The 48,567-nt window shown below is 56.4% G+C and carries 48 protein-coding genes; 26 read left to right on the top strand and 22 right to left on the bottom strand.

Features of this window, described 5'->3' with window-relative positions; genetic code table 11:
• Positions 1-528: 528 nt before the first annotated feature.
• Together ACR0M9_RS18945 and ACR0M9_RS18940 are read right to left on the bottom strand one after the other, a co-directional pair.
• A complete protein-coding gene (locus ACR0M9_RS18945) occupies positions 529-1,461 on the bottom strand; it encodes a phosphotransferase (protein WP_480484624.1) in 933 nt (310 codons plus the stop codon).
• Between the two features lie 15 nt (positions 1,462-1,476).
• Positions 1,477-3,900 (bottom strand): GcvT family protein, encoded by a 2,424-nt coding sequence (locus tag ACR0M9_RS18940; RefSeq protein ID WP_480774351.1) that lies wholly within the window; start codon positions 3,898-3,900, stop codon positions 1,477-1,479.
• A gap of 146 nt (positions 3,901-4,046) precedes the next feature.
• On the opposite strand from ACR0M9_RS18940, the gene ACR0M9_RS18935 reads away from it, so the two are divergent.
• Entirely contained in the window at positions 4,047-4,829 is a 783-nt protein-coding gene (locus tag ACR0M9_RS18935) for a DeoR/GlpR family DNA-binding transcription regulator (protein WP_480488793.1), read from the top strand.
• Positions 4,830-5,282: 453 nt separating this feature from the next.
• Here ACR0M9_RS18935 and ACR0M9_RS18930 read toward each other — a convergent pair whose 3' ends face one another.
• From ACR0M9_RS18930 to pobA, 7 genes are all read right to left on the bottom strand, one after another.
• Entirely contained in the window at positions 5,283-6,344 is a 1,062-nt protein-coding gene (locus ACR0M9_RS18930) for a 3-carboxy-cis,cis-muconate cycloisomerase (RefSeq protein ID WP_480774350.1), read from the bottom strand.
• Between the two features lie 66 nt (positions 6,345-6,410).
• Positions 6,411-7,232, bottom strand: a complete 822-nt coding sequence (locus ACR0M9_RS18925) for a 3-oxoadipate:acetyl-CoA acetyltransferase (RefSeq protein ID WP_480774349.1) — start codon at positions 7,230-7,232, stop codon at positions 6,411-6,413.
• 48 nt (positions 7,233-7,280) lie between these two features.
• The gene (pcaG, locus tag ACR0M9_RS18920; RefSeq protein WP_480488799.1) at positions 7,281-7,898 is read right to left on the bottom strand and encodes a protocatechuate 3,4-dioxygenase subunit alpha; all 618 of its coding nucleotides are present in this window, start codon (positions 7,896-7,898) and stop codon (positions 7,281-7,283) included.
• 2 nt (positions 7,899-7,900) lie between these two features.
• Positions 7,901-8,629, bottom strand: a complete 729-nt coding sequence (pcaH, locus tag ACR0M9_RS18915) for a protocatechuate 3,4-dioxygenase subunit beta (protein ID WP_480560454.1) — start codon at positions 8,627-8,629, stop codon at positions 7,901-7,903.
• A 52-nt stretch (positions 8,630-8,681) separates the two neighbouring features.
• A complete protein-coding gene (gene pcaC / locus ACR0M9_RS18910) occupies positions 8,682-9,059 on the bottom strand; it encodes a 4-carboxymuconolactone decarboxylase (protein WP_480488803.1) in 378 nt (125 codons plus the stop codon).
• Positions 9,052-9,840, bottom strand: a complete 789-nt coding sequence (gene pcaD, locus ACR0M9_RS18905; RefSeq protein ID WP_480774348.1) for a 3-oxoadipate enol-lactonase — start codon at positions 9,838-9,840, stop codon at positions 9,052-9,054. The genes pcaC and pcaD overlap by 8 nt, the downstream gene beginning before the upstream one ends.
• A complete protein-coding gene (gene pobA, locus ACR0M9_RS18900) occupies positions 9,840-11,009 on the bottom strand; it encodes a 4-hydroxybenzoate 3-monooxygenase (protein WP_480547488.1) in 1,170 nt (389 codons plus the stop codon). The genes pcaD and pobA overlap by 1 nt, the downstream gene beginning before the upstream one ends.
• 97 nt (positions 11,010-11,106) lie before the next feature.
• Here pobA and pcaQ point away from each other — a divergent pair, with 97 nt between their 5' ends.
• From pcaQ to ACR0M9_RS18850, 10 genes are all read left to right on the top strand, one after another.
• Complete coding sequence (pcaQ, locus tag ACR0M9_RS18895; protein WP_480774347.1) at positions 11,107-12,048, top strand: pca operon transcription factor PcaQ; 942 nt, start codon at positions 11,107-11,109, stop codon at positions 12,046-12,048.
• A 43-nt stretch (positions 12,049-12,091) separates the two neighbouring features.
• On the top strand, positions 12,092-12,799 hold the full coding sequence (locus ACR0M9_RS18890) for a class II aldolase/adducin family protein (RefSeq protein WP_480774346.1): 708 nt from the start codon (positions 12,092-12,094) through the stop codon (positions 12,797-12,799).
• A complete protein-coding gene (locus tag ACR0M9_RS18885; protein WP_480774345.1) occupies positions 12,796-12,933 on the top strand; it encodes a hypothetical protein in 138 nt (45 codons plus the stop codon). The genes ACR0M9_RS18890 and ACR0M9_RS18885 overlap by 4 nt, the downstream gene beginning before the upstream one ends.
• Before the next feature lie 62 nt (positions 12,934-12,995).
• Positions 12,996-14,021 (top strand): LacI family DNA-binding transcriptional regulator, encoded by a 1,026-nt coding sequence (locus ACR0M9_RS18880; RefSeq protein WP_480774344.1) that lies wholly within the window; start codon positions 12,996-12,998, stop codon positions 14,019-14,021.
• Between the two features lie 93 nt (positions 14,022-14,114).
• Positions 14,115-15,416 (top strand): ABC transporter substrate-binding protein, encoded by a 1,302-nt coding sequence (locus ACR0M9_RS18875; RefSeq protein WP_480484636.1) that lies wholly within the window; start codon positions 14,115-14,117, stop codon positions 15,414-15,416.
• Positions 15,417-15,522: 106 nt separating this feature from the next.
• Positions 15,523-16,389: a carbohydrate ABC transporter permease gene (locus ACR0M9_RS18870; RefSeq protein ID WP_480488815.1), complete on the top strand. Its 867-nt coding sequence runs from the start codon at positions 15,523-15,525 to the stop codon at positions 16,387-16,389.
• 12 nt (positions 16,390-16,401) lie between these two features.
• Positions 16,402-17,232: a carbohydrate ABC transporter permease gene (locus tag ACR0M9_RS18865; RefSeq protein ID WP_209506825.1), complete on the top strand. Its 831-nt coding sequence runs from the start codon at positions 16,402-16,404 to the stop codon at positions 17,230-17,232.
• A 12-nt stretch (positions 17,233-17,244) separates the two neighbouring features.
• Positions 17,245-18,249 carry an ABC transporter ATP-binding protein gene (locus ACR0M9_RS18860; protein WP_480508256.1) on the top strand — a complete coding sequence of 335 codons (1,005 nt, stop codon included), beginning with the start codon at positions 17,245-17,247 and terminating at the stop codon, positions 18,247-18,249.
• Positions 18,246-19,019, top strand: a complete 774-nt coding sequence (locus ACR0M9_RS18855) for an L-iditol 2-dehydrogenase (RefSeq protein WP_480774343.1) — start codon at positions 18,246-18,248, stop codon at positions 19,017-19,019. The genes ACR0M9_RS18860 and ACR0M9_RS18855 overlap by 4 nt, the downstream gene beginning before the upstream one ends.
• Positions 19,019-20,518: a mannitol dehydrogenase family protein gene (locus ACR0M9_RS18850; RefSeq protein WP_480774342.1), complete on the top strand. Its 1,500-nt coding sequence runs from the start codon at positions 19,019-19,021 to the stop codon at positions 20,516-20,518. The genes ACR0M9_RS18855 and ACR0M9_RS18850 overlap by 1 nt, the downstream gene beginning before the upstream one ends.
• Positions 20,519-20,607: 89 nt before the next feature.
• On the opposite strand, the gene ACR0M9_RS18845 is transcribed toward ACR0M9_RS18850, so the two are convergent.
• From ACR0M9_RS18845 to ACR0M9_RS18835, 3 genes are read right to left on the bottom strand one after another with little or no spacing between them, the layout of a single operon-like run.
• Positions 20,608-21,486: a DMT family transporter gene (locus ACR0M9_RS18845; protein ID WP_480492858.1), complete on the bottom strand. Its 879-nt coding sequence runs from the start codon at positions 21,484-21,486 to the stop codon at positions 20,608-20,610.
• Positions 21,487-21,489: 3 nt separating this feature from the next.
• On the bottom strand, positions 21,490-22,647 hold the full coding sequence (argE, locus tag ACR0M9_RS18840; protein ID WP_480774341.1) for an acetylornithine deacetylase: 1,158 nt from the start codon (positions 22,645-22,647) through the stop codon (positions 21,490-21,492).
• A gap of 3 nt (positions 22,648-22,650) precedes the next feature.
• On the bottom strand, positions 22,651-23,862 hold the full coding sequence (locus ACR0M9_RS18835) for a M24 family metallopeptidase (protein ID WP_480774340.1): 1,212 nt from the start codon (positions 23,860-23,862) through the stop codon (positions 22,651-22,653).
• A gap of 466 nt (positions 23,863-24,328) precedes the next feature.
• Here ACR0M9_RS18835 and ACR0M9_RS18830 point away from each other — a divergent pair, with 466 nt between their 5' ends.
• The 7 genes from ACR0M9_RS18830 to ACR0M9_RS18800 all read left to right on the top strand — a co-directional run bounded on the left by ACR0M9_RS18830 (position 24,329) and on the right by ACR0M9_RS18800 (position 31,598).
• On the top strand, positions 24,329-24,703 hold the full coding sequence (locus ACR0M9_RS18830; protein WP_480774339.1) for a hypothetical protein: 375 nt from the start codon (positions 24,329-24,331) through the stop codon (positions 24,701-24,703).
• Positions 24,704-25,007: 304 nt separating this feature from the next.
• Positions 25,008-26,591, top strand: a complete 1,584-nt coding sequence (locus ACR0M9_RS18825; protein ID WP_480774338.1) for an ABC transporter substrate-binding protein — start codon at positions 25,008-25,010, stop codon at positions 26,589-26,591.
• Between the two features lie 68 nt (positions 26,592-26,659).
• On the top strand, positions 26,660-27,754 hold the full coding sequence (locus tag ACR0M9_RS18820) for a M24 family metallopeptidase (protein WP_480774337.1): 1,095 nt from the start codon (positions 26,660-26,662) through the stop codon (positions 27,752-27,754).
• Entirely contained in the window at positions 27,754-28,761 is a 1,008-nt protein-coding gene (locus ACR0M9_RS18815; RefSeq protein ID WP_480774336.1) for an ABC transporter permease subunit, read from the top strand. The genes ACR0M9_RS18820 and ACR0M9_RS18815 overlap by 1 nt, the downstream gene beginning before the upstream one ends.
• The gene (locus tag ACR0M9_RS18810; RefSeq protein ID WP_480774335.1) at positions 28,761-29,663 is read left to right on the top strand and encodes an ABC transporter permease subunit; all 903 of its coding nucleotides are present in this window, start codon (positions 28,761-28,763) and stop codon (positions 29,661-29,663) included. The genes ACR0M9_RS18815 and ACR0M9_RS18810 overlap by 1 nt, the downstream gene beginning before the upstream one ends.
• Positions 29,664-29,667: 4 nt before the next feature.
• Entirely contained in the window at positions 29,668-30,645 is a 978-nt protein-coding gene (locus tag ACR0M9_RS18805) for an ABC transporter ATP-binding protein (RefSeq protein ID WP_209506836.1), read from the top strand.
• Positions 30,642-31,598: a dipeptide ABC transporter ATP-binding protein gene (locus tag ACR0M9_RS18800; protein ID WP_480774334.1), complete on the top strand. Its 957-nt coding sequence runs from the start codon at positions 30,642-30,644 to the stop codon at positions 31,596-31,598. Before ACR0M9_RS18805 ends, ACR0M9_RS18800 begins: the two co-directional genes overlap by 4 nt.
• A 73-nt stretch (positions 31,599-31,671) precedes the next feature.
• Here the strand turns inward: ACR0M9_RS18800 and ACR0M9_RS18795 are convergent, their stop codons facing one another.
• On the bottom strand, positions 31,672-32,442 hold the full coding sequence (locus ACR0M9_RS18795; RefSeq protein WP_480560424.1) for a transporter substrate-binding domain-containing protein: 771 nt from the start codon (positions 32,440-32,442) through the stop codon (positions 31,672-31,674).
• Positions 32,443-32,563: 121 nt separating this feature from the next.
• Here ACR0M9_RS18795 and ACR0M9_RS18790 point away from each other — a divergent pair, with 121 nt between their 5' ends.
• Genes ACR0M9_RS18790 through ACR0M9_RS18780 form a run of 3 tightly spaced genes read left to right on the top strand, consistent with a single transcriptional unit; the run spans position 32,564 to position 34,416 of the window.
• On the top strand, positions 32,564-33,304 hold the full coding sequence (locus ACR0M9_RS18790; RefSeq protein WP_480774333.1) for an amino acid ABC transporter ATP-binding protein: 741 nt from the start codon (positions 32,564-32,566) through the stop codon (positions 33,302-33,304).
• 9 nt (positions 33,305-33,313) lie between these two features.
• On the top strand, positions 33,314-34,069 hold the full coding sequence (locus ACR0M9_RS18785) for an amino acid ABC transporter permease (RefSeq protein WP_267365874.1): 756 nt from the start codon (positions 33,314-33,316) through the stop codon (positions 34,067-34,069).
• A gap of 11 nt (positions 34,070-34,080) precedes the next feature.
• Complete coding sequence (locus ACR0M9_RS18780; RefSeq protein ID WP_209599036.1) at positions 34,081-34,416, top strand: carboxymuconolactone decarboxylase family protein; 336 nt, start codon at positions 34,081-34,083, stop codon at positions 34,414-34,416.
• A gap of 31 nt (positions 34,417-34,447) precedes the next feature.
• On the opposite strand, the gene ACR0M9_RS18775 is transcribed toward ACR0M9_RS18780, so the two are convergent.
• Positions 34,448-35,380, bottom strand: a complete 933-nt coding sequence (locus ACR0M9_RS18775) for a hydrogen peroxide-inducible genes activator (RefSeq protein WP_480484653.1) — start codon at positions 35,378-35,380, stop codon at positions 34,448-34,450.
• A gap of 107 nt (positions 35,381-35,487) precedes the next feature.
• On the opposite strand from ACR0M9_RS18775, the gene katG reads away from it, so the two are divergent.
• On the top strand, positions 35,488-37,668 hold the full coding sequence (gene katG / locus ACR0M9_RS18770; RefSeq protein ID WP_480774332.1) for a catalase/peroxidase HPI: 2,181 nt from the start codon (positions 35,488-35,490) through the stop codon (positions 37,666-37,668).
• Between the two features lie 69 nt (positions 37,669-37,737).
• On the opposite strand, the gene ACR0M9_RS18765 is transcribed toward katG, so the two are convergent.
• The 6 genes from ACR0M9_RS18765 to ACR0M9_RS18740 all read right to left on the bottom strand — a co-directional run bounded on the left by ACR0M9_RS18765 (position 37,738) and on the right by ACR0M9_RS18740 (position 42,520).
• Positions 37,738-38,580 (bottom strand): fumarylacetoacetate hydrolase family protein, encoded by an 843-nt coding sequence (locus tag ACR0M9_RS18765; RefSeq protein WP_480774331.1) that lies wholly within the window; start codon positions 38,578-38,580, stop codon positions 37,738-37,740.
• A gap of 18 nt (positions 38,581-38,598) precedes the next feature.
• Complete coding sequence (locus ACR0M9_RS18760) at positions 38,599-39,354, bottom strand: SDR family oxidoreductase (RefSeq protein WP_480484656.1); 756 nt, start codon at positions 39,352-39,354, stop codon at positions 38,599-38,601.
• Positions 39,355-39,488: 134 nt separating this feature from the next.
• Entirely contained in the window at positions 39,489-40,319 is an 831-nt protein-coding gene (locus ACR0M9_RS18755; RefSeq protein ID WP_480484657.1) for an amidohydrolase family protein, read from the bottom strand.
• A complete protein-coding gene (locus ACR0M9_RS18750; protein WP_480774330.1) occupies positions 40,316-40,744 on the bottom strand; it encodes an RbsD/FucU family protein in 429 nt (142 codons plus the stop codon). Before ACR0M9_RS18750 ends, ACR0M9_RS18755 begins: the two co-directional genes overlap by 4 nt.
• Complete coding sequence (locus tag ACR0M9_RS18745) at positions 40,734-41,786, bottom strand: aldo/keto reductase (protein ID WP_480774329.1); 1,053 nt, start codon at positions 41,784-41,786, stop codon at positions 40,734-40,736. The genes ACR0M9_RS18750 and ACR0M9_RS18745 overlap by 11 nt, the downstream gene beginning before the upstream one ends.
• Positions 41,783-42,520, bottom strand: a complete 738-nt coding sequence (locus tag ACR0M9_RS18740; RefSeq protein WP_480484660.1) for a GntR family transcriptional regulator — start codon at positions 42,518-42,520, stop codon at positions 41,783-41,785. Before ACR0M9_RS18740 ends, ACR0M9_RS18745 begins: the two co-directional genes overlap by 4 nt.
• An 81-nt stretch (positions 42,521-42,601) precedes the next feature.
• On the opposite strand from ACR0M9_RS18740, the gene ACR0M9_RS18735 reads away from it, so the two are divergent.
• Genes ACR0M9_RS18735 through ACR0M9_RS18720 form a run of 4 tightly spaced genes read left to right on the top strand, consistent with a single transcriptional unit; the run spans position 42,602 to position 47,717 of the window.
• Positions 42,602-44,155: a UxaA family hydrolase gene (locus tag ACR0M9_RS18735; protein WP_480774328.1), complete on the top strand. Its 1,554-nt coding sequence runs from the start codon at positions 42,602-42,604 to the stop codon at positions 44,153-44,155.
• 41 nt (positions 44,156-44,196) lie between these two features.
• Complete coding sequence (locus ACR0M9_RS18730; protein WP_480774327.1) at positions 44,197-45,720, top strand: sugar ABC transporter ATP-binding protein; 1,524 nt, start codon at positions 44,197-44,199, stop codon at positions 45,718-45,720.
• Entirely contained in the window at positions 45,720-46,727 is a 1,008-nt protein-coding gene (locus tag ACR0M9_RS18725) for an ABC transporter permease (protein ID WP_480774326.1), read from the top strand. The genes ACR0M9_RS18730 and ACR0M9_RS18725 overlap by 1 nt, the downstream gene beginning before the upstream one ends.
• A 45-nt stretch (positions 46,728-46,772) precedes the next feature.
• The gene (locus tag ACR0M9_RS18720; RefSeq protein ID WP_480774325.1) at positions 46,773-47,717 is read left to right on the top strand and encodes a substrate-binding domain-containing protein; all 945 of its coding nucleotides are present in this window, start codon (positions 46,773-46,775) and stop codon (positions 47,715-47,717) included.
• 54 nt (positions 47,718-47,771) lie between these two features.
• On the opposite strand, the gene ACR0M9_RS18715 is transcribed toward ACR0M9_RS18720, so the two are convergent.
• Positions 47,772-48,071 carry a CcdB family protein gene (locus ACR0M9_RS18715; RefSeq protein ID WP_480484665.1) on the bottom strand — a complete coding sequence of 100 codons (300 nt, stop codon included), beginning with the start codon at positions 48,069-48,071 and terminating at the stop codon, positions 47,772-47,774.
• Positions 48,071-48,301, bottom strand: coding sequence for a type II toxin-antitoxin system CcdA family antitoxin (locus tag ACR0M9_RS18710; RefSeq protein ID WP_209599023.1), 231 nt, complete (start codon positions 48,299-48,301; stop codon positions 48,071-48,073). The genes ACR0M9_RS18715 and ACR0M9_RS18710 overlap by 1 nt, the downstream gene beginning before the upstream one ends.
• Between the last annotated feature and the right edge of the window lie 266 nt (positions 48,302-48,567).

The raw sequence follows: 48,567 nt of genomic DNA, 5'->3' as shown, positions 1-48,567 counted from the left end.
ACAATCTCTTCGGGCTTCGGTCGCTTGTTTGCCATTCGTGGTCCTCCGTTTCCTAAACATAGCGGTGGACCAGTTCAGTTGGGGAGGCTCAAGGGACCTTGTTGCAGTCGACTTACTTCACTGCGCGCACAGAAGGAAATCAGTGATTTTGACGCCTTCATTCAAGAATGGGCGTAGAAACGCCCGAGTACCTGTTGTGTTGATATACGTTTCGCCCAAGCGCCAGGAATTCTGCACTTAGCGTTCCTTCAAATGTGCCCCGTGCGAAGACCAACGGTGAATAATCGCAACCCGTGTGTTGAGGTCGCCAAATCAACTCTCGGACCGCATTCAGCTATGATATCTGTTCGATCACGACAGGAAACTGTGCCTCAGGTAGAACAGCACAGCATTTTAACCGCCGTTTTGGGGACGTTGCGGCCCCTCAAAGAGCCTACCGTGAAACCAGTTCGAATCCCATTTGTCCGAACCATTTTTCATTTCCACATGCCAGTCATTCATCAAGAGATTGCAACTTATCCATCTGCACTATTCGTTCGCAACTGCCTGAACATGGGCTGCGAAAGCAGGATTGAACATCAGTGCCTTGCACCTGTCGAAGCGACCCGTAGCATAGGCCCAGAAATCTTCGGCCGGGTTATCATCGGCATGTTGGATCAAGCCCCAGAGTGTCCACAGAAGATCGCACATCGCCTTGTAGATCACCATTCGCCCGAATTGAGCCGCTGTTGGTGCCGCGCCAAAATAGGACGTCAGCATCTCGATTTCCTGCTTCTCGGTCAGCCCGGCTTCGACTGATAAATCGCCGAGGTCCCAAAGAGCATCATTCATCCCGGAATATTCGAAATCCACGATCCACATACGGTCACCGTTGTCGAGAAAGTTCTCGCAAAGCGGATCGCAATGGCTGGGAACCAGCGCGCCCGGCTTGTCTTGCAGCAGCTGTTTGATCGGCGCCGCTTCGGCGACGATTTCAGTATAGCCTTCGGGCAGGGAAATATCCTTTGTTGCCAGGACTTTAAGATATTCATCGATCATCGAAAAAAGTTCGAACCGGAATTCGAAAGGGCGGGGTGACTCGTGTAGTTGCCGCAGGGCATGCCCGGCACGCGCAGCCGCTCCGGTGCGCGTTGCGAAAAGCTCGGGTGTCATGGTGACGATATCGTCGATGCAGTCACTGATCATCACACCGGTATCTGCATCCGCCCAAAGCACAGCGGGACCGATACCAGCTTCGGCTGCGACCTTGGCATTGTGAATCTCAACGCCACGATCGATATAATCCGCGGTGCCGTCTCCGGGGATGCGAACGATCATGGTGTGTCCGCAGGTTTCCACTCTGTAGACCAGGTTGGTCAACCCACCCAGCCGCTTGATTTCGCTGTTTTGTGCTGAGGTGTCTTCAAAGCCTTTCAGGTTGCGAAGTTCACTCAGGACACGGTCAGTGTTTCCGTCAGTCATTTTCTGCCTTCCCCCTCAGGCTTTTAGCCGTTCATTGGCCGGGTCGAACAGAGGCCTGTCCACCCGGCAGATTTGTTTGCGGTCACCGAACAGTTCGAGTTCGAATTCCGTCTGGTCCGTCATCGCCACCGGAAGATAGCCGTAGATGATCGTTTTCCCGACATGGTACCCATAACCACCGCTGCTGGCGCGCGAAACGGTTACGCCATTGTGCAGGATGGTTTCCCCCCCGGTCATCGGCAGTTTTTCTTCGGTCACGAAGGTACAGAGTATCTGTGCCGTGCCATTGGATTTCTGGTCCTCCAGCACATCGCGCCCTATGAAACTTTCCTTCGATTTCAGGTGGACGCGAGAGCCCAGGCCCGCTTCTACAGGTGTATAGTCCGGAGTGATGTCGGTGCTCCAATAAAGATACCCCTTTTCCAGGCGCAGCGAGTCAATGGCCCGGTAGCCGATATCGCGGATGCCATGGGCCTGCCCGACCTTCCAAAGCTGATCATAGACATGAAGTGCAAATTCGGTTGGGATGTGCAGTTCCCAGCCCAACTCGCCGGTATAGCCTATGCGCACCGCACGCACTCTTGCTGCTCCGACTGTAATGTCGCGCGCTGTTGCAAAGGGAAACGCAGCGTTTGAGATATCCTCTTCGGTTACCGCCTGCAGGACGTCGCGCGCTTTTGGTCCGCAGATGTTGATCACGGCCCGGGAAGAGGTAACCTCGATTAAATGTGCTGATCCGTCTTCCGGCAGATGACGTCGGATCCAGTCGGAATCGTGAACCCCGAATCCAGCGCCGGTCACGATATAGAAATGGTCGCGCCCCAGGCGGGTGATGGTGACATCCGCCTCGACGCCGCCTTTGTCGTTACAAAGTTGGGTATAGATTACGCTGCCATCCGGCTTGTCCATGTTTGAGACCGCCAGGTGTTGCAACACATCCAACGCGCCAGAGCCGATCAGCTCGAACTTGGAAAAGCTCGACTGGTCGATCAGAACGACACTTTCGCGGGCAGCGCGGTGTTCTTCGGCCGCGAAGACATGCCAACCGGGATTGAGGAAATCGAGTTGATCCACTGGGGCGACCCCAGCTGGGGCAAACCACAAAGGCCGTTCCCACCCGTTCTTCGATCCATAAACCGCCCCGTGTTCTTTCAATCGGTTATATAGTGGAGACAAGCGCAAATTACGTGCGGTCTCGGCCTCCTGGCCCGGATAGCGCATCTTGTAGTGATGTGCGTAATGTTCGACGGCTCGGGGATACATAAAGGCCTTGGTCGCATGATGTGGGCTGAACCGCCGCACGTCCAATGGCCAAAGATCTAGGCTTGGGCGCCCGTTCAGAATCCATTCGGCGATCATTTCCCCCGCGCCCCCGCCAGCCGCAATGCCGTAGAGGAACCCGGTCGAAAGCATCAGGTTCTTGATCTCAGGGGCCCAGCCCATGACAAAATCACCATCGGCGGAATAGGGGATCGGTCCATTGATGATTTGCCGGATTCCGACCTGGTTCACGACAGGGGTGACGACACCGGCAAGTTCAGCCAGCGGCGCGAAACGGTCAAGATTGTCAGGCAGCAACTGGCGCACAAACTCTCCGGGAATACCCTGTTCTCCAAATGGCAATGTGTCGTCTTCGTAACCTCCGATGACCAGACGCCCGCCAGCATCGGGCTTGTAATAGACCAGACGCTCGGGGTCGCGCAGTGTGGGCAGGCCCTTGACCAATTCCGGCTCTGGCAACGGTTCTGTTACGACATATTGGTGCTCGACAGCGCAGGCTGGCACCACGACGCCCAGTTTTGCCGCCAGTTCACGGCTCCACATGCCCGAGGCCAGCACAACGGTTTCCGCCTCATAGTCGCCGTTGGTTGTCATCACTTTGGTTATGCGACCATTGCGGATTTCGAAATCCTCAACCTTCACCCCCTGCCTGATTTGTGCGCCGTGGTTACGCGCACCGGCTGCAATCGCCAGACACAGGCCAGCGGGGTCGACATGACCGTCCGAGGGAATAAAGGCGGCCCCCTCTAACCCGTCGGCATCGATATAGGGAAACAGGGCCGTCGCTTCGGCTGGTGAGATGATTTCCATCTCCAGGTCAAAACTGCGTGCCATCGTCGCCAGACGTTTTGCCTCCAGTAACCGTTCCTTGGTTGCCGCCAGCCGCAAGCTGCCGACTTTCTTCCAGTCGAATTCCATACCGGTCTCGTCAGCCAGCCGGTCGTAGAGCGCGACTGACCGTTTCAGCATCCGGGTTGTATTGCGGGAAGATCGCAATTGCCCAACCAGCCCGGCGGCATGCCACGTTGCCCCCTCTGTCAGAGATGCCTTTTCCAGAAGGACGACATCCGTCTCACCTGCCTGGGCCAGATGATAAGCGATTGAGCATCCGATGATGCCGCCGCCAATAATAAGGTGTTTTGCAGAATGGGTTGTCATGGCCTCGCCCCTGTCGACAAATTGGGTGCCAGATCACCGTATCGGCCAATATAAATCAACAAAAATTAAACAAGAGTGTTGAAATCTGTTGATTTAAGGGGGTAGCTACAATTTATCCTGTTAAAGTCCAACATCCGAGTGACTGAATGTCAAAATACGAAAAGGACATCCTGAGCGCGGTTAACATGCATGGCCGAATCTCGGTCATGGACCTGGCGCAGAGGCTTAACGTTTCCGATCAGACAATTCGTCGAATTGTAAAGCCGTTGGTGGATGCGGGGCAAATCGACAAGGTTCACGGCGCGTTGATCAGCACCCAAAAGGTTCTGGATCCCCCTTTCATCGCGCGTATGACAACCAACCGCGCAGCGAAAGTCGCCATTGCCAAGTCAATATTGAACCTTGTGCCAGATAACGCGTCCATTGCTATCGATACGGGATCTACGTCGGGTTTTGTGGCCCAAGCCCTCAAGGCGCGCAGAGATCTTACCGTGGTGACGAATTCAGCGTTCATCGCAACAACTTTGGCCATGGGGAACGGCAACCGGGTCTTTATGGCAGGCACACAGCTTCGAAATCATGACGGGGCAGCGTTCGACCGCGCGGCCTTTGACGTTATTGCAAATATGTCGGTGGAGTACTCAATCCTGTCGGCGTCACGTGTGGATCCGAAACAGGGTTTTTTGGTGTTCGAACAATGCGAAGTCGATATTGCGGTCGCAATGAAGGCGATCAGCGAACGATGTTTCATGGCAGTGGACTCGACCAAGTTCCAGGCATCCGAACCCAAACCGGCCTTGCGTCTTCCGGCTCTTTCGGCAAGTGACTTCCTGATAACCGAGCGGAAGCCTGCGCCAAAATTTGAAGGCGTCATAGGTCGGGCAAAGACAGTAATCGCCGCAGATCAGTTTCAAGCTTTTGATGAGTGATTGGCCTTTGGGAACGGACGTTTTTTCCTATTGTTTACCACAAAGCTGTGTGGAGTGGCGGGATTGCGTCGCTTGCATAACGCGTGGGCCGCATCAATATTGTCGGCGACATCTGACATACTCCGGCACTCCAAAATGGCAACTGTCCTGATATCCGCTTCAACGAAATTCCGATATGTTCCGTCCAACGTAGGCTGACTTCCTTGGCCGTGAAATAAGCCAGCGACAGATCGACAGGGCGATCCTCGGCCATCGCCTTGATCGGGAACGCTGCCTGTTCTCGATTGTTCGATGACTTATGGTTGCCCGCACCGACACTGATCCTTCGCTACTGAAGTGGCCCGTCGTTGTGATTGGGAAAACGGAGGAAACACGATGGGAAACAAGTGACAGAACCTGCGACGCCAAGTCAGCGTCGCGCCTGAGTAACGTCGGGCTCAGAGGCCAGTGCAGTCACTCAACCATGCCTATCCGTTCGATCTGTTGCACTAACGTACCACAGCTGATCAGAGCCTGCCCCGTTGTCAGGATCATCTGGGGCAGGATCATCCATTCCAGCGTCCAGGCAACGCCGGAACGTTCCTGCTCATGCACCAGCGCCTGATGCATGCCCGACAGTTGGGTTGCGTTGAAACGAGCAAGTGCGACCAGCAGTTCCGCGCGGACCGGGTTGCGCTTGTGAGGCATCGCCGAAGATCCGCCGCCACCTGCCAGCGAAACCTCGTCCACCCCCTGCTGGGCCATGAGCGACACGTCCTGACCGATCTTTCCCAGCGATCCGGTTATCAATGAAAGCCATGAGGCAAACTCTGCAAGATTGTCCCGGCGGGTATGCCAGTTTGCATCGCAGCTGGCCAGGCCAAGTCCACGGGCCACATGATCTGCGATTACCTGTCCCGATCCGTGCATCGCGGTGCGATCCCCAACGGCACTGCCAAGTTGAAGCACAAGCAATCTGGGCTGCAACTGGGTCAGGCGTTTCTGGTGATCGGCCAATGGCAACCGCCAGTTTCGCAGGCGCGTGGCAACAGAAATCTGCAATGCCGCCTGCATTCGGGTTCGCCCCATCATCACGTGTTCGCCATATGCCTGTTCCAACGCCACAAGCGCATCGATCAGGTCTGAAAGGCGGGCCGAAAACACCTCCAGAATGTCCTTGATTGACAAAACCAGAGCGGTGTCGACAACATCCTGCGACGTCATCCCCTTATGCAGCGCGACGTGGCAATGTTCAGGCAATGCCGCTTTGAGCGACCGCACCAGCGCGGGCACCACAACGCCATCCAATGCCGTCCCGTCGCGCAGCGCCTGCATGTCGGGACGGTGTTGTCGGATAAGTTTTGCCGCGGTTTCCGCCACCTCTGGTGGTACGGTGCCGACCGCCGCCAAAGCCTCTGAATATGCGGCCTCGACGGCCAGCATGTGTCTCAGCTGAGCCTCTGCACCCAGCAACTCTGAGGTCTGTGGGTCCTCAAACAGCCCGCTGAGCCAGGGATGAGTGGAAAGCTGTTCCATCTTATGTGTGGCCTTTGAAATGAAGCGAGCGGATATCAATCGTCATGGCATCATTCCTCCCTGCGCTCAAAGAGCCAAAATCTCGCGGGCCTGTTGCCAGGTGGCGACCGGACGTTCGTGCTTTGCGCATAGCTCGGTCACGCGATTGACCAGCGCAGCGTTCGAAGGCGCTAGTGTATTCCGATCCAGCCGGACATTGTCTTCCAAACCTGTCCGCGTGTGTCCGCCCGCAGCAATGGCCCAATCATTTACCACAATCTGGTTTGGACCGATCCCGGCGGCACACCATTCGGCATCCGGTACGCGATCCTGCATGGACTTCACGTAAAAGTCGAATACGGCCCTGTCGACCGGCATCGCGTTTTTGACACCCATGACAAACTGAACATACAGCTTGCCATAAAGCTTGCCTTCCTTGTGCAATCTGATCGCTTGCAGGATGTGGGACAGGTCAAACGCCTCGATCTCGGGTGTGACTTCGTATTTTCGCATCTCGGCTGACAGCCAGTCCACTAGATCGGGTGGATTTTCATAAACCCGGGTGGGAAAGTTGTTCGATCCAACCGACAGCGACGCCATGTCAGGTGACAGGGGCAGCATTCCGCCCCTTGCCTGACCGGCGCCTGACCGCCCACCGGTAGAGAACTGGATAATCATTCCGGGGCAGTGTTTTTGCAAACCCTCTTTGAGGAGGGCGAATTTCTCGGGGTCGCTGCTGGGCGTCTGATCATCGTTGCGAACATGGGCGTGGACGATGCTGGCCCCGGCCTCGAACGCCTCTTGCGTGCTTTCGACCTGTTCCGCAACCGAGATCGGCACCGCGGGGTTGTTCTTTTTGGTGGGCAGGGAACCGGTGATAGCCACGCAGATAATGCAGGGTTTGGTCATGGTGACTTCCTGAAATGAGTGCCGCCTTGGCAAGGCAGCACCAAGTAATCAGATATCAAAAAAGACGGTCTCATCTTCGCCTTGTATCTTGATATCGAAGCGATAGACAACTTGACCGTCCCGATTGGTGCGTTTGGCCAGCAGCGTTGCGCGGCGGCGTTCCCATTCGATGAGATTAAGGACCGGGTCCTTGCTATTGGCCTCTTCCTCGTCCTCGAAATAGATACGCGTATTCAGGCCGACATTGATGCCCCGGGCAACAACCCAAAGGTTGATATGAGGGGCCTGCTGGCCCACGTTTCGCCCCGGTGTCGGACCGGGTTTGACAGTGTCGAACGCCCATTCGCCGGTTTCAAAGTTGGTAATGACGCGTCCCCAGCCGCGAAAGCCGTCTTCGACATCGCCACCGCCCTCAGGATGGGCATAGACGCCCTTGGCATTTGCTTGCCAAGCTTCAAGCAGAACATCCTTGATGGGAGATCCTGCCCCGTCCACGACCAGTCCTTCGACCCTGATACGCTCACCCTCGGCATTTGGTCCGGCTATGTCCCAGCCCAATTCCTGCCTGTAGATTTCAAATCCGGCAGCCCCGGGTGCCAGACCGATATGGACGTAAGGCCCGGCTGTTTGCGAGGGGGTTTCCTTCAGATAATTCAGCTGTTGCATCTTCAGTTCCCCTCCAAACGGTTTTCAAACAGGGTCGAGCGCCGACCGCGCAAGACCACGTCAAATTTATAGGCGATGGTATCCAGAGGGATCGTTGAATTCATATCGAGCCGCGAAATCAGGCGGCTGATCGCATCGGCATCAGGAATAGTTTTCACGATCGGGCACCTGTCGATCAACGGGTCACCTTCGAAATAGCATTGTGTGATCAGGCGCTGTGCAAAACCTGTTCCGAATATCGACATGTGGATATGGGCGGGACGCCAGCTGTTCACCCAATTGCGCCAGGGGTAGGCACCGGGTTTCACGGTGCGAAAGAAATAATAACCGTTTTCATCTGTCAGGGTGCGGCCGCAACCACCGAAATTGGGATCGATCGGTGCCAGATAGGTATCTTTCTTGTGTCGATAGCGCCCACCCGCATTCGCCTGCCAGATTTCCACCAACGTGTTTGGCACCGGACGTCCGTTTTCATCCAGCACCCTGCCGTGCAGAATGATACGCTCGCCAATCGGGCTTTCGCCGGGTTGCGCATAGTTCGAGATCAGGTCGTTATCCAGAGGGTCAACATCGTTGTGGCCAAAAACCGGGCCGGTGACCTCACTGATCGAGTTTTGCAGCGAGATCAGCGAATATTGCGGTGAACGGGTCACGCTGGTCTTGTAGTCGGGTGTCAGCGCAGGTGGGTGCCACTCGCGGTCACGCTGGTAGAATTCACCTTGTTTCAACATTGTCGGATCACACTTCCTTTTTCTCTGACTGGGGTTTTTGCGCGTTTCCCATTCAGTCCTGTTCCATTTCATCATAGGTCTGTTTTGCCAGTTTGAGGGCCTGATTGGCGCGTGGCACGCCCGCGTAAATTGCGACGTGCTGAAACGCTTCAAGTACATCCTGCTTGCTGGCGCCGGTACGGGCTGTAGCGCGGATGTGCATCGGGATTTCTTCGAAATTGCCCAACGCAGCCAGCAAAGCCAGCGTCAGCATGGATCTCTCACGGTCGCTGATCCCGTCCGAGGCCCAGACGGTGCCCCACGCGCCTTCGGTGATAAGCGTCTGAAATGGACCGTCCAAATCAGACTTGGCGTCTTCGGCGCGATCCACATGGGCATCGCCCAGAATTCTGCGCCGCACTCGCATACCGGACTCGTATTTGTCACTCATTGCGGTTCTCCATCAGGAAGGCGGACAAGTGTTCAGCATAGGTGGCGGGGGCTTCCACACATGGCAGGTGCCCGGTGTTGGGTATTTCGGCATAGCGCGCCCCGGGGATCATAGCACAGGTCTGCCGGACCAGTTCGGGCGGGCAGGCGCGATCATCTGATCCGGCAATGGCCAGAACCGGCAATCGCAGCACCCGGGTCATGGGTTCAAGATCCGCATCTGCAATCGCGTTGCAGCATCCCAGGTACCCAGAAACAGGTGTACGTACCAGCATGTTGCGCCAAAGCAGCACGTTATCGGTTGCCCTGAAACCCGCCGCAAACCAACGGTCCAGAATTGCGTCTGCCACAGGCTCGATGCCGGACGACCGGATCGCGCCCATCCGGTCACGCCACATCTGCGCCGTCCCCATTTTCGTGGCGGTGTTGGACAGAACAAGGGCGCGGATCTGGTCCGGTCTGCGCGAAGCCAGCGCCTGACCGATCATCCCGCCAATCGACAGGCCGACAAACACCGTGTCGCGAACCCCGATATGGTCAAGCAAAGCCTCGGCGTCATCCGCCAGCTCAGCCATGCTGTAAAGCGCCTGAGGGCATTCCGACAGGCCGTGACCACGCAGATCGAACCGGATCAGGCGCAGGCCCTTGGGCAGCAAGGGCACAACCTTGTCCCAAAGGCGCAGGTCAGTTCCCAGCGAGTTGGCAAACACCACAGGCGTGCCATCTGGATCGCCATCCTCACGCCAATGCAGGTGAATGTTATCCAGCGCCGCAATCTGCATCAGTAGGGCAGCCCGACGTAGTTTTGTGCAAACACCGATTGGGCCTCTTTGTTTTCGCACAGGAAATCAATGTCAGCCTTCTGCATTTTCAGGTCAAAGCCGTTCTGTTCCGGAAAACGGTGCAACAGATTGGTCGTGGACCAGCTGAACCGCTCGGCCTTCCAGATCCGGGCCAGCGCTTTTTCGGAATAGCGGTCGATGCCTTCGCTGTCGCGGTCTTCATAGAATTGCAGCAGTGCGTTGTGCAGATAGTGGATGTCGCTTGCCGCCGTGTTAAGCCCCTTGGCCCCTGTGGGGGGCACGATATGCGCGGCATCCCCACACAGGAACAAACGGCCCCAGCGCATTGGTTCGGTCACGAAAGACCGCAGCGCCGCAATTGATTTTTCGACCGATGGCCCGGTAATCAGTGTCTCAGCATATTGCGCGGGGATCCTGCGTTTCAGCTCCTGCCAGAAGGCTTGATCAGTCCAGTCATCGGCACTGTCAGACAGCGAGCATTGAATGTAGTATCGGCTGAGGTTCTCATTGCGCATGGAACAAAGCGCAAAACCGCGTTCCGATCCGGCATATATCAGTTCGTTATGGACCGGGGGTGTTTCGGACAAAACGCCCAGCCAGCCAAACGGATAGACCTTTTCATATTCCCGGCGCACGGTCAGCGGGATGGTTTGACGCGACACCCCATGAAATCCGTCGCAACCGGCGACAAAATCGCAATCAATCCGGTGTCCGGTCCCATCCGCTTGATACGTCACATAGGGTGCATCGCTGTCAGCCCCGTGAATCTGAACATCATCGGCGTTGAAAACGATCTTACCGCCCATTGCCTCGCGCGCATCATACAGGTCACGGGTTACTTCAGTTTGTCCGTAAACAACCACATGACTGCCTGTCAGCTTTTTAAAGTTGATGCCGAATTCGATATCGCCATACGAGATCACTGTGCCGTCATGGACAAAGCATTCCTTGTCCATCCGCTCTGCCACACCGGCTTCGCGCATCAGTTCCACAAAACCGGTTTCCAGAATACCAGCGCGAATGCGGCCCAGAACATATTCCCTGGTTTTGCGCTCTAATACGATGGTGTCTATGCCCTTGCGGTGCAACAACTGGCTGAGCAAAAGACCTGAGGGTCCACCGCCGATGATCGCGACCTGAACGCGCATGTTGGCTCTCCTGATTTCGCGTATCTAATAATTGAACGCCATATCTCGATATGTAAAATGAGTTCTGCTTGGACTTAGTTGCCGGAATTGGAAAGTAATGATAGATCGCCGCATCAAAGTTAGGCATATTCAATGTTTTATTGAGATATGTCGCGAGAAAAGCCTGAAAGTTGCGGCAGAGAAGCTGTTTCTCACGCAACCGGCGATATCCAAGACACTTAAGGAGCTTGAGGATATTCTGGGCACTGTGCTGTTGTCCCGTAACCGGTCCGGTGTTTCTCTGACGCGGCAGGGCGAAGTGTTTCTGCATTTTGCCGAAATGTCACTGGCCGCTTTGCAGCAAGGTTTTTCTGGTGTGGAACAGATCGAGGCGCGGGGCAGGGCCAGCCTTCGGGTCGGGGTGCTGCCTTCGGTTGCGGCCCGTTTGATGCCAGCCGTTGCTACCGAGTTTTCCGAACTTGCGGGCAATGCCCGACTGAGCGTTTTCGACGGTCCACATGGCCATTTGATGGAGCGTCTTCGACTGGGCGACCTAGAGCTTGTTATCGGGCGTTTGGGTCGCCCTGAAACCATGCAGGGCATTTCCTTTACCCAGCTTTACGAGGAGAAGGTCGTCTTTGTCGTGCGCGCGAATCACCCGCTGCTGAAAGCCCCCGATCTCAGGCGGATTACCGAGTGGCAAGTGCTTTACCCGCCTGAAGGATCGGCAATTCGGCCCTTGGTGGATCGCCTCATGATCGCGCACGGGATTGGTGAAATCGAAGATCGTCTGGAAACTGTCTCGGGTGCTTTCGGGCGGGTGTATACCCGGCAGACCGATGCGATCTGGATCATCTCGGCGGGGGTGGTCGCCAATGAAATCAGCGATGGCCACCTTGTGGCGCTGCCGTTTGATACGTCAATCACACGCGGGCCCGTTGGGCTGATGCGTCGGCCTGACCAGGTCCTGTCACCTCAGGCGCAGGTTTTCGGGTTGGCTTTGGACAATGCAATTGCGAGGTTGGGCTTGTCGCCTGATGGTGCGACCTCTGATAACTAAGGCTGGTCCATTCCGCCGGGTGGCGCTAGGACAGGAGCACAAGATGGATGACAAGGAACGCAGAATCCGTGAGGCGATTATCGAGAAATGCCTTTTTCTGAATTCCAGTGGTCTTAGCCAGGGCACATCCGGCAATATCTCGGCCCGATACGAGAACCGGATGCTGATCACACCTTCGGCGACGCCATATGACAAGCTGACCCCCGAGATGATCGTCTCAATGCCATTTGATGGAGAGTTTGGGACCTGGTATGGCCCGCTCAAACCTTCGACCGAATGGCGGTTTCACTTCGACATCCTCAAGACCCGCCCCGATATGGGCGCGGTGGTCCATGCACATCCGATCTATTGCACGGCGCTGGCGATTGCACACAAAGAAATCCCGGCAGCGCATTACATGGTCGCGGCCTTCGGCGGTCCCAATGTTCGCTGCGCACCCTATGCGCGCTTTGGAACGCCCGAGCTGTCGGAGCTGGCGATCGAAGCGCTGCAAGATCGAACCGCCTGTCTGCTTGGAAATCATGGGTCCATTGCCATGGGAGAGGACCTGGACAAGGCCATATGGCGCGCAGTCGAGCTGGAAACCATTGCCCGTCAATATTACCTTTCCCTGACCCTCGGTCCGGTGATCCTGACCGATGAACAGATTTCCGAAACGCTATCCGGTTTCGCTTCTTACGGCGTTCAGGACGACTACAAGGACGTCGCAGCAGGCACTGCGCACGAGCAAAATGCGTCTGAACAGAAGTGAGCGCCAGGATGGACGCGCTGGGGGTCGGTATATTGGGCTCAAGTCCAGAACTTCGCGACGTGATCAGGAGGTTTTCGCCTGTCGGCGTTGGTGTCACGCATCTGGCCATTCGCGCGGATACGGCTGCCTATTGATTTATTGTCGCGCGTAAAGAAAATGTAAGGTCAAAGCAAAAGAGTTCCGCAAGCGGGTAGGTATGGTAAAAATAAGAAATATGGAGGAGTTCGCGGCCCTGAGCGGGATTTCTCGGCCAACGGTTTCCAAATATTTCCACGACCCGGAAAGCGTTCGTTCCTCTACGCGGGCGCGTATCGAAGAAGCATTGGAAAAGTTCGATTACCGTCCAAATATCTATGCGGTGAACCAGAACCGAAAGCTGACCAAGAATATCGGTATCGTTGTTCCCTATCTTGCCGATCCATTTTTTGCCGAGATGGCCAGATACCTCGAGCAGAGCTGTATTGCGGCCGGGTATCGTCCATCTCTTTTCAGCTCGCATGGTGAGCAGGAACTCGAGAACGAAATACTCGACAGCCTGCGGTCGCTCAAGCCGGCCGGAGTACTGTTTGCTCCTTTGGGGCGCGGGTCGGACCGAGCTCACATCGAGAAATTTTGCGCCGAGGTGCCAACAGTTCTGTTTGACAGCAACCTCGAAGGTTTGGGTGCAGCCTTTATAGGGTCGGACAATTTCAGTTTTGTTTCCCAAACCGTGGAATACATGACCCGGACGGGTGAACCTCCGTCTTTCTTTGAAATGCGCACGCCAGCAAACCCAAACGCCAACAAGCGACGCAAGGCATATATTGAGGTTATGGAACGTCTGGGGTTCGAGCCCCATGTCATAAAAATCGATGGTGAAGGCTGGGCGTTTGAAGAGATCGGGCATCAGGGTGCTTTGAGAGTGTTGGAGAAAGGTGCTCTCAGGACGAATTCAGTTTTGTGCAGCAATGACCGTCTTGCAATCGGATTTCTGGCAGCCTGTTATGAGCAGGGGATTCGGGTTGGGCGAAAGGAAGATTGCTCACTCCGTGTCGCATCAAATGACGACCACCCCTTTGCAAAATTTACCTGCCCATCGCTGACAACAGCTGCGCATGATTATGACAACGTGGCTGGGCGCAGTGTGGACACCTTGTTTGAACTCATTGAAAGCGGCGGAAAATTTGACGATCGGACGGAAACTCTGTTTCCTGCGCGGCTTGTCTTGAGAGAATCCGCGTGAATTAAAACTTAACGCGCGTAAAGTTATTATTGACGCCGCGACAATTTATAAACTAGGGTCTCTGTACAGCATCCAAGCTCAGGGAGGACAGGGATGTATTTGAAGAACGCACTTCGTGCGGCGACTGCGTTGACTTTCGTCGCAACGGCAGCAGCCCAAGCGGAAACCATCACGATCGCGACCGTCAACAATGGCGACATGATCCGGATGCAGGGCTACACAGACGATTTCTCTAAAGCGACCGGCATCGATGTCGAGTGGGTGACGCTTGAAGAAAACGTACTGCGTCAGCGCGTGACCACCGACATCACGACCAAGGGCGGTCAGTTCGATATCATGACCATCGGCATGTACGAAACTCCGATCTGGGGCGCGAACGGCTGGCTGGTACCGCTGGACGGTTTGTCCGATGAATATGATGTTGGTGATCTGCTGCCTGCGATGGCAGGCGGGTTGAGCCATGATGGCACGCTTTACGCTGCGCCGTTTTATGGCGAAAGCTCGATGATCATGTACCGCACCGACCTGATGGAAAAGGCCGGTCTGGAAATGCCCGAAGCACCTACATGGCAATTCATCCGTGAAGCCGCGGCTGCCATGACCGATCGTGACAACGACATCAACGGCATCTGCCTGCGTGGTAAGGCAGGTTGGGGTGAAGGTGGTGCGTTCATTACGGCCATGTCCAACTCGTTTGGTGCACGTTGGTTTGACGAAGACTGGAAGCCGCAATTCGACCAGCCCGAATGGGCGGAAACGCTGAATTTCTACGTTGGAATGATGTCGGAATCCGGACCGGCCGGATATGCCACCAACGGCTTCAATGAAAACCTGTCGCTGTTCCAGCAGGGCAAGTGCGGCATGTGGATCGATGCGACAGTTGCAGCCTCTTTCGTGACCAACCCCAACGACTCGACAGTGGCGGATCACGTTGGCTTTGCTCTTGCGCCAGACACCGGTTTGGGCAAGCGGTCCAACTGGCTCTGGGCCTGGGCGCTGGCCATTCCAGCGGGCACACAAAAACAGGATGCAGCCAAACAATTCATCGAGTGGGCCACGTCCAAGGACTATATTGAACTGGTTGCCGCAGCCGAAGGTTGGGCGAACGTGCCGCCGGGTGCGCGCAAATCGCTGTACGAAAACCCTAACTATCAGGAAGTTCCATTCGCTCAGATGACGTTGAACTCGATCCTGTCTGCCGATCCAAGCAACCCGACAGTGAAGCCGGTGCCTTATGTTGGCGTTCAGTTTGCGGCAATTCCGGAATTTGCGGGTATCGCCACGCAAGTCAGCCAGGAGTTCTCGGCCGTCTATGCCGGACAGCAAACGGTGGATGAGGCGCTTGCCAAAGCGCAGGCCTTCACAGCAGAAGAGATGGAAGCCGCAGGATACTGAGGCAACCTTCCCAGCGGGGGGCAGACCTTCTGTCCCCTGCTCCCACTTCCACAATTCGTGTTTTTCTCGCAGGCTGCCTTACGCCTGAACAGAGAGGTCTTGCACAATGGCAACTCAACATTCCAGATCAGTTGCACGCCTGATGATGGCACCCGCAGTGGTGCTGCTGCTTGGCTGGATGCTCGTGCCGCTGACGATGACCCTGTATTTTTCCTTCAAGAAATACCTTCCCTTGCGGGGCGGTGATCTCGGATGGGTGGGTTTCGACAACTATATCCGGTTTGTTTCGTCCAGTTCGTTCTGGCCCGCCGTACAGGCAACGCTTGTCATTGTTATTGGCGTGTTGGCGATTACGGTCTTACTGGGCATCCTGCTCGCCATGCTTCTGGATCAACCGATGTGGGGCCAGGGGGTGGTGCGCATCCTCGTTATTGCACCATTCTTTGTTATGCCGACTGTGTCAGCTCTGGTCTGGAAAAACATGTTCATGGACCCGGTCAACGGGTTGTTGGCCCATCTGTGGCGCTTTTTCGGGGCTGAACCGGTCTCGTGGTTGTCCGAAGCTTCAATGACTTCGATTATCATGATCGTGTCGTGGCAATGGTTGCCATTTGCGACACTGATCCTTTTGACCGCAATCCAGTCGCTGGACAGTGAGCAACTGGAAGCCGCTGAAATGGATGGCGCACCGCCGCTCAAGCGGTTCTACCACATCATTCTGCCGCACCTGAGCCGTGCAATCACAATCGTAATCCTGATCCAGACAATCTTTCTGCTTTCGATCTTTGCCGAGATTTTCGTCACCACCGGTGGCGCGTTCGGCACCCGTACACTCACCTACCTGATCTTCCAGCGCGTTTTGGAAAGCCAGAATGTCGGTCTCGGATCAGCCGGAGGTGTCTATGCGATCATTCTCGCCAATATCGTTGCGGTCTTCCTGATGCGCATCGTCGGCAAGAACCTAGACGCGTGAAGAGGTAAAACCATGGCCCGCACCGTTACAATCCAACGCAAGTCGCTGAACACTGCCCTGGCCTGGGCCGTAGGTCTGCTGATCTTTTTCCCGATCCTCTGGACCATCCTGACCAGCTTCAAAACCGAAGCACAGGCCATCGCAAGCCCGCCACTGTTCCTGAACTTCGACTGGACGCTCGAGAACTATGCTGTCGTGCAGGAACGCTCGAACTACATGCGTTTCCTTTGGAACTCGGTCATCATCGCAGGCGGGTCAACCCTGTTGGGTGTGATCATTGCCGTACCGGCAGCATGGGCAATGGCGTTTGTTCCTTCGAAACGTACAAAGGACATTCTGCTTTGGATGCTCTCTACCAAGATGTTGCCGGCAGTCGGTGTCCTTTACCCGATCTACCTGCTGTTCATCCGTCTGGGGCTGCTTGATACACGAGGTGGACTGGTTGTCGTGTTGATGCTGATCAACTTGCCGATCATCGTCTGGATGCTCTACACCTACTTTCGCGAAATTCCCGGTGAAATTCTTGAAGCTGCGCGGATGGACGGGGCAACGCTGAAAGAGGAAATCCTGCACATCCTGACACCCATGGCTGTACCGGGCATCGCTTCGACTGTTTTGCTGAACTTCATTCTTGCCTGGAACGAGGCATTCTGGACCCTCAACCTGACAGCCGTTGACGCGGCCCCGCTGACCGCATTTATCGCCAGCTATTCCAGCCCCGAGGGCCTGTTCTTTGCCAAGCTCAGCGCGGCTTCGACAATGGCCATTGCACCGATCCTGATCCTTGGCTGGTTTAGCCAGAAACAACTTGTCCGCGGCCTGACTTTTGGCGCTGTGAAATAAGGAAAACTTCTCATGGGACGTATTCAACTCAAGTCCGTGACCAAAAGCTTTGGCGACGTGCAGGTTATCCCGCCACTGGATCTGACCATCGAAGACGGAGAGTTCACGGTGTTCGTCGGGCCATCGGGTTGCGGTAAGTCCACTTTGCTGCGCCTGATTGCGGGGTTGGAGGACATCACCTCTGGCTCCATCGACATTGATGGGGCCGATGCAACAAACGTACCACCTGCAAAACGCGGTCTGGCGATGGTTTTCCAGTCTTATGCCTTGTACCCGCACATGTCCGTTCGCAAGAACATCGCCTTTCCCTTGCGGATGGCAAAACTGGATCAGGCCGAAATCGACAAACGTGTGGAAGGGGCCGCGCAGGTTCTGAACCTGACCGACTATCTGGATCGCCGCCCCGGCCAACTGTCTGGTGGCCAGCGCCAGCGTGTGGCCATCGGGCGTGCCATTGTCCGCGAACCCGCAGCGTTTCTGTTCGATGAGCCGCTGTCCAACCTGGACGCCGCGCTGCGCGTTGGCATGCGTTTGGAGATCAGCGAGTTGCACGAGCGGTTGGCGACAACCATGATCTATGTGACCCATGATCAGGTCGAAGCGATGACGATGGCCGACAAGATCGTCGTGCTTCAGGCTGGTGTGATCGAGCAGGTCGGAAGCCCGCTGGACCTATATCGAACGCCGCGAAACCTTTTTGTCGCCGGGTTCATCGGTTCGCCCAAGATGAACTTTATCGAAGGCGAAGAGGCTGCAAAACACGGCGCACATACAATCGGTATCCGCCCCGAACATATTGCTGTGTCCGAGAACGAAGGAACCTGGAGCGGTGTCGTCGGCGTGTCCGAACATCTTGGATCAGATACGTTTTTCCACATACATGAAACCGGTCTGGCGGAAACAATCACGGTGCGCGCGGACGGAGAGGTTGGATTTAGGCATGGCGACCGTATCTACCTGACGCCACGTGCCGACGTGCTTCATCGTTTTGACGCCCAAGGGCTGCGGATCGAATGAAGCGACTGGACGGAAAAACCGCGCTCATTACCGGGGCTGCGCGCGGAATCGGGCTGGCCTTTGCAAAAGCTTACGTCGCCGAAGGTGCGCGTGTGGCCATTGCCGACATTGATATCACGCGGGCGCAAGCCGCAGCCTCGGAAATAGGTGACGCAGCAATGGCGGTCGAAATGAATGTCGCTGATCAGGACAGCGTCGACAATGCTGTTGCGCGCACAGTGGATCAGTTCGGCCAGATTGACATTCTGATCAACAATGCCGCCGTTTTTTCAGCGGCACCCATCACCGAAATCGACCGCGCCGATTACCAACGCGTCTTCGATATCAATGTCTCGGGCACCCTGTTTACATTGCAGGCTGTTGCGCGACACATGATCGACGCCAATGTCAAAGGCCGGATCATCAATCTGGCCTCACAGGCTGGTCGGCGTGGCGAATCTCTGGTCGCCGTTTACTGCGCCAGCAAGGCTGCCGTAATCTCTTTGACGCAGTCAGCGGGACTCAATCTGATCGCTCACGGGATAAATGTGAATGCGATCGCACCTGGTGTTGTGGATGGAGAACATTGGGATGGCGTCGATGCCTTCTTTGCGAAGTATGAAAATAAACAACCGGGACAGAAGAAGCGCGAAGTTGCATCAGCGGTACCGTTCGGCCGTATGGGACGTGCCGAGGATTTGACCGGGATGGCTGTGTTTCTGGCGTCTGATGAAGCGGAATACATCGTGGCCCAGACTTACAATGTCGATGGCGGAAACTGGATGAGCTGATGACCCCTTTGGCGGACATAACACCGGTAGAGCTGCGCCTCGACCACCTTGGGGCGCTTCCGGCAGATATCAAGAAACCCGGATACCGGCGAGAAGATATGGCACCTGGGATTGTTCATATCGGACTTGGGAATTTTCACCGTGCGCATCAGGCGTGGTACATCCACAGGCTTATGCAAAAAGGGTTGGCCCAGGACTGGGCGATCATCGGGGCCGGCGTTCGGGCCTATGACGCGGACATGCGCGAAAAGCTGATCCGGCAGGACTGTCTGACAACTTTGATCGAGCTTGACCCGTCCGGTGTTTCGGCCGAAGTCATCGGCCCGTTGATCGACTATCTGCCCATTGAACCCCAAAATGCGCCTCTGATCAGGAAAATGTCCGATCCCGCCATCCGGATCGTGTCCCTTACCGTTACGGAAGGTGGCTATTTTCTGGATGCCAAGTCGGGTGTTTTCGACGTGGACCACGATGACATTCGACACGACGTGCAAAACCCGCAACAGCCTCGCACGGTCTTTGGTGCCATAGTGGCAGCACTTGGCAATCGCCGTGCCGCCGGGCATCTGCCCTTTACGGCATTAAGCTGTGACAACCTTCAGGGCAACGGAACCATCCTGCGCAATTGCGTTGTTGAACTGGCACGCCTTACGGACCCTGATCTTGCGGATTGGATCGATCAGAACGGGGCGTTCCCGAATTCGATGGTGGATTGCATTGTTCCCGCAACCACTGATCATGTCCGAACCCAGACCCGCGCCCTGGGAATTGAAGACTGCGTTCCGGTGTCACACGAGAATTTCCGCCAATGGGTGATTGAAGACGATTTCTGTGCCGGGCGGCCGATGTTGGAGAATGTCGGCGTTACGATCACCAAAGACGTACACGCATATGAAACCCTGAAACTACGTATTCTGAACGGCGGGCACCAGATTCTGGCGAATGTGGGTGAGGTTCTGAACATCCCCACAATCGCGGACTGCATGAACGACCGGGAAATTTCGGCATTCTTCCTGAAAGTACAGACCGAAGAAATTCTTCCTCATGCCATTGCAGTTCCCGGGATGACACCGGAACAGTATCTGGATCTGGTCAATCGCAGGTTTTCGAACACGGCTATTCACGACACCACGCGGCGCGTGGCCTTTGATGGGTCTGCACGACACCCCGGATTCTTGCTCCCGTCGCTTCGCGATGCACTGGCCTCGGGTACATCTGTTACTGGGTTGGCGCTGGTTGAAGCTTTCTGGTGCCGGATGTGCGCCGGTCTGCGTGAGGATGGATCAGAGATTGCGCCCAATGATCCCATCTGGAGCGATTTGCAGAGTGCGGCCCTTGCCGCCAGGGAACAGCCCGAAAAGTGGCTTGAGGCAGCAAACCTGTACGGAAGTACTGGCCGTGAAGCTCAGTTCGCAGAAGCCTTCATACGCTGGTTGCCGCGGATCTGGCAGCACGGAAGCCGGACGACGATCAAAAGCTATCTGAATGCGCTTTCCTGACGGATGTGATCTCGGTTCAGGTGGTTTCCATTATTGAACTGGTCGCAGGCTTTGAATTTCCGGTGTCCGATCGAAAACTGCCATAGGCGTCAATCTTTGGATTTCCGCACGATATATACGCCTGCGAGGCAGAGAGCGAAACCAAAGGCGATGCGCCAGGTGACCGGCTCGCCCAGGATCATCCAGGCCAGTGCAATTGCCAAAGGGGTGACAAGGTAAAGCAATGTGGACACGCGGGTCGCGTCGCCGCGCTGAACAAGTGCGACATAGAGGCTGATCGAGATCAGGGAATTGGCGATGACCAGATACGCAAGGGAAAGGATCAGGTTTGGATGCCAGGTGACTTCCATCGTTTCGGTCGCCATTGCGATGGGAAGCAGCACGGCAAATCCGATCACATATTGAACAGCACCACCCAACACTGGGTCGCTGCGCCGCCCGTGACGTTTTTCCAGCAAAGTGGCGGCGGTCAGGCCGACCAATGCACTAACCGCAAGCAGCCCGGCGGAAAGAGGCACTGCGCTAGTCTTGTCAAAGACGCTGATTGCAACCCCCGCAAAACCCAGCGCCAGGCCAACCCACATCACGGGCCGTCCACGCGCTTCTCCGACCAACGGAGAGAAGGCGGCGACAAGTGCAGGTTGCAAGGCCATCACGATGGCAGTGGTGCCGGCACCCAACCCCTGTTTCATCGCCTGATAGGCCAGACCGAAGTAAACACATTGAATAAGAAACCCACTTGCCGCCATCGCGGCCCAGTGCGCCGGATCACGCGGCAGGGCAGGGCGGAACACCGCCAGCAGCGGCAGAAGACACAGAACAGCCAGACCATAACGGATCGCAAGCATGGTCATCGGTTCCACATAGGGCAGCCCCAGCTTGGCAAAGCTGTAGCCACCCGCCCAGAACAGCACGAACAGAACCGGTGCACCCAACCAGAATATCGATACCGCGCGGGCCGAGGTCATCATCTATTCCAGCTTCGAAGATAATCGCCCAAGCATATCAAGGCATTGGGCCATTTGGTCGACCGAGACGTATTCATCGGGTTTATGCGCTTGATCGATTGATCCGGGGCCGCAGACAACGACGCTCATCCCCAACTGCTGGAATATCCCGGCCTCGGTGCCGAAAGGTACAACGTCGGCGCCATTTGCCCCTGTCAGTTCCATCACAAGGTCACGCGCTTCGTTGTCGTCCATTGGCTCCAGCCCGTCGACCTCACCGATTACTTCGGTCTTGATACCGGCATCGGGATGAACAGTCTGCATTGCCGGGATCAGGGTTTGCGCGCAAAACCGGTGCAGTTCGTCTTTGACGTAATCCGCATCCGCCTTTTGCACTGGTCGCATCTCCCAATCGACCCGCGCCTTACCGGGGATCACATTATGGGCCACCCCGCCCACCAGCGAACCGGTATTTATTGTTGTCCATGGCGGGTCGAACGGGCTGTTTTCCGGTGCTCGCCCTTGCAAATCAGCCTTCAGCGCCAGCAGTTTCGACACGTATTGCACTGCGTATTCGACAGCGTTAACGCCGCGCTCGGGGGCCGAGCCATGGCCTTCGAACCCGGTAAAATGCGCTGTATATTCATAGCAGCCCTTGTGGCCTTCGATGATGCGCATCGAGGTGGGCTCGCCGATGATGACCACAGCGGGTTTGATCGCTTTCTCCCGCAGGGTTTTGGCCAAAGCCTGCGCGCCAAAACAGCCGATTTCTTCATCATAGGTAAAGGCAAAATGCACCGGGCGTTGAAGGGCCAGCTTTGCGTAGTACGGGGCCATGACGACTGCCGCCGCGATAAACCCTTTCATATCGCAGGTTCCGCGCCCAAACCACTTGCCGTCCCGCTCATCCATCACGAACGGGTCCGAGGACCAGTCCTGATCGGCGACAGGCACTACATCGGAATGGCCTGACAGAACGACACCACCGTCGCGCTTGGGGCCCAACGTGGCAAAAAGATTGGCTTTGGTGCCGGTTTCGTCATGCCATATTCCCACCGCTGCACCGCAATCGCTCAACCGGTCCGCGAGGTGCTTGATCATGTCCAGGTTGCTGTCTGACGAAACCGTAGGGAAGCTGATCAGTTCGCCCAGCAGGGTCTTGGCGTCTTCGAGGATGCTCAAGGCTTAGTCTTTCACAAAGAGCTTTCGCTCGATATTGCACAGGGCTTCGGCGGGGCCGTTTTCAGTAATAAGAATGGTTTCCGTGGTCTCAAGCCCCCAGCTGTCCATCCACAGCGCAGGCATGAAATGGAAAACCATGCCCGGTTGCAGAATGGTCTCGTCTTCGGCACGGATCGACGCTGTCCGTTCGCCCCAATCTGGCGGATAGCTCAGGCCAATAGGGTATCCCATGCGCCCCTCCCGTTCGAGTCCGTGACGGGCAAGAACCTTATGAAAAGCGTTTGCAATGTCGCTGGTTCGATTGCCAGCCCGTGCAGCCTCTAAACCCGCCGCTATCCCTTCGATCTGCGCGCGTTCCGCGTCCCGCATTTCTGGCGGCGGAGTGCCAAGAAATACTGTGCGGCAAAGCGGAGCGTGATAGCGCCGATAGCAGCCGGACAGTTCGAAAAATGTTGCTTCACCCTTCTTCATCGGTGCGCCATTCCATGTCAGGTGCGCGGCAGTGGCATCCAGCCCTGAGGGTGTCAAAGGGACAATGGCCGGGTAATCCCCCCAATCATCCTCAATCCCGGTAATCCCGGCATGATAGATATCTGCGACAAGGTCGTTCTTGCGCACGCCCACCGCGGCGCGATCAATGGCCGTTTGGATTACTTTTTCGGAAATCCGGGCCGCCTTGCGAATAAAGACAAGTTCTTCTTCCGACTTGATCAAACGCTGCCAGTTCACAAGTGCCGTCGCATCCACCAGCGTCGCTTCGGGCAATTCCTTGCCCAAAACCTCGTGTGCCTTTGCGGAATAGTAATAGTTCTCCATCTCAACGCCGATGCGGGCGGTGCTCAGCCCGAGCGCGCGAATGTGGCCAGCCAGATCCTGCATTGGATGGCGTATGGTTGATTGAACGTAGTGGTCTGCATAGCCGCGAATGTTGTCCTTGGACATCCAGCATGTGCGCAACCCACCCAATGCATCCATCTGGCGTCCCCACCAAATCGGCTCACCTTCCATGCCGAGCAATACGCCCTGATGCACGTAAAAGGACCAACCATCATAGCCAGTCAGCCAAGCCTGGTTCGAAGGGTCGGTGACAAACAGTAGCTCTAGCCCCGCTTTTTCCATAGCGCTTCGGGTCTTGGCGATCCTGCGGTCATATTCCGCTTGGCTGAAGGGGGCGTGTTCAATCGGCATGGCATCCTCGGAGGCTGGATATGACATGTACTTGAGCGCAATCTTTCCAATTTGTACACAAATGAACTTGTAAGCGATACCTGAACCGAAACCCCTATTAGAAGTTAATGGGTTATCTAACGAGGAGATCATGGTACGGGTACAGGGTATTCGCCCTCAGCATCGAAGGACGCAGTAGAATAGAGCGCTGGAAACACGCGAAGGTCCCTGTTCGGCGGTAAGTGCGTTTCCGAAACCGCGCCAAAAGTCATGAGCCACCGAGGGTCATGAGAAATTTCTTCAGACCTCATCTGATCGCGGTTTTCGCGGACCAATCGACTATTTGTGCGGTTTTATGCTGCGCCTGAGCGAGGATCGGCGTTTCTCCGCTGGATATGATTGCAAGACGGCAACGGTGGCACCTGATCTCGCGCGCGGCATGGTGCAGGGGGTCGGTGTCTTGGGGCACAGTGAAGGCTCGCTGCCAAACCCCAGATGTCCAAGGACTCAATCAATGCTACACACTGCGCCCACCTGTCGAGAGGCGGCCCCTTGTTTCGATGCATGTCGATCCAGCGCGCTCGACACCAACGGCATTCTCTATTCAACGCGTGCCGCGTCCCCTGTGGTGAACGAGGCAGAGTGTCAGAGCCTGCGCAACTCGACCGGTCAGAGGAAAGCGCGCAATCTTTGGGGAATGGTTGCGTGGGGTTTGTTGGTGATAGTCCAAATCGCTGCGTACGCCGCCATGTTCTATGGCGTGTTGGTTATGCATATCTCGCTGCTTCCCTACGTATTTCTGGTTGCACTGACAGTCTTATTCTGGCTGGGCTACGATTGCATTCGCGATATGCGCAAGGATGCTTCATCAGCTAACGGTCAAAGTTAGATATCCTTTCTTACCTGAATGACTTCGGGTCAATGACAGTCAATATCTGTGGCCAAACTGCCGGGCCCAGTGGAATGTAAGTGTTGCCCTTCGTGATTTCCTTGGGGCAGGGCGCTTTCAGGTTCAAGACACACCCTGGCAACAGGCATCTTTCACGAAAGTCAGTGACAGAGCCGGTTGACAACAGGTTTTGTATTTTGGATACATTTGTCAGGGATATCGCAACGACCTGTATTGTCACTGAACGCTCTGACGACAAAGAGCCCTGCGATTGTCTTGCAAAGTCCATTTCTGGGAGAAAATCATGAAACTCAATCTTCTGGCCGCAACCACGGCAATAGCCCTGTCGGGTGCCGTGGCACAGGCAAATACCCTGGTGTATTGTTCCGAAGGTTCACCCGAGGGGTTTGACCCTGCACTGTTTACCGCAGGAACTACCTTTGATGCCTCGTCGCATCCTATTTATAACCGGTTGCTTGAATTCGAAACCGGTACAACCAATGTGATCCCCGGTCTGGCTGAAAGTGTCGAGGCCAGTGATGATGGCCTGGAATACACGTTCAAGCTGCGCCAGGGTGTCAAATTCCATTCGAATGACGAATTCACCCCGACCCGAGACTTCAACGCTGATGACGTAATCTTTTCCTTCATGCGCCAAAAGGACGAGAACCACCCCTATAACCAAGTGTCTGGCGGTACGTGGGAATACTTCCAGGGTATGGGGATGCCGGATCTGGTCTCTTCTATCGAAAAGATTGATGACTACACGGTGAAGTTCACCCTGTCCAAGCCAGAGGCACCCTTTGTTGCGAACATGGCGATGGATTTTGCATCGATCATGTCAGCCGAATATGGCGATGCTATGATGGCTGCCGGAACGCCTGAAAAACTGAATACCGCGCCCATCGGAACCGGGCCTTTCTCGTTCGTGGCCTACCAGAAAGACGCGGTGATCCGCTATGCGGCCAATGGCGACTACTGGAAGGAACCGGCGCAGGTCGAAAACCTGATCTTTGCCATTACGCCGGACGCGTCTGTTCGCTACCAGAAGCTGAAAGCTGGCGAATGCCATGTGATGCCTTACCCGAACCCGGCTGACATTCAGGCGATGAAGGATGATGCAGACATCAACATGATGGAGCAGGAAGGGCTGAACGTCGGGTATCTGGCTTACAACACCACGATGGCGCCGTTCGACAACCCCAAGGTTCGCAAAGCGTTGAACATGGCGATCGACAAGCAGGCGATCATCGACGTGGTTTTCCAGGGCTCGGGCCAGGCTGCCAAGAACCCGATCCCGCCAACCATGTGGGGCTATAACGACGCTATTGTGGACGATGCCTATGATCCCGAAGCGGCCAAGGCCATGCTTGATGCCGAAGGTGTCTCGGACTTGTCGATGAAGATCTGGGCGATGCCTGTTCAGCGCCCCTATAACCCCAATGCCCGCCGCATGGCCGAGCTGATCCAGGCTGATTTTGCCAAGGTTGGTGTGGGCGTCGAAATCGTCTCATACGAGTGGGGCGAATACCTGTCACGCTCGAAAGAACTGAACCGCGACGGTGCTGTTCTGCTGGGTTGGACCGGTGATAACGGCGATCCGGACAACTTCCTGGCCGTTCTGCTGGGCTGTGACGGGGTCGAAGCATCGAACCGTGCACAATGGTGCCACCAGCCGTTCGAGGATCTGATCCTGAAAGCCAAGCAAAGCACCGATCAGGCAGAGCGGACCAAGCTGTATGAACAAGCGCAGGTCGTGTTCAAAGAGCAGGCCCCATGGGCAACCATTGCTCACTCGGTTGTATTCATGCCGATGAGCAACAAGGTGCAAGGCTACAAAGTGCACCCGCTGGGCGGCCACATCTTCTATGGTGTGAGCGTCGAGTAAGCCACCACTCACTCACCGGAGCTGCCTGTTTGGCAGCTCCGGCTTTTTTATTGAGGAGGTCGGCCTGAATGCCGGATCTGTCCGAATATCGTCAACTGGCACGGGACCTGTCAGTCGACGCAGTAGCTCTTGTGCCTGGCCCGAACTTCACCCGCGCTTTGGGAAAAGCTTTCATGAGCCACGAGCGGCCCTTCGTGGTGATTGTCCCGGCTGAGGGACAGGCCGCAGCGATTGTGCCCAATCTGGAACTGGCGTCATGGGATCTTGTAGGGTTCGAGGGCGCTGTTTTCGATTGGCGCGATCAGAGCGGTTATGATGATGCGTTTACTGCTTTGGCCGCACATATGCCGATCCGCTCTCTTGCGGTGGAAGGTCAGGTGATGCGGGTTTTTGTCTCTGCGGCTTTCACACGTGCTATGCCGGACTTGCGGATCGTTGACGGTGAACGCGAAATCTCGGGCCTGCGCATTATCAAAACCGATGAAGACATTGCTGCGATGCAGGCGGCCATCGATATCTCGGAACGTGCTCTGGGTCGTGTGATTGCAGATGTGCGCGTCGGTCAGACTGAAAAACAGGTCGAGCAGGCCCTGATACAGGCGCTGTTTGCAGAAGGAGCCGAGTCTCTGGCGTTTTCGCCAATCGTTGCGGCTGCCGACAACTCTGCACGGCCGCATGGGAAAGCACGCAGCGACTACCAGATCAGGGCAGGCGACGCGTTACTGTTCGATTTCGGCGCCTGCAACGATGGTTTTGCCGCTGACATCACGCGAACCTTCTTTGTTCAAGACGTATCGGACGAGGGTAGGGAAGTCTACGATACCGTTCTGCGCGCCAACAAAGCCGGGTTCGAAGCTTGCCGCCCGGGTGCAACGGCCCATGACATCGACGATGCGGTCATCAGCGTGCTCGAGGCCTCGCCATTTGCGGATCGTATACGTACCAAAACGGGCCACGGGCTTGGCCGGGATGTGCACGAGGCACCTTATATCATGCGCGGAAACCACCAGAAAATTCTTCCGGGCATGGTCTGGACGAATGAACCAGGTCTCTACGCGCTCGAAAGTTTTGGCGTTCGCATTGAAGATGACGTGCTTGTCACTGCGGATGGTTGCCGGTCGCTGACCCATTTCCCCAAAGAGCTTACAATCATAGGTCGCTGATGTTTGGTTACTTACTCACCCGCATTGGCCTGTTCGTCCCGACTTTTCTGGGCGTGACGTTGATCTCATTCATGTTCATCCGGGTGCTGCCGGGTGATCCGATCATCGTCATGGCCGGCGAGCGTGGCATGACTGAAGAACGCTATCAGGAAATGGTAGAAAAGCTGGGTTTCGACAAACCGGTGTTGCAGCAATACTGGGAATACCTTGCCGGGGTATTGCAGGGTGATCTTGGCGAAAGCTTTGTCACCAAAAAACCGGTCTGGGAGGAGTTCTTTTCGCTGTTCCCCGCGACAATGGAACTTTCGCTCTGCGCCATGATCTTCGCCATCGCATTGGGTCTGCCTGCCGGAGTGATTGCGGCGGTGAACCGGGGGAAGTTTTTTGACAGGGCACTGATGTCTTCGGCATTGGTCGGATATTCGATGCCGATCTTCTGGTGGGCGTTGCTGCTGATTATCGTGTTCTCGGGCAATCTTGGCTGGACACCGGTGTCCGGCCGGATCGACCTGCTTTATTACTTCCCAAGTGTCACCGGTTTTATGCTGATCGACAGTCTATTGTCCGGGCAGGAAGGCGCATTCGGGTCGGCCGTTCGTCATCTGGTCCTTCCTACGATTGTGCTGGGCACTGTCCCGCTGGCCGTGATTGCGCGACAGACCCGGTCGGCGATGCTGGAGGTTCTGGGTGAGGATTACATCCGCACCGCGCGTGCCAAAGGGCTGTCACCGACGCGGATCAACGGATTGCATGCGTTGCGCAACGCTCTGATCCCTGTTGTCACGGTTATTGGATTGTCGGTCGGGTCATTGTTGGCGGGGGCAATTCTTACCGAAACCATCTTCAGCTGGCCGGGCATCGGCAAGTGGATGGTCGACAGTATTTTCCGCAGGGATTACCCGGTGGTGCAAGGGGGTTTGCTGATGATCGCGGTGATCGTGATGCTGGTGAACCTGCTGGTCGATGTCCTGTACGGCATCATCAACCCAAAAATCCGGAGAAGATGATGACCGAGCTTTCGTCGAACCAGCCAATGGCCGAAAATCGTCCCAGTGCACTGCGAGAGTTCTGGTATTACTTCAGCGAAAACCGCGGTGCCGTGATTGGGTTGTGGGTCTTTACAGGTTTTGTGTTCTGTGCGGCCTTTGCCCCTTTGCTGGCCCCCTATGATCCGACCGAACAGTTCCGGGACCATATCCTGCAACCCCCTGCCTGGCAGGAAGGCGGAAGCTGGGCCTTTCCGTTGGGTACCGATCCTTTGGGCAGGGATATGCTGTCGCGGCTGATCATGGGTTCACGCTATTCCTTCTTTGTGGGGATCGTTGTGGTCTGTGTTGCCGTAACGGGTGGCGTAATGGTCGGCCTTCTGTCGGGTTTTGCGCCCAAATGGGTTGATACATTGATCATGCGGGTGATGGACATCGTCCTGGCTTTCCCGTCTTTGCTGCTTGCCCTTGTTCTGGTCGCCATTCTGGGCCCATCACTGACCAACGCGATGATCGCCATCGCCATCGTGTTTCAACCGCATTACGTGCGCCTGACCCGCGCGTCGGTTCTGGCGGAACGGCAGAAAGACTATGTAACCTCGGCCCGTGTGGCCGGTGCGGGCAAGTCGCGGCTGATGTTCATCACGGTATTGCCCAATTGCCTGGCTCCGATCATCGTTCAGGCAGCCCTGTCTTTTTCCACTGCCATTCTGGACGCGGCGGCCCTTGGGTTTCTGGGCATGGGCGCGCAGCCCCCCACGCCGGAATGGGGCACCATGCTGGCTGAAGCGCGCGAGTTCATCCTGCGCGCATGGTGGGTTGTCACCTTCCCCGGTCTCGCAATTCTGGTCACCGTGCTTGCCATCAACCTGATGGGCGACGGGTTGCGCGATGCGCTGGACCCGAAACTGAAGCGGAGCTGATCGCATGAGCCTTTTGCAGATCCGTAACCTGACTGTCGAGTTCGCCACATCTTCGGGCAGTTTCCGCGCCGTGGACGGTGTCGATCTGTCGGTCGACAAAGGCGAATTGCTGGCCATCGTTGGCGAAAGCGGTTCGGGCAAGTCCGTGTCGATGCTGGCACTGATGGGCTTGCTGCCCTGGACCGCCACGATCACCGCCGATGAGATGAGCTTTGAGGGCCGTGACCTGTCCGGTATCTCGGCCCGTGAACGGCGCAAGATCATAGGCAAAGACATGGCGATGATCTTTCAGGAGCCGATGTCTTCGCTGAACCCCTGTTTTACTGTCGGGTTCCAGATCAAAGAGGCATTGCGCATCCACCTTGGCCTGAACCGAAAAGAGCGTCACGAGCGTGCGGTCGAATTGTTCGATCAGGTTGGCATTCCCGCGCCTGAAAGCCGCCTGAATACTTTTCCGCATCAGATGTCAGGGGGTATGAACCAACGGGTTGTGATCGCGATGGCCATTGCCTGCAAGCCCAAGCTGCTGATCGCGGATGAACCGACCACGGCACTGGACGTGACCATTCAGGCGCAGATTCTGGATCTGCTGATCCGGTTGCGTGATGAGCATGACATGGGCCTTGTTCTGATCACCCATGACATGGGCGTCGTTGCGGAAACCGCCGAGCGGGTTCAGGTGCAATATGCCGGGCAAAAGGTTGAAGAACAGCCTGTCAGGGATTTGTTCCGAACTCCCCGCCATCCCTACACCACGGCCCTGCTAAGTGCTTTGCCGGAACGGGCGACGTCCAAGATTCTTCCGACGATACCAGGTGTTGTTCCGGGGCAATTCGACAGGCCAAAAGGATGCCTTTTCAGCCCACGGTGCCGCTTTGCCGATGCGACCTGCGCCCAAACCCCGCCGACCCCTCATGCCGAGGGATTTGGCAAGGCGCGCTGTCACCATGTTGAAAAGATTGCCGCCGGAGAGCTGGTATGACCACACCTATCGTTCAGGCCAACGCCCTGGCCCGGTATTACACGGTCAAGGGCGGGTTGTTGTCCAAACCTGCAACCGTAAAGGCGCTGTCGGGGGTGGATTTCGACCTGCAACCGGGAAAAACACTGGCCATTGTCGGAGAGTCAGGCTGTGGAAAGTCTACGCTGGCCAGACTGATCACAATGATCGAAGAACCAACCTCGGGCAGTCTGACGATCAACGGGGTCGACATCACCCCTTCGCAATGGAGCAAGATGCGAGAGACGGTGCAGATCGTTTTTCAAGACCCATATAGCTCGTTGAATCCGCGTCAGCGCATCGGCCAGATCCTGCAAGAACCGTTGATCATCAACCGGCCACAGATGACGGCCGCCGACCGTGAAATGCAGGCACGCAAGATGATCGAGATGGTAGGCCTGCGCCCGGAACATTATGACCGCTATCCGCATATGTTCTCGGGTGGGCAGCGCCAGCGGATCGCCATTGCGCGGGCGCTTATGCTGGACCCCAAGGTGCTGGTTCTGGATGAACCTGTCTCGGCACTGGATGTGTCGATTCAATCGCAGATCCTGAACTTGCTGGTCGATCTTCAGGAACGGCTGAACTTGGCCTACCTGTTCATTTCACATGACTTGTCGGTTGTCCGGCATTTCGCCGACGACGTGATTGTCATGTATCTGGGGCGCGCGGTTGAAAAAGGCCCGAAAGAGCAGCTGTTCGCGGCACCCCGACATCCGTACTCCAAGGCGTTGCTGTCCACGACGCCCCGTGCCGACCCGGATGCCCGGAAAGAGCGGATCAAGCTGGAAGGCGAATTGCCGTCACCGATGAATATCCCGAAAGGGTGCGCTTTTGCGCAACGATGCTGGCTTGCGACCGATCAGTGCAGGCAAACATTGCCTGAACTGGATGATGAAATTCATCAGGTCGCGTGTCTGCATCCTCTTTTCTGAAAAACCAGATGGCCAGCGAAAACGCCCGGGCCATAGGACCGGGCGTTAGAAAATCCGCACGTCCTTGAAGGCGTCAGAGCCCCCATTTCTCGCGGTTTGCTTCAAAAAAGCCTTCCGCTTTTTTCACTTCGATCCAGTTGTTTACATAATTTATCCAGATCTGGTCGCCTTGTGGCAGGATCATCGCAATCGGCGAAGGTGACCGTGGACCGGCGTTTTTCACGCGGATAACAGGAAACTTCTCCTCAAGGGTCGAGCCCTCGATGTTCGACGTTATGAATACATCAGCACGACCGGCGATTACTTCCTGATACCCGCGGGCCGGGGCCTCGACCACCTTGATCTCGGCGTTCGGGAACCATTCGCGGACCCGTTTTTCGAATGTGGTGCCCAAAGTCGTCGCGACTTTCACACCGGTCTGGTTGATCGAGTCATAGCCGTCGAATTTGTTAGCCTTGTCCTTGGTGGTGTAGGGAAAAAGTTCGACCGAAATATAGCTGTCCGAAAAACCCGCAACTTTCATGCGCGGTGGCGAAATCGATGCCGACCCGGTCAGGTGGTACTTGCCCGCGACCACACCATTCACCAGTGTTTTCCAGTCGGTGGGGACAAATTCGACCTCAACTCCAAGATCGGCGGCCAATGCATTCATGATGTCGATGTCGTACCCTTTGTAGCTGTTGGTTGCCGGGTCGCGCAGTGTCATCGGGTTCCAGTCACCTGTGGTACCAACCTTGAGAACGCCGGAATCCAGCACCTCGTTCAGCGCAGATTGCGCCTGTGCGGAACCTGACAATACAAGCCCCAACACGGCGACCGCCGCGGCTTTCCAAAAAACGCTCATAGGTATCTCCCGTTGGTGGCGTTACGACCTTGTGATTGCAATCCTCATTGATTTCAGTCCAAAGGGAAAGATAACCTCAAGAAAATATTACAATGGGGCAAAAACGGGGGCAGTTCAGCATATGCCAGGCGCCGCAATCGAGCTTGTGGGCGTGAATAAGTGGTATGACACGTTTCATGTTCTCAAGGACATTAACCTGACGGTCAGCAGCGGCGAAAAGGTGGTGATTTGCGGGCCTTCAGGGTCAGGCAAATCCACCGTCGTTCGATGTATCAACCGGTTGGAAAAACACCAAAAAGGTATCATTCGGTTAGATGGGGTTGACCTGACGGATGACGCAAAGTCAACGGCAACCATCCGGTCCGATGTCGGGATGGTCTTCCAGCAATTCAATCTGTTTCCGCATTTGACCGTTTTGGAAAACCTGACTTTGGGTCCGATCAAAGCGCGCGGCCTGAGCCGGAAGGACGCGGAGGAAAAAGCGCGCCATTATCTGGATCGTGTACATATTCCCGATCAGGCGGACAAAAAGCCCATGCAGTTGTCCGGAGGTCAGCAGCAACGTGTGGCGATTGCACGATCCTTATGCATGGAACCGCGCGTGCTGCTGTTCGATGAACCCACGTCGGCGCTGGACCCCGAGATGATCTCAGAAGTGTTGGAAGTTATGGTTGAACTGGCAAATGAGGGCATGACCATGGTGGTTGTGACCCACGAGATGGGATTTGCCCGCAAAGTTGCCGACAAGATGATCTTCATGGATGCCGGTGAGATTGTCGAAGAAGGCAAGCCGGAGCATTTCTTTACCAACCCTCAGTCTGACCGCTGTCGCAAATTCCTGTCTCAGATACTGCAGCACTGAGAGGGGCAGATGAAAAAACTTCTACTAATCGTACCTTTGCTGCTGGCAGGCTGTTCTTCATCCCAGACCTGGGGCTGGTATGTGATCGACCCGACTACAGCATCGGGGTGGATCAATGTGAAATTCCTGATCTCGGGGATGGGTGCAACGATTCAGATTTCACTGATCGCCGCCGTGCTGTCGATCGTCATCGGTTTGCTGGTGGCCCTGCCGGGATTGTCCGAAAAACGTGGCTGGCGGCTGGTCAACCGTGTCTACGTTGAATTCATTCGGGCCATTCCCTTGCTGCCGATGCTGTTTTGGGTCTTTTACGGCTTGCCCATCGTGTTCAAGTCGATGGGCATGAACGTACCAATTGACCCGTTCTGGGGTGCAATCATCACCCTGGCGATTTCTGACAGCGCCTTCACTGCCGAGATTTACCGCGCAGGCATTCAATCCATTGCGCGAGGTCAAAGCGAAGCGGCGCAGACCATCGGGCTGAACTATGTGCAGACCATGCGCTACGTGATCCTGCCGCAGGCAATCCGGCGCATTCTGCCGCCCTTGGCAAACCAGTTCATCTACATCGTAAAGATGAGTGCATTCGCCAGCGTCATCGGGATGCAGGAACTGACCCGGCGCGCGAATGAGCTGGTGGTTACGGAATACCGCCCGTTGGAAATCTATACCCTGTTGATCTTTGAATACCTGATCCTGGTTCTGATCATCAGTGCGGGTGTACGCTGGCTGGAGCGTCGCATGGGCGCGGACGAGCGCGGATAAGGAGAATGGATATGGACTGGAAAGCTTTCATGGCCGAGACCGAGGCCAATATCGGAACTTTTTCGAAGGAAGTGCCCGAAACCGTGCGCGGCTTTGGCATCATGGGCAAGGCCGCCAAGACCAATGGCGCACTAAGTGAGAAAACCAAGGAATTCATGGCCCTTGGCATCGCCATTGCGACCCGCTGCGACAGCTGCATAGGGTTTCACGTGCGTTCCCTTGTCCGGCTGGGTGCAACCCGAGACGAGATGTGCGAGGCATTGGCGATGGCGACCTATATGGGCGGCGGGCCGTCTTATGCTTACAGCGCCAAAGCGCTGAAGGCTTATGATGTGTTTTCCGGGTAATTGCCGCGCATAGCATTAATGCGGGTTGTGATCAGGCGTTTGGTTCCGGTTTCATTTGCCCCATGCCTCCCGCGTTTTCTTCTGCGGTTTTGCGAATAATTGCACCGATTTTCAGAAGGTTTTCGCCCAGCGGGTTGGTCTTTCGCCAGATCAGGCCGATGGTTCGGGTTGGTGGGGTGTCCTGAAAGCGGGCGATGGACACGTCGGCAGACCGGGTTTCCAGCCCCACGGCCATTTCCGGTATCAGCGTCACACCGATGCCCGCCCCGACCATCTGTACCAGTGTGGACAGAGAACTGCCCTCCATAATGTGCTGCGGTTCGATATTGCGGATCGAACAGAAGGAAAGCGCCTGATCTCTGAAACAATGCCCTTCTTCCAGCAACAACAGCCGCATCGTTCTGAGCTGTGACGAACTTGGCATTGGCAACCCGGCGTCCCGCGCCGGGCGAACCAGCAGAAAGTCTTCGTTAAACAACGAAAATTCCCGAAGGCTGGGCTCCGATACTGGCAAAGCGACAACGGCAAAATCCAGTCTTGAGTCCAAAATTTCGCCGATCAGGGTTTGGGTGATGGTCTCTTTGGGCTCGATCGTCAGCTGTGGGAATCGTTGCGACAGTGCCTTGATGATTGATGGCAGCAAGTAAGGCGCGACCGTGGGGATGACCCCGATTCTGATGCGACCCGACAAGGGACCAGCGGAAGATTGCACAAGATTCCCCAAATCTTCGACCCGCGTCAGGATTTCGCGGCCATGTTTTAGGACATCTTCGCCAAGCGCGGTCAGGCGCGTCTCGCGCGCTGCGCGTTCGACCAAGGGGCCACCCATGATGGCCTCCAGCTCTTTGATTTGTATGGAAAGCGCGGGTTGCGAAATCGCGCTGGCCGCCGCGGCTTTGCCAAAATGGCGGTAGGTGGCAAGCGCTTCAAAGTAGCGCAGGTGTTTAAGCGTGAGTGACTTCATAGAAAAAACTAATCACAATGATAGTAATTACAAATTTCCAATTATCGAAACTGTGGGATACGAGTCAAGACATCTGAACCCCTCAGTAAATACTCAGGAGATTTACAATGGACGGCAATCCCCACAATCATCAATCCGGCGGCTGCCCAGTCTTGCATGGCGGGAACACGGGCACAGGCAACTCTGTCACCAAATGGTGGCCGGATGCGCTGAACCTGGACATTCTGAGCCAGCACGACACCCGCACCAACCCGATGGACGCGGATTACAACCACCGCGAAGCGGTCAAAGGGCTGGATTTCAATGCTGTTCGTGCTGACGTCGAAGCGTTGCTGACCGACAGTCAGGACTGGTGGCCAGCCGATTGGGGCCACTATGGCGGCCTGATGATCCGACTGGCGTGGCACTCTGCCGGGTCGTACCGCCTGGGGGATGGTCGCGGCGGCGCAGGTTCGGGCAACATCCGTTTTGCACCGCTGAACTCTTGGCCGGACAATGCCAGCCTTGATAAAGCGCGCCGTCTGCTCTGGCCGGTGAAAAAGAAATACGGCAACGCGCTGTCCTGGGCAGACCTGATTGTTTTGTCGGGAACGGTTGCCTACGAATCCATGGGTCTGAAGACCTTTGGCTTTGGCTTTGGCCGCGAAGATATCTGGGGCCCGGAAAAAGACGTCTATTGGGGTTCGGAAAACCAGTGGCTGGCCCCGTCCGAGAACCGCTATGGCGATCTGGAAACCCCCGGAACGCTGGAAAACCCGCTGGGTGCGGTGCATATGGGCCTGATCTATGTGAACCCAGAAGGTGTGAACGGTAACCCGGATCCAGCAAGAACTGCGCTGCACATCCGCGAAACCTTTGCCCGCATGGCGATGAATGACGAAGAGACCGCCGCTCTGACCTGTGGTGGTCACACGGTCGGCAAAGCGCATGGCGCGATGGCGGGCGATCATATCGGCGCCGAACCCGAAGCCTGCCCGGTCTCCGCTCAGGGTCTGGGATGGGACAACCCCGATCAAAACGGCAAGGCAACCAACGCGTTCACTTCTGGTATCGAGGGTGCGTGGACGAAAAACCCGACCAAATTCGACATGGGCTTTTTCGATTACCTGTTCGGCTATGAGTGGGAATTGGGTAAATCGCCCGCGGGTGCACAACAGTGGCAGCCTATCGACATGCCGGAAGTTGAAAAGCCGGTCGACCCGACCGACCCTTCGGTTCGGCGTATGCCGGTCATGACCGATGCGGACATGGCAATGAAGATCGATCCGATTTACAACGCGATCTGTCAGAAGTTCATGGCTGACCCGGATTACTTTGCTGACACTTTTGCCCGCGCGTGGTTCAAGCTGACCCACCGCGATATGGGGCCACGTGTCAACTATTATGGCCCAGACGTCCCGTCAGAAGAGCTGATCTGGCAGGACCCGATCCCTGTCGGTTCGACCGGGTATGACGTCGATGCCGTCAAAGCAAAGATCGCCGACAGTGGTCTGACCGCGGTCGAGATGATCACCACCGCATGGGACAGCGCCCGTACCTTCCGAGGCTCGGACAAACGCGGCGGCGCAAACGGTGCGCGTATCCGTCTGTCTCCACAGAAAGACTGGGCAGGGAACGAGCCCGAGCGTCTGGCAAAAGTGCTGGGCGTGCTGGAGCCTATTGCCGCGGAAACCGGGGCCTCGATTGCCGACGTGATCGTTCTGGCGGGCAACGTTGGTCTAGAACAGTCGATCAAAGCCGCAGGCTTTGACGTGGCGGTTCCGTTTTCGGCCGGTCGCGGCGATGCGACGGATGAGCAGACCGATGCCGACAGCTTCTCGGTGCTGGAGCCGTTGGCGGACGGGTTCAGAAACTGGCAGCTGAAGGAATACGCTGTATCACCCGAGGCGATGATGCTGGATCGCGCGCAACTGCTGGGTCTGACCGCTGCGGAAATGACGGTTCTGGTTGGTGGCCTGCGTGTGCTGGGTGCCAATCACGGCGGATCGGCGCATGGGGTCTTCACGGATCGCGTGGGTCAGTTGACCACCGACTTCTTCGTCAACCTGACGGATATGTCGCTCAGCTGGCACTCGGTTGACGGCGGCACATATGAGCTGCGTGACCGTGCCTCGGGTGAGGTCAGGTTCACCGCAACCAGCGCGGATCTGGTCTTCGGCTCGAACTCGATCCTGCGTGGCTACGCCGAGGTCTATGCCCAGGACGATAATGCCCAGAAGTTCGTGCGCGACTTCGTGGCGGCCTGGACCAAGATTATGAACAACGACCGGTTCGATCTGGTAGCCTAAGTCAAAAATCGTCAGGCGAGGGAAACCTCGCCTGATATTGTGTTCGGGCAGACATCTGATAGTGCCCGATTATCCCGCGATCACATTCTGTTTTTGAACACCCAGGCCTTCGATGCCCAATTCCATCGTGTCGCCGGGTTTCAGATAGACTTGCGGGTTTTGCCCCATGCCCACACCTGGCGGAGTTCCGGTCGAGATCACATCACCCGGTTGCAGGGACATGAATTGCGACAGGTGTGAGATCACAGTTGCCACCACGAAATGCATCGTCCGGGTCGAGCCGTCCTGATAACGGTGGCCGTTGACCTCAAGATACATCGGCAGGTTCTGAGGGTCTGCAACCTCGTCCCGCGTCACCAGCCATGGACCGATGGGGCCGAATGTGTCTGCCGACTTGCCCTTGACCCACTGCCCCGAGCGGTGAAGCTGAAAATCACGTTCTGACAGGTCATTGACCACACAATAGCCCGCGACGTGATCCATCGCTTCGGCCTCGGAGATGTATTTCGCTTCCTTGCCGATCACCACGCCCAACTCGACCTCCCAGTCGGTCTTGACGGACCCGCGCGGGATTTCTACCGTGTCATTCGGCCCGACAATGGCCGATGTCGCCTTGAAAAAGATCACAGGTTCCTGCGGCAACTCCATACCGCTTTCTGCCGCGTGGTCGGCATAGTTCAGGCCGATGCAAATGAATTTGCCCACATGGCCGACACACGCCCCTAAACGGGTGTTGCCTTCAACCTTCGGCAAATCCTGTGCATCCAGCGTGCGCAGTCGCGCCAAACCTTCGTCGCTCAGAACATCACCCGATATATCGTCGATGACGCCTGACAGGTCGCGAATTGTGCCATCGTCGTGCAGTAGCCCAGGCTTTTCTGCACCCAAGGCGCCAAACCGCAGTAGTTTCATATTGTGATCCCTTTCAGATTAAATCGCCCATCCGCCATCAATGGCAAAGGGCTGACCTGTGGTAAATGCGCTGCTGTCACTCGCAAGGTAGAGCGCCAGTTCGGCAATCTCGTCCGCGGTCCCAATGCGCCCCATCGGCTGGCGGGCGATGAAATCCGTCATCGCCTTTTCGTAGTCGCCCGTCGCCCGCAAACGCTCGTGCAGGCTGGGGCTGTCAACGGTGCCGGGGCAGATAGCATTGCACCGGATGCCCTGCGTGACGAAATCGGCGGCGATCGACTTGGTCAGGCCAATTACGGCAGCCTTTGATGCGCAATATACAAACCGGTTTGGAACGCCCTTCATCGACGATGCGACCGAGGACATATTGATGATCGACCCCCCGCCGTTTTTCAACATCGCGGGCAGGGTCAGACGGATCAGGCGATACATAGCCTTCACATTAAGATCGAAACTGAAATCCCAGTCGTCCTCTTCGCACTCAAGAATGGTGCCGTTTGCCACGTAACCCGCGCAATTGAACAGGATATCCAACGGTGGCAATTCAGCCACGGCACGTTTTACGGCATGCGCGTCTGTCACGTCGAGATGGATTGGAGAGATCCTGTCGATCTCCGAAAGCCCGGCCAAAGTGGTTTCGTTGATGTCGCTTGCAAAGACATGCGCGCCTTCGGCTGCGAACAGTTCGGCCGTGGCACGTCCGATGCCCTGCCCAGCGGCGCTGATGAATGCGGTTTTGCCTTTTAGTCGGTCAGAAGGCTGATGCGATGTCATTCTGGTCCTCATGATTTTCCCGAAGCCGGGTGGTGTGTTGGGGATAACTGCCTTGTTGTTCGCGCCTCAGGGAAAAGATTGGGCAGGTTCAGCGGGCGCAAAGCAGTGCGTGTTTGGGGTTCGGTGCGGCACCGTCAAATCCTGATGTGATAAGCCTTTGCCGCATTCCCTCCGAGGATGGCCGCACGGTCATTGGAGGAAAGTGCGCTTAGCAGTTCGTCGGTTGCATCTACCCATCGTTCATAGCTGCTGGCCAATGTGCAGACCGGCCAGTCGCTGCCCCAGATCAACCGCGATGGTCCGAACGTGTTCAGTAGGTGATCCACATAGGGGTACAGGTCCCGAACCGTCCAGTCAGGTGCAGCTTCGGTGACAAGACCGGACAGTTTGCAGAACGCGTTGGTGTCCCGCGCGATGGCGGCCATGTCTTCGGCCCACCCGTCAAATGCACCGTCCCGGATCAGAGGTTTCGAGCCATGGTCAATCACAACCCGCATGTCCGGGTGCTGTGTCAGAAGGCGACGCAACGGCCCCAGGTGCCGGGGCAGGGTGAGGGCATCGAAAGTCAGATCTTTAGATTGGATGGCCTCAAAGGCAGGTCTCAGGGCTGCGCCGAGCATCCAGTTCGGATCAGCGATATCCTGAATCATTGGCCGCAGACCAACCAAAGCGGGATGAGTGGCTAGTCTGATGATTTGTGCACGCGCATCAGGGGCGTCGAAACCGACCCAGCCAACCACACCTTTGATAAAAGGTGTCTTGTCCGCCAGTGACAACAGGTACTTCGTTTCGGCGACGGTCGACGCTGCCTGAACCAGAATTGTCCCGTCGATGCCCTGTGCTTGCAACAATGGCGCAAGATCACCTGGCCCGAAGTCCCGGTAAATCTGGCCCAAATCCGGTGTCAGCCACCCATAGTCACCACGTGCCAGCGCCCAAAAATGCTGATGGGCGTCGATCTTCATGCAATCACGCCTTTCTTCAGGATGATGTTGCCGTACAGCCTGCGCTCGCCGGTCTGAATGATGGCAAATGCGGATGCCGCGCGTTGGTAGAAGTCGAACCGGTCCAGACCCTGAATTTGCGCGGGGTTGTCAGCCTGCGCGTCGATGATCTTTTGGAAATCTGCGACGGCCTCGGGCACGGCTTCGGGATCACCGACAACCTGCATGGTCAGCGCGGGGTCTGGCACGAATGTATCCAGCGGCATGACAGACAACACAGCGCCAAGCAGATCACCTGCCGTTGAACCATCCGCACGGATGCAGTCGGGCCCAAGGCTTGAGCCCGGGAAATTGGCGTCCGCAATAACGATGTCATCGCCATGGCCCATGGCGCGCAGGGCGTACAGCAACTCAGGTGACAACAGCGGGTCGAGGTTACGCAGCATTGACAGGTTCCTTGGGCAAAGGGGCATCTGGCCGGATCAGGCCTTCGGTACGCAGGTCTGACCAAAGCTGGGCGGGGATAGTCCGCTCCAGCAGGGCGACATTGGCTTGAACCTCGGCCGCATTGACAGCGCCCGGAACAACCGTTTTCACGGCGGGGTGACCCAGAACAAATTGCAGCGCGGCTGCGATCAGTGGTGTGTCATGGGCCGCACAGACGGTCTCGATCCTGCGCACCCGTTCAAGAATATCCTCAGGCGCATCGGAGTAGTTATACTTGGCCCCAGGCACCGGTCCGGTGGCGAGGATACCTGAGTTATACGGCCCGCCCAGAATGATGCCCACATCACGCTTTTCGCAAAGCGGCAGAAAACTGTTCAAGGCTTCCTGTTCCAAAAGCGTATACCGACCCGCCAGAAGAAACCCGTCGAAATCGCCAAGACCCAGCAGTTTTTCGCAAACCTGCCATTCGTTCACACCCGCGCCAATCGCGGCGATTTCACCTGCATCGCGCAGTTCAACCAGCGCCTTGTACCCGCCGCCATCGAACAACTCACGTACTTTGGCGTCTGACATTTCCTGACTGCCCTGACTGAAAGCGCAGACGTCATGCACCAGAAGAATGTCCGCATTGGCAACACCGATCCGGTCCCGGCTTGTCTCATATGACCGCATGACGCCGTCATAGGTATAGTCGAATACAATGCGTTTCTGCGGAACGTCCACAAACGCTTCGGGCGTCACCTCATGTGGTTCGCAATCCAGCAGCAGACGGCCGATTTTGGTCGATAGCTGAATGTTCTCACGCCCAAACCGCCTGATCGCTTCGCCAAAGCGATACTCGGACCGCCCCAACCCGTATTGCGGCGCGGTGTCGAAGAACCGGATGCCTGCGTCAAAAGCGGATTGCAACGCAGCCTGCGCATCAGCATCCGAGACCTTGCGATAAAGATTGCCCAATGGCGCGCCGCCAAACCCCATGCGGGTCAGCGGTACAGGCCGGGACGTCCTGTTGTTCAGAAGGGCGGTTTGCGAAACGGTCATCCTGCCTCTCGGGTGTTTTGGGGGGGTAAATTGAACAGCTGCGGTCTTTCCTGTTGCAGCTGTTCTATCCGAGGCATCAGTTGCCCAAGGTGATGGCGCATGGCGTCTTGTGCTGCACGTTCATCATGGGCGCAGATGGCATCGAATATCGCCCGGTGTTCGGCCAGTGTTTCCGCGATGCGGCCGGGTGTCGGCAACAGCAACATACGCGCGCGGCTGACCTGTAGCGACACCGTCTGCGCCACATCCGGCAAGCGAAGCATCCCGGTGAACGCCATCAACAGGGCGTGGAATTCTTCATCCGCGTGATAGAACCCGGCAATGTCGTCATCTTCGATCAACAGCTCTTGCAGGCGCACGTTGCGGCTCAGCTTTTTGCGCTGATCATCGGTCAGGTCACGCGCAACCTTGGCCACAGTTGCCAGCTCCAGGGCCTCTCGCAGAAAGGCGCCTTCGCGTATTTCATCCATCGAGAAATAGGACACGCGTGTACCCGATTGCGGCACCACATCCACCAGTCCTTCGGCGGCAAGCCTGGTGATGGCGTCCGCGACAGGTGCGCGGGATACACCCAGGCGCGTGCAGATTGGTGCCTTTCTCAGATTGGCACCGGGAGGGAAATCCAGTGCCAGGATCGCCTGTTTGATGGATTGGTAAACCCGCTGCGCAAGCGATCCCTCAAATGTTGAAATGTCGGGCAGGCGGGTGGCGTCAATGTCATATGGGTGGTTCATGAATCTGAACTATCATACTAACATGTTAGTTGACAAGAGTGGATTATCCCCGTAGCTCTGTGGCGAACAAGCGGGGAATCCATGCGCCCAGTTTCAGAGATCAAAACCCCGGGAGGCCCGGCCCGTGACACAATCCGGCTGAACCCGGATGACAACGTGATCATCGCGTTGCGCGACCTGAAAGCCGACGCGCAACCGGATGGGATATCGATACGGCTTCCCACGGACATCGCACGCGGGCACAAGATCGCCACCGCCCCGATTGCGGCGGGTGAAAATGTGATCCGCTATGGACAGATCATAGGTCAGGCCAAAGCGGATATCGCCGCAGGCGAGCATGTTCATGTCCATAATCTGGGTATGGGGGCGCATCAGCAGGACTACGCATATGCAAGCGCGAACGCGCCGCTGCCCGAGATTTCAGGCGACCGTATCTTCCAGGGCTTCCACCGCGCCGATGGCAAGGTCGGCACGCGCAACTACATCGGCATTTTGACAACGGTGAATTGCTCTGGCTCCGTGGCGCGGTTCATCGCCGAAGCCGCCGAGAAACGGGGCTTATTGGACGCGTACCCGAATGTGGACGGTTTCGTCCCGATCGTTCATGGCACTGGATGCGGCATGTCGGGCAAAGATGAAGGCTACGCCACGTTGTTTCGAACGCTGGCGGGATATGCCCAGCACCCGAATTTCGCCGGTATCCTGTTGATCGGTTTGGGCTGCGAGGTGATGCAGGTGGCCGATCTGGTTGGCGGTCGTCCGATCCGTCCTGATGGCGTGCTGCGTTACATGACCATTCAGAGTGAGGGCGGCACACGCCGTACCATTGAACGTGGATTGAACGAGCTGCGCGGGATTGCCGACCTCGCGAACAAGGCCGAACGCAAACCTGCGCCGATCAGTGCGATAACGGTCGGAATGCAATGCGGCGGGTCGGATGGGTATTCCGGGATCACCGCCAATCCTGCTTTGGGTTATGCGTCGGATCTGTTGGTGCGGCATGGCGGTACGACGATCCTGTCCGAAACCTCGGAAATCTATGGCGCGGAACACCTTTTGACCCGGCGGGCCGAGACCGTTGAGGTCGGGGAAAAGCTGATCGAACGCATTCGCTGGTGGGAGGGGTATACACAGCGCAACGGCGGCGAGATGAACAACAACCCAAGCCCGGGCAACAAGCGCGGCGGGTTGACGACCATTCTTGAGAAATCGCTTGGCGCCGTCGCCAAGGGCGGCACCGCGCCCTTGCGCGGTGTTTACAAGTTCGGCGAGAAAATCGACAAGGCCGGCTTTGTTTTCATGGACAGCCCCGGTTTTGATCCATGCTCGGTCACGGGGCAGGTAGCGTCAGGCGCGAACCTGATCGTGTTCACCACCGGGCGGGGCTCGGTTTCGGGATATCAACCAACACCCTGCATCAAGCTGGCTACCAATTCCGAAATGTATGCCCGGATGTCGGAAGACATGGATCTGAACTGTGGGGATATCGTCACAGACGGTGTGAGCATTGAGGCAAAAGGCGAAGAGCTGTTCGAAATGCTGATCCGCGTCGCATCGGGTGAACAAACAAAAAGCGAAGAACTTGGCTTTGGTGGGGTCGAATTTGTGCCCTGGCAAATCGGCGCGGTGATGTAGGCGGCACCACCCCTTGGGGAGAGGGGTGTTTGGGAGGATAAATGAAAAAACTGGTCGACATGTCGGGGATCGAGAAACACTTTCCCGGAGTCCATGCGCTGAAATCAGTGCAGTTCGATCTGGTGCCCGGTGAAGTCCATGCGCTGATGGGCGAGAACGGCGCGGGAAAAAGCACGCTGATGAAAATCCTCTCGGGGATTTATCAGCGCGACGGTGGCACATTGCAAATCGAAGGACGTGATGCAAACCCAACCACGCCACGCGAGGCGCAGGCTTTGGGTATCGGCATCATCCATCAGGAACTGAGCCTGATGAATGATCTGACAGTGGCACAGAATATTTTTATCGGCCGCGAACCTCGTAAACGGTTTGGCCGACTGAACGATGCTGCGTTGAATGCACATACGGCCGAGATCTTTGCGTCCATGAACCTAAACCTCGACCCCAAGGCGCAGGTCGGCAGTCTGACCATTGCGAAACAACAGATGGTCGAGATCGCCAAGGCTCTTTCTTACCGGTCCAGGGTTCTGATTATGGATGAACCGACCGCGGCCCTGAACGATGCTGAAATTGCCGAGCTGTTCGTGATCATCCGCCGTCTGAAGGCTGAAGGCGTGGGCATTGTCTATATCAGCCACAAAATGGATGAGCTGAAGCAGATTGCTGACCGGGTTACGGTGATGCGCGACGGAGAATACGTTGGCACCGTTGACGCGGCAGCAACGCCGATCAGCCAGATTATCGCGATGATGGTAGGTCGCGAAGTCAAGGAAGAGCCGCTGGCCCCCCCCGATCTGAGCGATGCCGAGGTTTCGCTGGAAGTGACCGGGCTGTGTCGGGGTCACGAAATCCGCGATGTCAGCTTTTCGGTCCTGAAGGGTGAGATCCTGGGCTTTGCCGGGCTGATGGGGGCCGGACGTACCGAAGTTGCGCGGGCAATCTTCGGGGCTGATCCCAAAGATAGCGGAGAAATCCGGGTGCATGGGCAGGTGGTCTCGATCAGGACACCATCCGATGCCGTCAAGGCGGGCATCGGCTATCTTTCCGAGGATCGCAAGCATTTCGGCCTCGCCACAGGGATGAGCGTTCGTGACAATGTTGCCTTGGCTTCGATGGATATGTTCACCGGACGTGTCGGTGTTCTGAACGATGGTGAAATCAGCACGACGGCCAAGGGTTACATCACGCAGCTGGGCATTCGCACGCCTTCGGACACGCAGGAGGTACGCCTGCTGTCCGGCGGCAATCAGCAGAAAGTTGTCATTGCCAAATGGCTGCTGCGGGATTGCGATATCCTGATTTTCGATGAGCCCACGCGCGGTATCGACGTGGGCGCAAAATCTGAAATCTACAAGCTGCTGGAAGAACTGGCCGGGCAGGGCAAGACGATCATCGTGATTTCGTCGGAACTGCCCGAGATCATGCGCCTAAGCCATCGCATTGGCGTGATGTGCGAAGGCCGACTGACCGGCATTTTGCCGGGCGGCAAAGCCACCACTCAGGAAGACATCATGCATCTGGCGACGCAGCGGGCGGCGGCGATGCAGATAACAGGAACAGCGTAATGACCTCAGCAACGGATATCGAAAAGAAAAGCCCGCTGGCGGGGCTCTCGGAAAGCGGCGCCTATCAAAAGCTGCTGGCCTTCGCCAGCTTGATTGCCTTGCTGATCGGGTTTTCAATCGCGTCGCCGAATTTCATGCAAACCTCAAACATGATCGCCATTTTGCAGGCGACATCGGTCAATGGGGTGCTGGCGGTTGCTGCAACACTGGTCATCATAACTGGCGGGATCGATCTGTCCGTGGGAACTCTGATGACGTTCTGCGCCGTCATCGCCGGTGTCGTGCTGACCTATCTCGGAATGCCACTGTTGCTGGGGGTTGTGGCAGCGATTGCGGCGGGTGCGTTCTGCGGGCTGTGTTCGGGCACCTTTGTCGCCAAGATGAAAATCCCGCCCTTCATTGCCACGCTGGGTATGATGCTGATCCTAAAAGGGTTGTCGCTGGTGATTTCCGGCACGCGGCCCATCTACTTCAACGACACGCCGGGCTTTGACCAGATTTCGCGCGGGTCGCTGATCGGAGAGGTTTTTCCCGCATTGCCGATCCCCAATGGCGTGCTGATCCTTTTCCTTGTTGCCATTGCAGCTTCGTACATTCTGGGGCGCACGGTTCTGGGCAGATACACCTTTGCGCTGGGATCAAACGAAGAGGCGGTGCGCCTATCGGGGGTGAATACCGATCTTTGGAAAATGCGTATTTACGCTCTGGCAGGTGGGATTTGTGGCATTGGCGGAATCCTGATCGCGTCGCGACTGAATTCGGCACAGCCCGCGCTGGGGCTTGGCTACGAGCTGGAAGCCATCGCTGCCGTCGTGATCGGGGGCACGTCCCTGTCCGGTGGGCGTGGTACGATCCTTGGAACCCTGATCGGTGCCCTGATCATGGCCGTTCTGACCAATGGTTTGCGGGTGCTGTCCGTCGCGCAGGAATGGCAGACCGTTGTCACCGGCGCGATCATCATTCTGGCCGTTTACGCCGATATGGCGCGGCGCAGGAAGACAAGTTGAACAGTCACAAAAAATCAGAAACGAAGACCAACTGGAGGAGAAGACATGCTAACACGTCGTTTCATTTTGGGGGCCCTGAGTGCGGCCAGCCTTTCGATACCTGCAACTATGTCATCGGCGGAAGACATATATATTCCGCTGGTGTCCAAAGGGTTTCAGCACCAGTTCTGGCAGGCGGTAAAGTCCGGTGCGGAACAGGCCGCCGAGGAATACGGTGTCACGATCACCTTTGAAGGCCCGGACAACGAAACCATGGTGGATCGTCAGATCGACATGCTGGCGGCGGCCCTGGCCAATAACCCCAAGGCCATCGGTTTTGCCGCTCTGGACAGCCAGGCCGCTATTCCACTGTTGAAGCAAGCTGATGAAAAGGGCATTCCGATCATTGCCTTTGACAGTGGCGTTGACAGCGACATTCCGGTTTCTACAGCAACAACAGACAATCAGGCCGCGGCTGCGCTGGCTGCGGACAAGATGGCCGAGATGATCGGCGGCAAAGGCAAAGTGGCCGTTGTTGCACATGACCAGACCAGCCGCACAGGCATCGACCGGCGCGACGGCTTCGTCAGTCGCATTGCCGAAAAATACCCGGATATCGAAGTTGTCACGGTTCAATACGGTCAGGGTGACCACCTGAAATCGACCGAGGTGACCAAAGCGATCCTGACGGCGAACCCCGATCTGAATGGCATCTTCGGCACCAACGAAGGCTCGGCCATCGGTGTGGTGAATGGTGTGCAGGAACTGGGGACCGAGGGGCTGATCATCATCGGATATGACAGTGGCAAGGCCCAGAAAGATGCGATCAAAAGCGGGCTGATGGCGGGTGCAATCACTCAGAATCCCGTGGGCATCGGGTATGAAACCGTCAAGGCTGCTGTGGCCGCGATGAAGGGTGAAGAAGTTCCTGCCCTGATTGATACCGGGTTCTACTATTACGACGCATCCAACATCGACAATCCGAAGATCGCGGCAGTGCTGTACGACTGATCTTCATTGTCAAACTTGTTCCTGGCTCTTGGTTCTCCAAGGGCCAGAAGCTTGTCAGAATCCCTGCATTAGCATGTCGACGCCGGCGGTGATCTGCGCAAAGTGATCATCAAGGTTGTCGACCGGCGATTTTAGAATGCCCACCGGAACAGCAGCCATGAATTGGGTTGCCATTACAAACGGTTTGCCTTGGATATCAAAGACGGGATTGAGCCGGGTGGCTGGGATCGGCGCGGTCGCTTCGGGAAGCAGGGGCACGACGACGCGTGTGTTCAACCCGCTCAGCAGATCGCTCTGGATGTCCAGAAGATACCCGTCACCTGACGGGTTGGGGAACACGTCGTATTTTGGCATCAGAACTGTCGGTAGGTGTCCAGCGGTAAGCCATTACGCTCGACATACGCGTTGGAACTCTCAAGTGCGGCCTTGTTTTCGGCTTTCCAGCGTTCAGCTTTTGCGCTGGCGACTGCGGCCCGAATGCCGTCTTCGGCTGCGCGGGAAAGATTGATCTTCAGATCCCGCGCCTCAGACAGCATATCGCCATCCAGTGATAGATTTGTCGGTTTACGAGATGGAGCATTCATTTGATTACCCTCAGATCTGCGCCATTTTACCATCACACGGTATGCGCGTCAAACATGCGTATATTAAGTGAATAGCGGAAGCCCTCTGTTCAGCGGTACGTGGCAATCAGGAGATTTTTGGCCTGAAAAGAGCTTTGCGCTCAGTTCTTGCCTCCCCGGTTATTCTGCGACTTTTTGTTTGTGTTTATTGAACTGTTGGTCGAAGAGGTTTTTGAAGGGTCCGTTTTTCTGCATGAGTTGGTCGAGGTTTCCCTGTTCGGCGATAG

It is taken from the genome of Ruegeria sp. CH2 (assembly GCF_056537065.1).
This window is presented reverse-complemented; position numbering and strand designations above follow the sequence as displayed.

Coding starts and splice junctions, on each gene's coding strand:
- ACR0M9_RS18945 (WP_480484624.1), bottom strand. CDS start 1,461: ATGACTGACGGAAACACTGACCGTGTCCTGAGTGAACTTCGCAACCTG.
- ACR0M9_RS18940 (WP_480774351.1), bottom strand. CDS start 3,900: ATGACAACCCATTCTGCAAAACACCTTATTATTGGCGGCGGCATCATC.
- ACR0M9_RS18935 (WP_480488793.1), top strand. CDS start 4,047: ATGTCAAAATACGAAAAGGACATCCTGAGCGCGGTTAACATGCATGGC.
- ACR0M9_RS18930 (WP_480774350.1), bottom strand. CDS start 6,344: ATGGAACAGCTTTCCACTCATCCCTGGCTCAGCGGGCTGTTTGAGGAC.
- ACR0M9_RS18925 (WP_480774349.1), bottom strand. CDS start 7,232: ATGACCAAACCCTGCATTATCTGCGTGGCTATCACCGGTTCCCTGCCC.
- pcaG (WP_480488799.1), bottom strand. CDS start 7,898: ATGCAACAGCTGAATTATCTGAAGGAAACCCCCTCGCAAACAGCCGGG.
- pcaH (WP_480560454.1), bottom strand. CDS start 8,629: ATGTTGAAACAAGGTGAATTCTACCAGCGTGACCGCGAGTGGCACCCA.
- pcaC (WP_480488803.1), bottom strand. CDS start 9,059: ATGAGTGACAAATACGAGTCCGGTATGCGAGTGCGGCGCAGAATTCTG.
- pcaD (WP_480774348.1), bottom strand. CDS start 9,840: ATGCAGATTGCGGCGCTGGATAACATTCACCTGCATTGGCGTGAGGAT.
- pobA (WP_480547488.1), bottom strand. CDS start 11,009: ATGCGCGTTCAGGTCGCGATCATCGGCGGTGGACCCTCAGGTCTTTTG.
- pcaQ (WP_480774347.1), top strand. CDS start 11,107: ATGATAGATCGCCGCATCAAAGTTAGGCATATTCAATGTTTTATTGAG.
- ACR0M9_RS18890 (WP_480774346.1), top strand. CDS start 12,092: ATGGATGACAAGGAACGCAGAATCCGTGAGGCGATTATCGAGAAATGC.
- ACR0M9_RS18880 (WP_480774344.1), top strand. CDS start 12,996: ATGGTAAAAATAAGAAATATGGAGGAGTTCGCGGCCCTGAGCGGGATT.
- ACR0M9_RS18875 (WP_480484636.1), top strand. CDS start 14,115: ATGTATTTGAAGAACGCACTTCGTGCGGCGACTGCGTTGACTTTCGTC.
- ACR0M9_RS18870 (WP_480488815.1), top strand. CDS start 15,523: ATGGCAACTCAACATTCCAGATCAGTTGCACGCCTGATGATGGCACCC.
- ACR0M9_RS18865 (WP_209506825.1), top strand. CDS start 16,402: ATGGCCCGCACCGTTACAATCCAACGCAAGTCGCTGAACACTGCCCTG.
- ACR0M9_RS18860 (WP_480508256.1), top strand. CDS start 17,245: ATGGGACGTATTCAACTCAAGTCCGTGACCAAAAGCTTTGGCGACGTG.
- ACR0M9_RS18855 (WP_480774343.1), top strand. CDS start 18,246: ATGAAGCGACTGGACGGAAAAACCGCGCTCATTACCGGGGCTGCGCGC.
- ACR0M9_RS18850 (WP_480774342.1), top strand. CDS start 19,019: ATGACCCCTTTGGCGGACATAACACCGGTAGAGCTGCGCCTCGACCAC.
- ACR0M9_RS18845 (WP_480492858.1), bottom strand. CDS start 21,486: ATGACCTCGGCCCGCGCGGTATCGATATTCTGGTTGGGTGCACCGGTT.
- ACR0M9_RS18835 (WP_480774340.1), bottom strand. CDS start 23,862: ATGTCATATCCAGCCTCCGAGGATGCCATGCCGATTGAACACGCCCCC.
- ACR0M9_RS18830 (WP_480774339.1), top strand. CDS start 24,329: ATGCTACACACTGCGCCCACCTGTCGAGAGGCGGCCCCTTGTTTCGAT.
- ACR0M9_RS18825 (WP_480774338.1), top strand. CDS start 25,008: ATGAAACTCAATCTTCTGGCCGCAACCACGGCAATAGCCCTGTCGGGT.
- ACR0M9_RS18820 (WP_480774337.1), top strand. CDS start 26,660: ATGCCGGATCTGTCCGAATATCGTCAACTGGCACGGGACCTGTCAGTC.
- ACR0M9_RS18815 (WP_480774336.1), top strand. CDS start 27,754: ATGTTTGGTTACTTACTCACCCGCATTGGCCTGTTCGTCCCGACTTTT.
- ACR0M9_RS18810 (WP_480774335.1), top strand. CDS start 28,761: ATGACCGAGCTTTCGTCGAACCAGCCAATGGCCGAAAATCGTCCCAGT.
- ACR0M9_RS18805 (WP_209506836.1), top strand. CDS start 29,668: ATGAGCCTTTTGCAGATCCGTAACCTGACTGTCGAGTTCGCCACATCT.
- ACR0M9_RS18800 (WP_480774334.1), top strand. CDS start 30,642: ATGACCACACCTATCGTTCAGGCCAACGCCCTGGCCCGGTATTACACG.
- ACR0M9_RS18795 (WP_480560424.1), bottom strand. CDS start 32,442: ATGAGCGTTTTTTGGAAAGCCGCGGCGGTCGCCGTGTTGGGGCTTGTA.
- ACR0M9_RS18790 (WP_480774333.1), top strand. CDS start 32,564: ATGCCAGGCGCCGCAATCGAGCTTGTGGGCGTGAATAAGTGGTATGAC.
- ACR0M9_RS18785 (WP_267365874.1), top strand. CDS start 33,314: ATGAAAAAACTTCTACTAATCGTACCTTTGCTGCTGGCAGGCTGTTCT.
- ACR0M9_RS18780 (WP_209599036.1), top strand. CDS start 34,081: ATGGACTGGAAAGCTTTCATGGCCGAGACCGAGGCCAATATCGGAACT.
- ACR0M9_RS18775 (WP_480484653.1), bottom strand. CDS start 35,380: ATGAAGTCACTCACGCTTAAACACCTGCGCTACTTTGAAGCGCTTGCC.
- katG (WP_480774332.1), top strand. CDS start 35,488: ATGGACGGCAATCCCCACAATCATCAATCCGGCGGCTGCCCAGTCTTG.
- ACR0M9_RS18765 (WP_480774331.1), bottom strand. CDS start 38,580: ATGAAACTACTGCGGTTTGGCGCCTTGGGTGCAGAAAAGCCTGGGCTA.
- ACR0M9_RS18760 (WP_480484656.1), bottom strand. CDS start 39,354: ATGACATCGCATCAGCCTTCTGACCGACTAAAAGGCAAAACCGCATTC.
- ACR0M9_RS18755 (WP_480484657.1), bottom strand. CDS start 40,319: ATGAAGATCGACGCCCATCAGCATTTTTGGGCGCTGGCACGTGGTGAC.
- ACR0M9_RS18750 (WP_480774330.1), bottom strand. CDS start 40,744: ATGCTGCGTAACCTCGACCCGCTGTTGTCACCTGAGTTGCTGTACGCC.
- ACR0M9_RS18745 (WP_480774329.1), bottom strand. CDS start 41,786: ATGACCGTTTCGCAAACCGCCCTTCTGAACAACAGGACGTCCCGGCCT.
- ACR0M9_RS18740 (WP_480484660.1), bottom strand. CDS start 42,520: ATGAACCACCCATATGACATTGACGCCACCCGCCTGCCCGACATTTCA.
- ACR0M9_RS18735 (WP_480774328.1), top strand. CDS start 42,602: ATGCGCCCAGTTTCAGAGATCAAAACCCCGGGAGGCCCGGCCCGTGAC.
- ACR0M9_RS18730 (WP_480774327.1), top strand. CDS start 44,197: ATGAAAAAACTGGTCGACATGTCGGGGATCGAGAAACACTTTCCCGGA.
- ACR0M9_RS18725 (WP_480774326.1), top strand. CDS start 45,720: ATGACCTCAGCAACGGATATCGAAAAGAAAAGCCCGCTGGCGGGGCTC.
- ACR0M9_RS18720 (WP_480774325.1), top strand. CDS start 46,773: ATGCTAACACGTCGTTTCATTTTGGGGGCCCTGAGTGCGGCCAGCCTT.
- ACR0M9_RS18715 (WP_480484665.1), bottom strand. CDS start 48,071: ATGCCAAAATACGACGTGTTCCCCAACCCGTCAGGTGACGGGTATCTT.
- ACR0M9_RS18710 (WP_209599023.1), bottom strand. CDS start 48,301: ATGAATGCTCCATCTCGTAAACCGACAAATCTATCACTGGATGGCGAT.